This is a genomic window from Thermostichus sp. OS-CIW-20 (genome assembly GCF_054061455.1).
Genome location: NZ_JBSSEF010000015.1, coordinates 1 through 52,303 on the forward strand (window position 1 = coordinate 1; position 52,303 = coordinate 52,303).

Below are 52,303 nucleotides of genomic sequence, written 5' to 3' on the forward strand. Positions count from 1 at the left end.
GGAGGATCCTGGTTTACCAGTCCGTTGAAGCAGCAACTCCGGGAAGTGATTCTCGGAAGCTCCCGTCTACAGCCCGTCAGGGCCTAGCGGGAGAGAATGTCACGTTTCGGCGTGATTTGGAGTAGCTATATCAAGCTGGGGCTGAAGATGGCGGCGGGATCAAACTGCTGCTTCAGCTTGCGCATTAGGGTCGCCGTCGGGCCGAAATCGTGGGCCAGAGCTGTCTTCAGGGCTGCCGGTGCCTCCAGCAGCAGGAGAAACCCGCCCACCGACTTGAGGTGGCGCTGTAACTGTAGCAGGGATCCCACCTCAGGCTGGGAGATCCAGGCTCGCCCCAATCCACAGCCGCGATGCAGTTGCACCTGAGCGTCGGGAAATAGAGACTGAAACTGCTCTAGAGTAGCCAGGCTCTGGCTAGGCAAGCAGCCGAACTTGGCCAACACCATCCCCGCACGGCGGGAGGGCAGAGGCGGGGCTTCAGGTCTTGCCTCTTGCCAGCTCAATCCTGCAGGAGCTAGCTGTTGCACCTGGGTCATCTGTTGGGCAATTACCCGCTCGGAGCCGTGGAAATGGAGGCAGAGCTGGGGCCCTTCTGCCTTCAGCCAGAGATCCACCCCCACCGGGCTGACCGGCGCCCTCAGCACCTGCCGAGCCAAGGCTTCCAAATCGGGCAGGGATCCTGTAGCCACCAAAGTTGCTTGGGCTGCCGGCAGGGGATAGAGCCGTAGGGTCGCCTGCGTCAGGATCCCCAAACTGCCCAGGGATCCGGCGAACAGTCTCGTCAAGTTATAGCCGGCCACATTCTTAACCACCCGCCCACCCGCTTTGGCCACCTCCCCATCGGCCCGTACCCAGGTGATGCCCAGCAGCAAATCGCCGATCCCACCGTAACGCCAGCGCAGCGAGCCCGTATCGGCCGTGGCGACGATGCCCCCCACTGTGGCCCAGTCAGGGTAAAGGGAATCCACCGGCCACCATTGCCCCCGCTCTGCCAAGATGGCTTGTAGCTCCGCTAGGGTCATACCGGCCTCCACTGTCGCCGTTAGGTCGGCAGCCGCATGGTCGATCAAGCGGCGCAGCCCACGGGTACTGAGGATGAGATCCACAGCCTCCAAGCGAGGAGCCCATCCCCACTTGCTCCCCTGCCCGAGCGGCAGCACCTTCCGCTCGCGGCACTCTTTTAGGAGCTGCGCCAATTCTGGAACCGTCGAGGGAGTTTGGATGGGAATAGGAGCGGCCTGGCCGGAGAGAAAATCTGTCAGCGGCGGAGAAAAAGCCATCGAGAAGAGCTAAGCCCAAAACGCCGGCAACATCTGATCCCCTAGCTATCGGGATCAACTTGCCCAATTTCAGTGTAGGGGGCAAACTCCTCACCTGGGCAGCACAGCCACAGATGGGTACTTGATGAGGCTTAGAATGCAGCCAGCTTCCCAAGTTCCCTCGCCGGGAGCGGAGGGCTGAGAGGGGTCGCGGCAGCACGGGCTGAACTCAAGTAATCTGGCAGCCGCTCAAAATCTGTCAAATCTGTCTCTAATGAAACCAACCCAAGCTCAACTCGATGACGCGAAGATACTTGAAAAAAACAGAGCAACAGGATGGCGATTGCCCCTTTTTAGATGAAGGAAAAACCTCGATAAACCGGAAGAGCCGCAACTTAGATCGACAATTCCTGTTAACAGCGAGCTAAGAGCTTAACTTGCTCCCCAAGTCTCGGCACCAGCAAATTAAACAGCAGATAGATGTAAAGATTTATATCAAAATTCGAAACTTCTTTGCGCGACGTGGTACTCTAACTTGTAAAGTTAAGCTTGGGTTAAAGCTATCAAATGCCTAAAGCTAAAACTGCCTGCAAGTAAGTCCGTAAGTAAGTATTTTGTCTGGTCTTGGCTAAAGTTTCCCTCTGCCATACTGTTTGCAAATTTTTCTGACTGCAATTTAAGGTTCGGTTATCCCCTGACACCGACATGGTGCAAGACTTGCGCTCTTCATCGGGATCCCTGGAACAGTGCTTTGGCCAGATGCCACTCTTGGTCGGGTTCGACAGCCCCCTTGCCGAGGTTCTCTCCCTGTTGGCGCAAAAGAATGGCTCCCGGCCCTACGCCTTGGTGGTGGATGCAGGCCGAGTGGTGGACATTTTGACGGCTGTGGATTTGACACTCCCACCCAGGGGATTCTTACGCAGCCCAAAATGGACTCGCAAAGGCGCTGTCAAGACGCCCCTAGACAGTCCTTTGAGGCATAACCTCAAAGTTCTGCTTACTTCGGACTTAAGTTCCTCCAGGTTAGTTATTGCCGCGCGGGTTTTGCACCGCAGTAGGTTGTTTTCCTGGAGAAGCTCTGTACTAACTATAACAAAGAAGCAACTAAAGTTGCTCAAGGGCTTTTCCGCCCCGTCCTCAAGTACGGGGCTACCAAGCTATCCTTTTGTGTTGCGGTGGGTGGCCAGCGACCGATCTTGGCAGGGATCCACCCTGGCTGAGGCGATGACCGCCCCTGTTGTAACCTTGGCCGCCGGCGACTACCGGGATCCGCTGGCGTTAAGGATCCCCCTTTTGTCTATTGGCCCCCGGAGGAGATGGAGAAGATCGCCACCGCCTTCGCCCAGGGGCTGGCTCAGGGTCGGCCCCCGCAGGGTTGGGAGCTGACCTTTATGCGTCGCAACGGCGAGCGGTTTCCGGTGCGGATTTTGGATGCCCCCTGGCAGGATGCCCAGGGGAAGGTAATCGGCATTGCCAGCGTACAGGATTTGACCCAGGAAAAAGAGTTGCAGAACCCACAACAAAAACGGCAGCACTCGCTGCACGATCAGCCAGATCTGTTTCAAAACCTCTTTGAGCAAGCCCCGGTGGGCATGGCAGTTACGGATGCGGCGGGGCAGATCGTCAAGGTGAACGAGAGCTTTTGCCAGCTCACCGGCTACACCGAGGCCGAGCTCTTGAGCATGAATTACGCCGACCTCACCCACCCTGAGGATCTGCGGCAGGAGGCAATCTATGTCGAAGAAATACGAGCGGGCCGCCGCCGGGGCTACCGCATGGAAAAACGCTACATCCGCAAAAGCGGCGAGATCCTCTGGGTTGACCTCTCGTCTTTTGTGGCGGAGACTCCCGACAAACAAATCTACGGCATTGCCTCCATTGTCGATATTACCGAGCGCAAGCGAGCCCAGGAGCAAGCTCAACTGCAACTCCACCAAGCCCGGCTGCTCAACCGCATCGCCCAAGGGATCCGGCAATCGTTGCAGGTGGAGTCCATCCTGGGTTTTGCCGTAGAAGAAGTCCGCCGTTTGTTGGATGTGGAGCGGGTGGTGATCTACCGCTTTTTCCCCAATTGGGTGGGCGAGATCGCCATGCAATCGGTCAGCCGGCCAGAGTTGAGCCTGCGGGGCCTGGTTATCGAAGATCAATGCTTTGTTAGCCAGTGGCACCAGGCCTATCAGCAGGGCCGCATTTCGGCCATTGAAGATATCGACACCGCCCCCATCCAGCCCTGCCACCGCGAGCTGCTGGCCGGTTTGGGGGTGCGGGCCAACTTGGTGGTGCCCATTTTGCAGGCGGCTGGCCCTGACGGCAAAGACAGCGAGCCGGCCCGCCTCTGGGGGCTGTTGATCGCCCACCAGTGCAGCGCCCCCAAACAATGGGATCCCTGGATGCCGGATTTTTTGCGACAAATTGCCGATCAACTGGGGCTGGCGCTGCAACAGGCGGAGCTGTTTGAGCAACTCCAAGCTGCCAACGCCGAGCTGCGCTACCAGGTGGAGGTGCGCAATGCCGAGCTGGCCCAGCGGGTGAGATACGAGCAACTGCTGCGGCTGATTGGCGACAAGGTGCGCTCCAGCCTGGACGAACAGGAGATCTTGGCCACCGTGGTGCGGGAGCTCACCCAGGCTTTCCAACTGGGCGCCTGCGGTGTGGCCCTCATCCATCCGGAAACCCAGACCTACACGCTGGCCTACGAAGCGGCGGGATCCCTGCCCCCCCTGGGCAAGGTCACTCTGCCCTTGGATCCCGTGCTTTTGCGCCAGCTCCGCCAAGGCCAGACCCTCTACCTCAGCACGGATCACCCGCTGCGGGGGCGCTGTACCCTGCTTGCCTGCCCCCTGGTTGTAGAAGAGCAAGAAGGGCAGCTTGTCTCAGGCACCGGCTCGTTGCTGGGCTTTCTCAAGTTAGTTCGCCTGCCCCAGGAGGGCTTTACCGAGGCCGAGATCCACTTTGCCGAGCAGGTGGCCACCCAGTGCAGCATCGCCATTCGCCAGGCCCGCCTCTACCAGGAAACCCAGGCTCAGCTCCAGCAACTGCAGCAGCTCAACGAGCTCAAAGAAGAGTTTCTCAGCATGGTCTCCCACGAGCTGCGCACGCCTCTGACCAGCATGAAAATGGCCCTGAAAATGCTGGAGGTGCGCGGCCTTTCCGAGGCGCAGATCCCCTATTTCAACATCCTCAAACAGGAGTGGCAAAAAGAGCTGGACTTGGTCAACGACCTGCTGGACTTGCAGCGGCTAGAGGCCGGCAGCCGCAGTCTGGAGATCGCCCGCTTCGAGGTGCGCGAGTGGCTGGAAAAGCTGTTGCCGCCCTTTGCCCTGCGCTTTCAAGAGCGCCAGCTCACCTTTATCTCCTACCCCCCCTCTGAACCCATCTTGTTCAACACCGATGTGGGGCTGCTCACCCGCATCTTGAGCGAGTTGCTGGGCAACGCCGCCAAGTACACCCCTGCCGGCCAGCAGGTTCATCTGGAAGTGGCGGTCGATTCGTCGGGTCTCCATTTGCAGGTCACCAACACCGGTGTCGAGATCCCAGCGGAGCACCTGCCGCGCATCTTCGAGAAGTTCCACCGCATCCCGCACCTGGACTACGCCCACCAGGGGGGCACCGGCTTGGGCCTGCCGCTGGTGAAAAAGGCGGTGGAGCTGTTGCAAGGGATCCTGCAAGTGGAAAGCGGCGAGAACCGCACCCTGTTCGCGGTCAGCCTGCCGGATTTGGGCAGTTCCGCCCTCACCCCCAGCCCCTCTCCCTCAGGGAGAGGGGAGCTAGATGACCCTGGGCAGCGTTGCCGGTCAAACAGCCGCCATGGCTAGCCGTTGGCTAAGGACTCCGTCCCGCCGACGCGAGCGGCAGGAGGGGGTTCTTTTGCCGGCGAAGGGGGAGAGGAGAGCAGTTGCTGCTCCACCAGGCGGGCAAACTCCCGCTCGAAGCTCACCAGGGCGCGGTTGGTTTTGCCTCCCAGGTAGAGCCCTGCTTCCGTCTCCAGGGCCCAAACTTGGCTGTAGCTGAAATAGCTCATCGCCACCCCCAGCATCAGCAGCCCAAAGCCGAGATAGACCAGCGGGATCCCTGGGTCGGATTTAATCTGCAGACCGGTGGCGCCGATAACCTCGTCTAGGTGCAGGGTAAGACGGTTGGGGAAGCGCTGGGGGGCAACTTCGTCCAGGGCCAGGCTCATGCCCTGGCGCAGGGATCCTATCCACTGGCCTTGGGTGTCGTAGAGCAGGGCCGTCCCCTGCAAATCGGGCAACAACAGCGTCAGGCCCTCGCTTAGGTCTGGCCGGGTGGGGACAAAAGCGCCCCAGAGCTTGCTGCCCGCTTGGGTGGGCACCGGCACCACCGGGATTTGAAAGGGAGGGCTGTTGTTGAGGCGGATGCGGATGCTGTCGATGCTCCAATCAGCCTGGTAGAGGGTCACCCCCCGGTAGGAGAGGGGATGGTTGACGGAAATGGTCTGGCGTTTGACCTCCTGGCCCCCATCCAAAATCGAGAGATCTGAGTAAAACTGCTTCACCCAGCCATCAGGAGCATAGTCAATCCAGAAGCGGTTGACCCGAATTTGCCAGGTGGGTAGATGAGCCAGATCCCCTGCCCCGGTTACCTGTTCAATGGCGGCGACGCTGCCGCTGGGGATCAGCGCTTGGGCCTTGAAGCCGGCAAGGCTGCCCCAGATGGCCCCCAGCAGGATCAGCAGCAGGCTGACGTGCACCAGGATAGGCCCAAACCGCCCAATCAGACCCTTGCGGGCGTAAAGTCGGGATCCGTCCTGAAACACCGCATAGCCCCGCTGGCGCAGCCGCTGCGGCAGCCCCTGCAGGGAGCGTTGGGGCAGATAGGTCCAAAAGGGCAGCCGCTGGAAGGAGTGGGGACGGGTGAGGTAGCTCCAGCGACGGGCCACCTTGAGCATCGGCCACTGGCGCGTCAAAGAACAGGCGGCCAGGCTGCTGCCAAAGAGGATCAACAGGGCCAGAAACCAAGAGGTGCGATAGACGTGATCCAGCCCCAGCTTGAGGATCAGCCGCCAGGTGAGAAAGCCAAACAGGGCCGGATGCTCGGGGTAGTGGGCCTGATAGAAGGCCACGGTTTCCTCTTGCTCGATGACCGTGCCAACCGCGCTCAAAAGGGCAATTGCCAAGAAAAGGCCGATGGCCAGACGCAGATCCGCCAGCAGCGGCAGCAGCTCATGGCGAAAGTACCGACGCAAGGGGGAAAGCCACCGCGACAGCGGCAGAGAGGGGATAACCATGGGAAGTTGTCAGCTCAAGATCTGAACTGCCCCCCAACTGGAGGGCAGCCCCATCTTAGCTTGCAGCAGGGATCCCTTAGGCCCAAGCGGAGAGGATCGTCACGGTGCCAAAGCCCACCAACACCACGCCACTGGCATAGGTAAACCAGATCGACCAGCGCCGCAGGGCCAACAGTTGCTTCATCGAGCCGGCGAACACCCCCGCCAACAGCAGCGGCGAGACCAGCCCCAGCGCATAGGCCAGCAGCAGCCCGCCCCCCACCCAGGGCTGCCCTGTGGTGGAGACCCAGCCGAGCAGGGCCACCAAAACCGGCGTGCTGCAGGGAGAAGCTACCAGGCCAAAGGTGGATCCCAGCAACACCGACCGGCCTAGCCCAGGCCACTGGCCAGGGATCTCCAACCGGTTAAACCAATCGGGGAAGCGCAAGGGGACAACTTCCAGCAGGTTCAGGCCCATGAGGATGGCGATCCCTCCCGCCACTAGGGATCCAAAGGCAGCGGTTTGTCCATAAACCCGGCCTAGCAAAGCTGCTCCCAAGCCCAGCCCGCTGAGCGTCAAAGCCACGCCAGCCGCAAAGCCTAGCGATTGCACCCAAACCTGCCAGCGCACTTCTCCGGCAGCGGCGGGGGTAGTGGGAGCGTAGCCGCCGATGTAGCCGATGGTTACCGGCAACAGGGAGAGCATACAGGGAGAAAGGCTGGTGACCAGACCTGCCAGACCCACCAGCAGCAGGCTCAGCGGAGAAAGGTGCTGCAGTTGGCCTTGGACAAGTTGCGTTGCCCATTGTTCCAGGTGGTAAAGCCAAAGCTGAAGGGTATCGGCCATAGCAGAAGCCATCGAGTCCAACCCTAAGCTAGCTCGAGGAATCCAAGCCAGAACAGATTGGCGCCAACTGGGAGCTTCAGTCCAGAAAAGTTGGGGAGCTACTTGGACTGTTGGTAGGTGGCAATGCTGCTGGCGATCACTGCCTCGGTTTCGGCTAGGCCTTTCCAGCCCAAGATCTGGGTTTCTTTCTTCTCCAGGCGCTTGTAGGTGGCGAAAAACTCGGCAATCTCGTCCAGGCGGTGCTGGGCAATATCTTCCAGCCTGGTTACGGAAGCATAGCGAGGGTCCTTAGCGGGCACGCACAACAACTTCTCATCCGGCTCCCCCGCATCGATCATCTGCAGCATGCCCAGCGGGCGCACCGCAATCACACACCCTGGAAAGGTGGGCTGATCCATGATCACCAGGCCATCCAAAGGATCCCCGTCCCCTGCCAGCGTATTGGGCACAAAGCCGTAGTCGTAGGGGTACTGCACCGAAGAGTAGAGCACCCGGTCTAGGGCCATTACGCCCATGTCTTTGTCAAACTCGTACTTGTTCTTGCTCCCGCCCGGAATCTCAATCAGGAGGTTAAGTAGGCCTGGCTTTGGTTGGGCAGGGATCCGCGACAGGTCGATCACAGCAATTACCCTCGGAATAGGTGAAACGGCCAGAGGGCATTATAAATCGAAGCGTTCCTTCAGCAGCGGCATCCCAACCCCAACTAGGGGTGACCAGCAAGTCGGGAGGCACAAGCCCCGGACTTTAGTCCTGGAGATAAGTCTCCCCATCTCGACATCCTGCAGGCTGGAGTCGACTGCCCACGCTTTCGATGTCCCTGCCGTCGCCCAGGAGTCGGGGTGATGGCGCCCCCGGCCTCCCTTTCATCCCCCCGTATAGGGTGGGAAAAAGGGGGCGAGGTGGCAGCGGCGCCAGCCCGTCCGCCTAGCTTGCGACAAGCGAGAAAGAATCCCCGTCCTCTCGGGCTGAGGAGAACATCAAGCTTGCATCCCCCCGCCCAACTCCTCGGGCAAGATTCGAACTTGCGACCAATCGGTTAACAGCCGACCGCTCTACCGCTGAGCTACCGAGGATCGAAGTATTTTCCATCGTAGGAAAAAAAAGGCCATCAAGCAACTCCCGCGGAGGAAGAAATTCTTGGCTCTGTCCAGGCCATGGTTCAAGCGGCTGTAAAGCTGCTGCCCACCGGCGCGCCAAGGCAAGCTGGGGAATGGCGTCAACCTCAGTTGTGAAAGGGGATGGCCAACAGAGGCAGGAGAGCCAGCCCCAGCCAGGCCCAACCCTGCAGGGAAAGGTGGGAGGCGACCGGGCCTGACTCCTCTTGCTGCAATAGGGCATCGATGCGCTCTTGCAGCCGTCCCCCCGCACCGGATCCCATTTCTAGGGCAAAGCCAACCCAAGCCGCTGCCGGTTGCTGCGCCATGCCATAGCCCACCACCTGCACCAGAGCCTCTCCCAGCACCAAGGGATCCACCCGTTGGGCCGCCCAGCGATCTGCCCGCAGCTCCCGCAGGGTGAGCAATTCCTGCCAGAGGACCTCTGTATTCGGCAGCCAGCCGCTGAGATGGCGCAGCCAGCCCACCGCAAACATCCACAAGGTATCGCCGTAGTGGCGGTGGGCCTCTTCGTGGGCCAGCACCGCCCGCAGGTGTTCTTCATCCAACTGCTCCAGCAGGCCGCGACTGACCACCAATTGCGGCTTCCATACCCCCACTTGGGCAGCAAAAGGGATCTCCAAATTCAAGACATAGGCCGAAGAGCCATACAAATTGACTTGGGCCAGAGCCCGCAGGCGGGCGCGTCGGCAGACGCGCCAGTACTCCCAAGCCCAGCGCAGGGCCACGCCTGCAGCCAGCGCCAGCAACAGCAGCGCACAGCCGTAGCAGAACCAGCCTCCTGCCCCGGCCATTTGTCCCCACGGCCCCATCCAAGCCAAAGCAAGGGCAGTCATTAGCAAAAACAGCGGCGGCAGCAAGAAGTGGATCCAGGCCCACTGCCAGCGCTGGGCCCAGGAACCAGCTCGATCCAGCCGCACCTGGGCCCGCCACAGCCAACTCAGGGCCAAACCCAACAGCAACATGCCCAAGTGGCTCATTGGGGATCCCTCCTGGCCTCGCGGGCCGCCCGCAACCGCTCGGCAATCGCCTGCAACTGGGACACGCTGGCCTGATCCAGGCTATCGGCAAAGGCTGCCACGGTGTCTGGGTCGCCCACCGCCAAAAACTGCTGCAACTGGGCAAAGGCCCTGAGGCTGGCAGCTTCCTGGCGAGAAAGACGGGGCCGCCACAACATCGGCAGACTCCGCCCTTCTGCATCGGTGCGACGTTCACAGCTCACCCAGCCCTTCTGGCTTAGGCGCCGCAAAACGGTAGTTACAGAGGCATAGGCCAACTCTCGGTCGGGATCGGCCAAGATGCGCTCGTGGATTTGGCGGGTGCTGGCACTGCCCAGCTCCCAAAGGATATCGAGGATCTCGGATTCCAGAGGGCCTAGTGAGAGTTGCTTGGGACGATGCTTGGGCAACATAAACCCTGGCAGGGTAGGGATCCCTATCTAGATTGACATACTCTCATACTCTCCACAGCTATGGCTTGCTGGAGCACCGCGGCAGAATGGCTCAGGGAGCAGTCCGGAGAGCGCCGTCTTCCGAGAGGAAGCGGGAGCTGAGGAAAGGACGCAGCGCCTGGGGGATGCGAATCGAGCCGTCCGGCTGCTGGTGATTTTCCAACAGGGCGGCCAGAGCCCGTCCCACCGCTAAGCCGGAGCCGTTCAAGGTGTGGACGAAGTGGGTGCCCTTTTGCCCTGCTTCTTTGTAGCGCAGGTTAGCGCGGCGGGCCTGGAAATCCCAGCAGTTGGAGCAACTGGAGATCTCGCGGTAGCGGTTTTGGGAGGGGAACCACACCTCCAGATCGAAGCAGCGGGCTGCTGAAAAACCTAGATCGCCGGTACACAGCTCCACTACCCGGTAGGGCAGCTCCAGCATCTGCAAAATGGCCTCGGCATCTTGCACCAGCTTTTCGTGTTCTGCCTCCGACTGGGTGGGGTGGGTAACTTTGACCAGTTCCACCTTTTGAAACTGGTGCAGCCGGATCAGGCCCTTGGTGTCCCGGCCATAGCTGCCGGCCTCGCGGCGAAAGCAAGGTGTGTAGGCACAGAAATAGAGCGGCAGGCGCTCGGCTGGGATCACCTCCTCCCGGTACAGGTTGGTGAGGGGCACTTCCGCCGTCGGGATCAGCCAGAGGTCGTCGTCGGCACAGCGGAAGCTCTCAGCGGCAAACTTGGGCAGTTGCCCTGTCCCCTCCAGAGCAGCGCTGTTGACCAAAAAGGGAGGGATCACCTCGGTGTAGCCAGCGGCAATGTGGCGCTCCAGCATCATGGCGATCAAGGCCCGCTCCAGAGCCGCCCCTGCCCCTACCATAGCCACAAAGCGGCTCTGGGCTACCTTGACGGCACGGCCAACCTCCAAGAGGCCCAGCTTCTCGGCAATCTCGTCATGGGGAAGAACGGGGTGGGTGGGTTTTAGCGCATCCCCCCAGCGGCGCACCTCCACATTGTCGGCCTCATCCTGGCCAACCGGCACGCTGGGCAAGGGCAAGTTGGGCAAGGTGAGCAACCGGGCGCGCACCTCCTCCTCCAGCTCCCGCTCCCGCTGTTCCAGTTGGGCGATCTCGGCCTTGAGATCTGCCCCCTGCTGCCGCAGGGCCGCCACCTCCGCTCCCTGGGGATCCGCTCCCTGGCGGATGAGCTCGCCCACTTTCTTGCCCAGGCTGTTGCTTTCGGCCTGCAGAGAGCCGCGTCGGGCCTCCAAGCGGCGGCGCTCCCGATCCAACTGGAGAATGCCGTCCAGGTCGACACTGGCCCCGCGCTTGTCCAGGGCTTGGCGTACCTCTTCTGGGCGATCCCGCAGCAGCTTCAGATCCAGCACGAGACTTGCCTGTGAGACGACCTCTGGCTATTGCTTCAGCCAGCTAAACATGGCCCTTAGCTCTTTGCCCACCTTCTCGATGGGGTGCTCCGCCTCGCGGCGGCGCATTGCCGTAAAGCCGGGCTTGCCGGCCTGGTTTTCCAAGACAAACTCGCGGGCAAACTGGCCGCTTTGGATTTCTGACAGGATCCGCTTCATTTCAGCGCGGGTTTGCTCGGTAATAATGCGGGGGCCACGGGTGTAGTCGCCGTATTCTGCTGTGTTGGAGATGCTGTGGCGCATCTTTTCCAGGCCCCCCTCGACGATGAGATCCACGATTAGCTTAACCTCGTGCAGACACTCGAAGTAGGCCAGCTCCGGCTGGTAGCCTGCTTCCACCAGGGTCTCAAACCCCGCCTTGATCAAAGCCGTGAGGCCGCCGCAGAGCACCACCTGCTCGCCGAAGAGATCTGTTTCAGTTTCCTCGCGGAAACTGGTCTCCAAAATGCCGGCCCGCGTGCCGCCGATGGCCTTGGCATAGGCCATGGCCCGCTCCCGCGCCATCCCGGAGGCATCTTGATGGACGGCAAACAGACACGGCACCCCCTGGCCTTCCTGGTAGGTGCGCCGCACCAGGTGACCGGGGCCCTTGGGAGCGACCATGATGACATCCACGTCTGCGGGCGGCTGGATCTGCCCGAAGTGGATGTTGAAGCCGTGGGCAAATAGGAGCACCTTCCCCGGCTTTAGATGCGGGCGGATCTCGCTCTGGAAGACGGTCTTTTGCACTTCGTCCGGTAGCAGGATCATCACCCAGTCGGCGGCAGCCGCAGCATCTGCTACAGTCTTGACCGTCAACCCGTCCCGCTCCGCTTTGGGCCAAGAGGGGCTGCCGGGGTAGAGGCCGACGAGGACGTTGACACCGCTGTCGCGCAGGTTGAGGGCGTGGGCATGGCCCTGGCTGCCGTAGCCGATGATGGCGACGGTCTTGCCGTCCAGCAGATCCAGGTTGGCGTCAGTGTCGTAGTAGAGGCGGGCCATAGTCGGGCTGGGTAGTTTGGTGAGCTGGCGTTTGATTAGGATAGCAGGATCTGGGGGATCCCCAACAGCAGAACTAGAGGCCATGGTGCACCGTTTTTACCCACCGCAACCGCTTGGGCTGCACACACATACGAGCCGTGGTCACGATCATGACCGGCAGCCAGTGGAGCATGTACACCAAGCCCAGAGCCGTACGCCACCAGAGTTTTCGCCCGCGCAGCCCCTCCACCTGGCGCAGGCCGCGGTAGAAGGCCACCGTCACAGATCCCATGACCAGGGCGTTCAAGGGGAGCAGCACCGAGGAGTGGCCCGTCAACAGCACCCAGAGGGTATCGGGAACTAAGGCCATCGGCAGCAGGTACTGAGAGATGAAAAAGGCCCAGAGATCGACTGTCTTGGCCATGCCCAGGCGGCGGCTGAGGATCCCTGGCCAGTAGTCGAGGTAGCGCTGGTAGCCCCCCTCCGCCCAGCGGCAACGCTGGTGCCAAAGGCTTTTCCAAGAGGTGACTCCCTCTTCGACGATGGCCGGCTCCGTCAAAAAGGCAATATCCACCCCCGCCAGGTGCAACTTAAAAGTAAGATCCAGGTCGTCGGTGAGGCTGTTCTCGTTCCAGCCGCCGCACTTTTCCAGGACATCCCGTCGCACCAGTTGGCCGTTGCCTCGCAGCTCCCCAATCCCGCGGATGGCCACCCGCTGCTGCTGCAAGTAGGCATCGGAGGCCATCTCCGCCACCTGGCCCAGGGTCCAGAAGTTGACGTTGGGGTTGCTCAAGGCTTTGCGCACCTGAACGGCGCCGATTGTCCGTCTGCCGGGGCGGGGGGTCTGGCCGAACAGCGGCAGGGTGCGAGTCAGCAAATCCGGGGGCACAATGGCGTCGGCGTCGCAGACCAAGATAATCTCCCCCCGCGTCAGGGGCAGCACCTCGTTGAGGGCGCCAGACTTGCCGCCTCCTCGCCCTGGTGGCCGTCGGTAAACTCGCAGGTGAGGGATCCGCTTTTGGGCTTCCTGCAAGATGTCGGGGGTAGCATCGCTGCTGGCATCGTCAATGGCCCACAGCTCCAGGTGGCTGCTGGGGTAATCCAACTGGGTGAGGCTGTGCAGCAGCCGCGGCAGCACTGCGCTTTCGTTTTTGGCCGGGATCAACACCGCCACTCGCGGCAGAGGAGAACCCGCCAGCGCTAAGGGCTGAGCCCCGCCCACCTCAGGCAAAGGCAGGGAGGCCGTTTCGGCGGCGGCGGGATCCCAGGCCATTGTTCCAGGAGGGTAAAGCCTCAAGGGGGGCGGCAGAGCCGCCGGTTGCAGCCGGAACAGGCGGTTGATGTGGATGACCATGAAGGTGGCCAGGCCAACGGTAAACCAGCGGGCTACCGCTACCTGGTGCATCAGGCTGACCAGCCCCCACACCGTCGCCAGAACCAGGAAAGCTTTGAGACGGCGGCGCTGAGCCGAGGTGAGCAACCAATCGGGAAGATGTAGGTCCTCGAGGGGGGCAGGCTCTGACCAGACAAACTCAGACATGGCGAGCATCTCGTAGGTAACAACTTTGCCCGTACGCACCAGCCGTCCCAAGCTTGAGCCCAGCGGCTGTTAAGAGGCCGTTAATTATTGTCACCTATTGTGTTGCCACCGACTTGGGTTAAGACCAAAGGTCTTGATCTGCTACCCCACAGCAAGGGATCCCTGTCCTCCCAAAGGATATGAAGAGCTTATGGGTTGCCGCGAATTTCCTTGATCACCCCATCTTCCAGCAGGATCTCCACCTGCATTTTCTGGATCAGGTTGTCTCCCTTTTGCACGCGGAAGAAGCTCTCCACGCTGCCCTGGAGCACCTCTTGGTTCAGCTCCAGGTTGTTCAGTTGGTTGATCTGCTGAAGCAACTGGTTTTTTTGATCCAAGAGCTTGATCTTTTGCTCGTTCACGCGGCTTTTCACCGCTTCCACCTGTTGGAGCACCTGGGGGCTGTTGGGGTTAGGGCTTTGCTTCTCCAGCTCGGCAATGGCCCGCTTGCCCTGAAACTCCAGTTGCTGCATCTGAGCATCGGTGGCTTCGATCTGCCGCTCCAATTGCTCCTGCATTTCTTTCTTCCAAAGGGGGGTGACCACCACCTTGACAGGGATGGTGCGCTTGAGCAGTAACTGAGTGCCGTTGCCGACGTTGTTTTCTTCCATAAGACCTATCCAGGCAGACTACCAAGCAAATCAGGGGGCCCTGTGCTTACAGAGAATTGTCCTCTAGCAACCTTGGAGAAGGAGGCTTGACAGACCACAACTCTCCCCGCCGCGGCGGAGAATCCGTCTACTTATCCTACCGGCTGGGATCCCCGTAGTAAAGTCTGGATCGGGGGGAAATGGCAGTTTTGGTTAAGGATCTTGAAGGCCGCTGCCGTGCGGCGCCGCAAAGTCAGTTAGCGTGAAAGACGGTGTTCTCGGATTTTGCAGCAGCCATGAGCGAACTGGCCTCAACTCCCTGGCAACCCTCGGCAGGGGCTGCCCAGCCGGTGCGGATCGCCTCCCGCAAAAGTGAGCTGGCCTTGGCCCAGACCCACTGGGTGATGGAGCAGTTGCAGGCCCACCATCCGGGATTGCCGCTAGAGCTGCACACCCTTTCCACCCAGGGAGACATCATCCTGGATGTGGCGCTGGCCAAAATTGGCGATAAGGGCCTGTTTACCAAGGAGCTGGAGGTCAGCCTGCTCAACGGCAGCAGCGATCTAGCGGTGCACAGCCTTAAGGATCTGCCCACCCGTTTGCCGGAAGGCCTGGTCCTGGGGGCGATTACGCAGAGGGAGGATCCTTTGGACGCGCTGGTGCTGCGGGAAGAGCTGCGCGGCTACCAACTGGCCACCCTGCCAGCAGGAACGGTGATCGGCACTTCATCTTTGCGGCGATTGGCCCAACTGCGCCACGCCTTTCCCCACCTGCACTTCAAGGATGTGCGGGGCAACCTCAACACTCGCCTGGCCAAGCTGGATCGGGGGGAGTACGACGGCCTAATTTTGGCGGTGGCGGGGCTGAAGCGCCTGGGCCAAGAACAGCGGATCCACGAGGTGCTGGATCCCAGTGTGTCTCTGTACGCGGTTGGCCAGGGATCCCTGGGGATCGAGTGTCGGCAGGGAGATGAGCGGATTCTGGAGCTTATCCGACCCTTAGCCGATGCGGAGGCGACAGCGCGCTGTTTGGCCGAGCGAGCTTTCCTGCGGGCGCTGGAGGGGGGCTGTCAGGTGCCCATCGGCGTCCACAGCCAAGTTCAGGGTGAAGAGCTGCACCTGACCGGCATGGTGGCTGACCTAGAGGGGCGGCGGCTCATTCGCGATACCCAGACGGGATCCACTGCCGATCCCGAGGCAGTGGGGATGGCTCTTGCAGAAAAGCTAAAACAGCAGGGGGCCGACGAGATTTTGCAAGCCATTTTTGCCCAGGCCCGCCGTTAGGCTTTCCTACTTTTTCTGAGTAGGCTTTGAGAACTTCAGCTAGGTTCAGCTGAAGAAAAGGGGGAACAATGAAGTCCCCCCTACGTGAATTGCACTCAAATGGGAAATTCGCATTCGCAGCAGCAGTATCTAAGCTCTAGCTTAGCTCCCAAAACCGCCGTATCATCTTGAACTACTAAGGTCACTTGGTTGTTGGCAATCTCTGCCGGCGAGAGGGTTAGAGTTTTGGTGAAGGTTTGGCCAGGCGGAATTTGGGAAGGCGGACTTGAGAAAGTATACAAAAACCCCGCTTGAGTTAAAGTCCCGCCGTTGTATAGGTAGTACTTGTCGTTCCCGGCATCAGGAGTTGTGTTACTTGTTGCCTGCAAGTTATTGCTATAGGTAAACGTAAGGGTGCCTCCCATCCGGCAGCCCGTTTTACAAGGGGGGCTCCATTGGAAGGTATGAGCAAAGACTTTATCGGGTCGGCGATCTCCCCAGTTGACTGTCCCGAAAGGGCCCTGGAGAGTTGCCCAAACGTTGGGTGGAACCTCCGATTGCAGGGGGGAAGCAGGGTTTGGCGGAGGAGCGCTGAGGGTTACTGAGCGCAACACCATGGGTCTCGAGCACGGAAGGCCAGGCAGAGGTCTTGGCGAAAGGGGGAAAGGAACCTGGCGGAATAGCTCATCTAGAGTTTCTGAGGATCCTACCGGAGCTATGGGAACTGGGGAGGGTATCGATCTAGGCACAGAAGGCATAGGCTGCCTAGCTGGCTCCGGGGCCTGAGCCACTAAAAGATGATCTTCAGCCAAGGCAACACCCGAAAGAGAACCACTCTCCCAAAAGGGCGTAAGTAGCAAAGCCAAAATACCCAAACGCAGTCCTACTTTCATTTGTATTCTCCAAATCTTGATAGAGATGCCCACTTCCTTCTCAGCTCAAGCCAAAGCTGAGAATTTACTAGCAAAGACGTTGGGGAATACAAGCAGGTTCCTTAAACTTTGTAAATTCTTGTGAATTCCAGCTCAATTCCAGCTTTTTCCTTTGCTTGATCATGTAGCGGGGCTTGGCTTCCTAGAAGGGCAAGAATTAGAGACGGGAGAAAATCCGCCGCTCAAATTTCAGCCCAAGCCAGATCACGCCGATCCCACAGACCACCAGCACCGCCGATTTGGTCATCAGGTTGGTCTGGTACTCGAAAAAGCGGGTCAGCACCACCAAGGTCAGGCCCAATAGCCCCTGCCAGAAGCGGCTCCGCCGCCTCCGCTGCAGCCCTTCCCAGCAGAGCACCACCGACAATCCCACGAGCAAAAGGGTCACGATCCAGGGAGCAAAGAAGGCCAAGGCTACCTTTGCGGTTAGGTTCAAAGGCAGGGCGCTGCGGATCCCCAGCAAAAGCACCAAGGCAACCAGCGAGAACAGAACGGCAGCATCCTTCAGCCAAGCAGAAACGGGCTGGGAACTCTTTGCCTGCCAGCCCTGCCACCAGCTCCAACCGGCTAGCAATAGCAATCCTGCTGCCGACAGGCCCGCCCAGGGATCCCCAGCTTGGAACAAGGGCAGGGGTTTGGGATCCCAGTCCCAGGCGTCACGAAAGCTCCAAATGTAGAGCAAGAAGCCCAACCCCAGCAAAGCCAGCCCCTCCGCCGTCGGGATCAGATCCAAGCCCTGCTCCTGCTCGCCACCCTGGCCCTCTTCTCCGGTCCAGATCCGGCTTAGCCAGTGCCCATGGCGTTGGTGCCCGACTCCCAGCCCCCAGACGACGGCAAGGCCAAGCAGCAGCCAGAGGGTCCAGCTGTCCCAGCGCTCTGCCAACCTTTGTAGCGCCAGGCCGAAGTTCACCAGCGCCAAAGCCAAGATCCAGCGGGAGCGGCACCCATAGGCAAGAGGCAGCAACAGGCCCAGGGCCAGCCAGGGGTAGAGGGGATCCAGAGCCGAGCCGATCCCTCCTTCCCAGACGGCAGTCATTCCAGCCAGGGCAAACAAAAGACAGGCCAAGACGCCACTGGGGGTGTGGACCAAGCTGTAGGCCACGGCCAAGCTGCCCAGCCCCCAGCCCAAAAACAAGCCCGCCAGGGATCCCCCGATTTGAACCCACTGGGCCATCAGGCCAATGGCGGCCCCCAAAGACAGCTCGCCGGCCATCAACAAAGCGCTGCCTAAGCGCGGGGATCCCTGCTGCCAGAGCCGCAAGCCGGCCACCTGCAGCCCCACCATGAGGGCCAGGGATCCCAAGGCTCGGGCCGAGCGGGGAATGGCGTCCCAGTTGGCGGCCACGAAGGAGATCACCCCCAAGCCCACCAGCACGGCGCCCAACAGCAGCAGCAACAGGGCAAAGCGGCTGCCAGCTGTTCGCGGCAAGCTGTCCAGTTGGTAGTGCTCGCGCAGGCGATCCCGCTGCGCCGGCTGGATGAGCCCCTGCTCCACCCAGGTGTCCAACAGGTCGGCCAGTTGGCGGCGGAAGCGCTCGTCAGGGCCGGGGGGGCGGGGAGAAGTCATGGCACGCTCACCCCCTGCCCCTCTCCCGCGCTGCAGGAGAGGGGAGATTGGGATCCGTAGCCTGGAGCACTCGCTGCAGCACCTCTTGGTAGCCGGCTGCCGGATCGCCGAGATCAAAGCGAAAAAGGTCTTTATCCAGCACCCGCGGCTCGGTCCCTTGGAGATCCCACAGGCGGCAGGTGTCGGGGCTGATCTCGTCCGCCAGCCAAATCTGCCCTTCCTCGTCCAGGCCAAACTCCAGCTTAAAGTCCACCAGCTCCAGCCGGCAGCGCCGCCAGAAGTTGCCAAGGTGAGTGTTGACTGCCAAAGCCAGGGATCCCAGTTTCTCCACCTGCTCCGGCGTGGCCAGGTGCAACAGGCGGATGTGGTCGGGAGTGACCAGGGGATCTCCCAAGGCGTCGTTTTTGTAGTAGAACTCCACCAGGGGTGGCTCGATGGGCAGGCCCTGCTCCAGGCCTAAGCGCTGGCAGAGGCTGCCGGCAGTGCGGTTGCGCACCACCACTTCCAAAGGCAGGATCTGTAGGGCGCGCACCTGCATCTCACGGGGGCCGGTCTGGCTCAAGAAGTGGTTGCGAATACCCTGCTGCGCCAGGTAGGCAAACACCCGGCTAGAGACGGTGCAGTTGACTTCTCCTTTGCCGGGGATGGATCCCCGCTTTTGGGCATTAAAAGCCGTGGCGTCGTCTTTGTATTGGCAGAGGTAAACCTGGGGATCGGCGGTGCGGTAGACCCGTTTGGCTTTGCCCTCGTAAAGGAGTTCTTGGGGCGTGGGCGAGGATGGCATAAGCAACCCCTAATATCCGGTCAGCCGTCCGCGGATCCCTTGCCAAAGGGTAATGGCCAGGATGCGCAGATCCAGCCACAGGGACCAGTTTTGCACATAGTAGAGATCATACTGGGTGCGGCGGGCGATGCTGGTGTCTCCCCGCAGGCCGTGGATCTGAGCCCAGCCGGTGAGGCCGCTTTTGACCAAATGCCGATCCAGATACTTGGGGATCTCCTGGCTAAATTGCTCGACAAAGTAGGGCCGCTCCGGGCGGGGGCCCACCAAGCTCATTTCCCCCTTCAAAACGTTCCAAAGCTGGGGCAGCTCATCCAGGTTGGTGCGGCGCAAAAAGGCTCCTATCTTGGTTCGGCGCGGATCCCCGGGGCGCGTCCAGCGCGGCTGGCCGGGTGCTTCAGCATCCACCCGCATGGTGCGGAACTTGGCAATCCAAAAGCGACGCCCATCCAAGCTCACCCGCTCCTGCCAATACAGGATGGGGCCGGGGCTGCTGCAGGCCACCAGCACGGCGATGACCACAAACAGGGGGCTGAGCAACAGTAAGCCCAGGGAAGCTCCCAAGATGTCCATAGCTCGCTTGAGGAAACGGTTGTGGGCGTAGCGCAAAGGGGGGTGGCGCAGCGTCAGCAGCGGGATCCCGTCCAGAGAGTGGAACTGCAGGTTAACCGTTAAGAAGCCAAGAATATCTGGCACCAGGCGCACCTGCACCGACAGAGCCTGCAAAGTAAGAAGCAGGGGCGCGTTGGCCAGCTCCGGCTGCCCAAACCACACCTCTTGGATCTCAGGGTGAGCTTGCACATAGGCCACCAGATGAGCGGGATCCAGGCGCTCCAGCTTTTGCAGAGGCCCCGCTTCTGGCGCCGAGGGATCCCCGGCCACGGCCCAAGCCTTGATCTCAAACCCCAAAGCCGGGCAGCGCTCTAGCCGCTCCAGCACCTCGGCCAACAGCAAGCCGGATCCCACCCAGATCACCCGTCGCCGCCCCTGGCCGCGGGCATACAGCCAGCCCATGCCCAGCCGCAGCGCTAACCGCATCCCCGTCAGGCCGAGCAGGGCCAGCAGGCCGGCATAGCCCACTACCAAGCGCGACAGCGAGACAGAGCGCACGAAGAAGGCCCCTGCCAACACCAGGCCAAAGGTCACCCCCAGCCCCAGCAGCAAACTGGCCCATTCCTCAAAGCGGGATAGGCGCTTCGATTCGCCATATCCGCCCAAACCGGCCTGAACGCCCCAGTAGCTGAGAACGGTCAGCAATCCCAGGCCGGCATAAACATCCCACGGCAAAAGCTGGTGAGGGCGCAAGCTGCGCAGCCAGTAACCTGCCCCAAAGGCCAACCAAATACAAAGGCCATCCCCGAAGCAAGCTAGGGGCACCCACAGACGATGCGGATCCAAGCGAAGGGCGTAGCTGCGCAAAGGTTCCGTCTCCCTGGTGCGAAAGGACTCCGTCCCGCTAGCGCGATCGGCCAAGAGCTATCTCCTCCAAAAACGAAGACTGGGAACAATCTTATGAAAAGATTATCCCCTTGAGGCTGCAAGGACTCCGTCTCGCTAGCGCGATCGGCCAAGTTGACTCAAAAAACTGGTAATAACGGCGAGAAGTTGAGGATTAAGAGGCTCAGTTTCCCAGAGGAGCAATTTTCAAAGGGCTCCGTCCCGCTGCCGCAATAGGGCTGGCTACCGCCAACAACGACAGGCCAAAGGGCAACGAAAACTTGGGGATCAAATAGGCTTCCGCGGCAAAAATCTCTGCTAGAAGTTGATTGAGCCAAAGGGGCAGCATTTTCAAGTCTGGACTTTCCCGCAGGCGAAGTATTTTCTGGGCTAGGCGGATCCCTGCTGCCAGAGGGAAGAGAAAGCTGTTGAAAAAGGTAAAGGTATGAATTTGCAAGCCGGCGCTCTTGAGTAAGGAGAGAAGTTGTGCCGCTGTGTAGCGTCTCTTGTGGTGATTGAGCTCGTCATGGGCGCTCCACAGCCAGGGATAAGCCGGCACCGTGATCACCATGTAGCCAGATGGCTTTAACCTCTGGATGAGGGCTTCCAGAGCTGCTGTGTCTTCGTCTAAATGTTCCAGAACGTCCAGCAGAGCAATTAAATCAAATTGTTGAGAGCCAAAAGGGATCCGATGCGGCAATTCGCCTTCTTCCACAATCGCAATGCCACGAGCCCGGGCCAAAGGCAATGCTATTTCGCTTCTTTCCATGGCCCAGACTTGGCCAAACTGAGACAACATTTCCAGGTTGCCACCGCTGCCACATCCCGCTTCCAAGATACAAGCTGAGGGAGGAAGAGGGATCCCTGCAATAACCCGGCTGAGAATCTGTCGGCGGCCCACAAACCACCAATGTCGATCCTCTAGGCCTGCCATTTGTTCATAAGCTTTGGGATCCATAGTCGTCCCCAATGGTTGGGAACTTGTTAGGGAGAAAGCCTGGCCTTGCCCCAGCGGTTTTGGCGGTACCAGGCGGCCACATGGGGGCACCAAGCCTCGAAGTGGGGCCACATCAACTCGCACAGCTCGCGGATCTCCCGCTGGGCATCCTCCTTAGCCCGCAAATCCAGAAAGTGCATCAAGCTGCGGCAATTAAAAGACACTACAAAATGTTGGCGGATCCCGTAGCCGATGATGTTACGAGCATCCTCATAGGGCACCCCACACTCTTCGACCAGGCGATAATAGGCAATGGCCTGGCTGCGATACTGCTCAAGAATGATGTTTAGGGCCTCGGGAGAGATGGGCTTGAAGCCTTGGCGGGTTTTGGCTTTGCCTTCCTTGACGCTGGCGGGAACGTAAAATAGAGTTTCCAACTCTTGCAAAGCTAACTCTGCCCCGGTTTTGTCGGCAAAAGCAGAAGTTTCGTCCCAGCCCCCCGTATACGGGGGGCTGGGGGGCTGGTTGGGGGGGCCGGGCGGGGGGTTGGGGGGCGTTCTCCGGGGCCCAGACAAGAGTCTTTTGCCCAAATCGGCAATTTGCTGGCCTGTATATCGAAAAGATTGAACGTCGAAAGAAATTCCCACCCGATGAGTACGGGCCTGTTGCATGACAGCATGGGGAAAATAGCCTACCCCAAACGTGATCTGAGGGTGCTCCAGCGGCCCATAGTGGCCACGGTTGCCCTCCAGCAGATGCCGCACCACGGCCTCGCCATATTTTTCCGGGATCCGGCTCTCTGGGGTAACAAAATCAGGGCTGTGATCTTGGTGCATCGCCTGGTAGATCACCCGTTCGGGATCTGGGGTTTGGCTGAGCACCACCACTTGAAATAAGGCATCCACGGGCTGTGTCCCCAAAGCTAGAGACGACTGGCTAGTCTCACAGTATAGAGAGGATCAAGCCGCAAGCAGCCTTGCTATAGGAGCCTACGAGCCCGCGTTTCCTCTGCCAGCACCAAGTTTAGGCCCGGATTGCTGCGCATCAGCCCCGCCACGTAAAGGGTATAGACTTTCCCTGCCTCTAACTGGAGGTCAAACCGTTGCAAGGGAATGCTCCGGCCAGGAGACGACTGCCCACCTGGCGCGGGGGCTGAAGGAGCTATGGCCACCTGAATTTGGGTAAAGCCGGGTCGCATGGCTTGAAAGGTGGAAACTTGCCCGAAGGCCAACTGAGGTATCAGCACCCGCCCTTGCTCCCCCTGCCATTGCAGGGCCGGCGCATCAGGGGCAGCGTGAACAAACCGAACCAGGGCTTGGTCAAACAGCGAGTTGATGTTGTCTTCCAAAACTAAGGCCGTCACGCGATTGGGCTCGTCAGCAGCCACCACCGAGAACACTCCCCCGCCTCTGAGGTTGGCCACAGTTCTGGCCGCAACCGTTCGCGCTAGCGGAACGGAGTCCTTAAAACTCGCGGGCTGGCCAGGGCTGGTCGTCTCAGGGGTTGAAAACAAAACAATGTCGTACTCGCCCGCCGGCATACGCACGTACTCGCTCACCGAGCCATAGGCTACACCTTGAGCAGCCCTTACCCCCCCCACTTCCAAGTCGATCCGAGGGGCATTGGGGGCCACATGCACCAAGCGCACCTGGATCTCAGAAACTCCCGCGGATGCCGAAGGCATCGGGATGGCACAGCCGGACAAAAGCCCCGGCATTAAAGCCCCGCCCACCACGCAGAGGACTGCGCTCACCCACTGTCGCACCATGTTTACACTCACTCCTACTCCTCACACCCAGGGTTCATAAGGGAGATCGAGCGGAAGAGCCCTCTCGCTCCCCAAAAGTTCGGGTTAGCGCAAGGGATCCCATCCCCTGCCGCCAAGGAACCTGCTCTTGTCTTACCCCAGTTTTGCGCCTGATGCCATAGAGCCGGGCAGGATTTGCGGCCCCCCTAAATCAAAGGGATCCCGGCGGCCGGACCCAGAAGAGCTGGGCGAGAAGAGCGGCGGCTGAACAAGCGGAAATAGGTGCTGACGGCCAACTCTTTCAGCGGGAAAAGCAGGTAGGTGAGGGGGTTGATGGTAACGATGATGTTGCGGCAATCGCGCTTGGCCTGGGCCAGGATCTGGGCGGCCACCCAATCGCCTGACATGACTCCAATCGGGTTGAGCTGGCTCTTGAAGGGCCCGAGGATGAGCTTGCGCACCACACAGGGGGCATCGAGACGGCGTAGGGTAACCAGATCGCCCAGGGCCCGTTTGGAGAGCTCGTAGAGAGGGCTAAAAGCAGGGCTGACCTCGGCTTCGGAGGTGTTCACCCAAACCTCTTTGGTGGCCATTTCCCGATTGCCGCGCACCGTTTGGAAAAACAGCTCCATCAGGCGCCAAGCGGAGAAGGTGTTGACAGCATAGGACTGGTGGACCGACTCGGGATCCCGCTCCCCATGCACGTTGAGGCCGTGGTTGATCACCAAGATATCGACTCGTTCCAGGAGCCCGGCCAGGGATCCCTCCTGACCCACCTGCCAGTGGATGGTCTCCACCGGCTGGGGCTGGCCGTCCACTTCGATGGCGACCGAATCCGCATGGGAGCTGAGGGCGATGACTTTGGCCCCATGGCGGGAAAAGTGCTTCAAGAGGGCCCGGCCCAGAGTGCCAGAGGCACCGGTGACGGCCACGCGCTTGCCTTTAAAGGAGAGACTGGTGCCCATGATCCGATCCACTAAGGTCAGGGTGCCGCAAAAGTAGGCGTTGGTATCGTCGAAGTGGTGCCGCCAGTGGTAGGCGCGGTTGACATGCCACTGGGCAGGAGGAGCAGGGAAAGGCCCGGGTTGGTGGGTAATGTCCGTCTGCAGGGCCAGCCCCCAGCCGCGCAACATGCCGGCAACCAGAAAACTGGCCGAGTAGAGTACCCCCACCGCCGCCGCTAGGCCATACAGCCAGGATCCCTGTCCCAACAGCACCACCCAAGGGATCCCGGCCAGGATCATCGTCGCCGCTTCGGGGACATCGTGGTGCCACTGGGATTCCCGGTATAACTTTGGGTCTACCACGCTGAGATCGGGGCGAAACAGGCGGTGGTGCAGGGTGTGTTTGGGCATCAGCCAGGGCCACTGGTGAGCTAGCCAATGGCGCACATCCCGCACAATCTCGGCCCAAAGCACAGAAGCCAGGGCCACAGCCCCGACCCCCAGCCACTGGGCTACGCTGCTAACCTCCATAGGGCTTTGCTGGCAGTAGCCGAACCATCCTGAGCTCGCCGTCGCCTCTTTGCATCAGCGACCCCTAGGAAGAATCATCGCAAAGAGGCCATCCCAATCGCAATCAAGACGGCCAACAGGACCCTCAAGGAGCTTTGGGCGAGAGCTCGCGGATCTCAACCGTATCTCCAACTTGCAAGCCCAAGGCCGCTGCCGTCCCGCCACGGAACTCCAGCACGCTGTCCACTAGCTGGCTGGGGGGAGGCCCATAGGTGGGGCAGGGCAGGGCGGGACAGCCGGGCACATTGGCGGCGATGTACACCACCCGGCCTTGGTGGAGAAAGATAATGTCCAGGTTCAGCGGTGTGTTGAACATCCAGAAGGCAGCCGGCTGGGGTGGGTCGAAGGGGAACCACATGCCGCGATTGGGCGGCAAATCGGTACGGAACATCAGGCCCAGCCGCTGTTGCTCAGGGGTGCGAGCCACCTCCAGCTCAAAGCGCCGACCAGCAAGGGTTACTTCTGCTTCCACGGGCAGGTGCTGGGGCTCTCCTTTGGCGGGGGTAGCGTTGGCAACAGCTGCCGTCCCCTGGGCTTCCAAAGATGAGGAGGCACATCCCAGCAGCAGCAGAGCCAGGCCCAAGGCAATCCCGCCCACGGGGACAACCTGGTAGGAGCGCCGACCCCTCTGTGACTGCCAACTCATCTCTTGTCTCCTGTTGAGCTGGGCATGCTCAATCCTACCCTGCTCCTTAAGCGAGAGGGAGGGATCCTCGGCCAGTTTGGCCAGGCTCCCCTCAAGCGCAGCCACAACGGCCAGTTTGGGCAAGAGCCCTCCACCCCTAGCCCGATACCATAGCCTCAGAGTCGTTCCCCAGCCAAGAATGAGCAGATTCTCGGCAAGCCAGATCCCGCTTTTGGTTCTGTTTGGCCTGTTGCTCTTGGGCCTTTGGCCCACGCACGGGATGGGATCCCAGGAAACCCCTCTGCGGCTCCCGTTCCAGCCGACCGTGACCTACGGGGAAGGGTATGGAGAAGAGGCGGTGGCCCAGCAAGCCCAAAGTCGCTTTGCGCTAAAGCTGTTTGATCGCCTGCTCCAGCAGCAGCCGCAAGAGAACCTCTTTTTCTCTCCTTTGAGCATTCACTTGGCTCTGAGCATGCTGTACAACGGCGCCGCTGGGGAAACGCAGGCGGCCATGGCCGAGGTGCTGGAGGCCCAAGACCTCTCCCTCCATGAGTTGAACTGGACCAATGCCCAGATGGCGCGCTGGCTGGTGGAGCGATCCCAAGCAGAAGGGCCGATCCAGGTGCAAATTGCCAACGGCCTTTGGGTCGATCAAACCCTCACCCTGCGGCCTCCCTTTTTGCAGGCGCTGGCCACCTATTACCAAGCAGTGGCCAATCGGGTGGAGCTGGGATCCCCTCAAACGGTGCAGGCCATCAACCGTTGGGTAGCCGAGCGCACCCAGGGCAAGATTGACCGCCTCGTGGACCGCCTCGGCCGTGAAGACAGGATGGTTTTGCTCAACGCCATCTATTTCAGGGGAAAGTGGACCCAGCCCTTCGATCCGGCCCTGACAGAGCCCCAGCCCTTCACCCGCCCGGATGGCAGCCGTGTCCAAGTGCCGATGATGGCCCAATCCGGCCGCTACGGCTACCGGGAGACCAAGCAGCTCCAGGTGGTGCGCCTGCCCTATGGGGAAGGGGAGCTGGCCCTGCTGATCCTGCTGCCGAAACCGGGAGTAAGCTTAGAAGCCCTGCGGCAGGAGCTCAGCCCAGAAACGTGGCAAGAATGGACGGGATCCCTGCCCACCCGCCCCGGCTCGCTGCGGCTCCCCAAGTTTAAGCTGGCCTACGAAACCGATCTGGTGCCGGCTTTGCAACAGTTGGGCCTGGGGATCGCCTTTTCCCCTCAGGCCGATTTCAGCCAGATGACCCCAGAGCCGACACGGGTCAGCAGAGTCTTGCACAAGGCGGCCCTCGAAGTCAACGAAGAGGGATCCGAGGCGGCAGCCGCCACTGGCGTGCTTGTCTCGCGCACCGCTCTCGACCGGCAAGAACCCTTCCAATTCGTAGCAGATCGCCCCTTCTGGTTTGCCATTGTGGCCTCCGGAGCCAACCGGGAGGCGCAAACTGTGCTGTTTATGGGATCCGTAGTCAACCCCAAGTAGAGGGCTGTAGCTCTGCTGGAACCTCCGGCTTGGGCGCCCCCTCCTTTTCCACAAGCAACTGGGCACGGCTGGGACGGCCCCACAGCACCTGCTCCTGCTGGTAAACCACCATGCCGGGTGGGGATCCCTTGGGTTTGAAGACGCACTTAGGGCGGGTATACACCACCGGTACCTGGTCGCTGAAGCGACCGCGGCTAAAATACGCCGCCAGATCGGCAGCCGCCTGCAGATCTTCACTTTCGGCCACCGCGCCCGGAGGCAGGCGCAACAGCACGTGGCTACCGGGGATCTCTTGGGCGTGAAACCACCAATCTTGGTCTTGGGCCACGCGGAAGGTCAGCCGATCATTTTGCCAGTTGTTGCGCCCCACCCAGATGGAGAAGCCGCTGGGGCTAGTGAAGCGATAGGGGTTGAAGCTGGCTGAAGAGGCCCGTCTGGATCCCTCTGCCCGGCTGGGGCTCTCTAGGTAGCCTTGTTGAATCAGCTCGGTCTCAACTTCTCGAAGGGCGGCCAAGTCCTGGGGATCCCGATAGGTTCCCAGATGCTGCAGGGTCGCTTCCACCTGCTCCAGGTAGCGGATCTCTTGCGCTACAGCTTCTAGCAAGGGCTGGACGGCCTCCTGGGCTCGTTTTTGTTTGCGGTGCTTGCGGTAGTAGGCCTGGGCGTTGAGAACAGCGTTTTTCTCCGGATCCAGCGGGATCTTGACCATCTGGCCGCTAAAAAAGTCTGGCAGCTCCATCAAGCTCAGCCCTGGCCGCCAGAGGTGGAGATGGGCCATGAGCAGATCGGCAGCCTGCTTGGAGGCTTCCGCTTGGGCCGAGTCGGCCAGCATCCTCTCGAAGTGCTCTTGCCGCTGGCGGAGTTTTTTCAGCAGGGCAGCCAGCTTTTGCCCCAGGCGCTGCCGCTCTCGCTCAAAGCGTTCGCGGTTGAGCTGGGCTTGGTAGTAGGCTTCCAGGAGCTGATGCAAGTTGGGTGTAGAGGGATCCCCGCCAGAGCCCCTCCAGCCGAGAACAGTGTACCCCTGGGGGGTAAGGGCCGGCTTAAACTGAGCCGTTTCCAGGCGGGCCAGCCAGTCCTGCCACCAAAAAAACAGGGCCTGCCACTCCTGGGGCGAGAGTTGGTTGGTGGGGGTTTGGGGTGGGATCCCGGCCTGCAGGCACATGGCCTCTGCCAAATGCCGGCTCAGGCCGCGGTAGCAGCGCAGCAGCCGCTGAGCAATGGGGCCAGGGATTAGGGCAAGACGCTCTTGCCACTGGGAGAAGGGCTCGGCTCGCTGGGGGATGGGATCGCTTAGGGCAGGGGGAGCTTCGTAAAGTAGACCCGGCTGCACCGGCCGTACCCGCGACTGTCGCTCGCTTACCCCGTGGCCGCAGGCCAAGATCATGCCCCCCTCGTCCACCAAGATGGCGTTGCTGTACTTGCCCATCACTTCCAGATAAAGGTGGCGTTGAGGGGGATCCGCGGGGCGAGGGGCAAAGCGAAAGTCAATCACCCGCTCCCACTCGTCCAGCAGCGCCAGCTCCGTCAGCGCCAAACCCCGCAGGTGCCGTTGCAGGTGTTGGCTAAAGGGCAAGTCCTCTGCTTCCTTGGGGGGAGCCTGACAGAGGTGAACTCGGGCCGCCTGAGGATGCCAAGACAGTAGCAAGCAAGGACGCGCCTTGAGGGTGCGCAGGCCAATCACCACCGTCCACAGATCCGTCTGCTGGATCCACTCCACGCGGGCAGGCAGCAAGGGATCCCCCCCGGCCTCAGCCCCTTTTAGATCTGCCAGCACAGCACGGAGGGTGGTCAGGTCAACCGGTTGCATCCCTGCTGCTCCTTGGGATCGGGCAACGCCTGGGGAACTGAACGAGGGCCTCCTTCCATTATCTGCCGCTCCCCTAGCTGGCGCTGGCAACAAAAAGACTCCGCCCAATCGACTTGAGCGGCAACCAAGGGGCTGCATTGGGGCAAGAGGCTTGGTACTTCCACCTTTGGGCTTTTTGGCCCAGGTGCCTTCAATTCTCAGGCAGAAACCCCGAGCTGCCTAGTCCTCGTCTTCATCGTCATATTCTTCATCATCGTACTCCTCCTCTTCCACTACCTCGTCCAGATCGAGCAGCACAGCATTGAGTTGGTCGAACAGGGCTGGCGAGTCCTCTGGGTTCAGTAGGTAGGGATCCCCCTCGTCAGGCAGGGCCACGTAGACCAGAACTGGGTCGAGGGGCGTAAAGATGCCGTATTTCTTGTCTTTGTAGAAGAAGGTAGCCAGCAGTTGGAATTCCTGGGCATCTTCCTCGCTTTCGCCCAGCTCGAACACATCTTCCTCTTCAACAGGGGGCAACTCTCCCTGCACCGTCAGGATGTCGAAGCCGTTTTGCTGCAGAGTCAAGTTCAACTCCTCCAAGACGGCCTGGATGGTGGGGATAGCAGCCTGGAGCTCCTCTGGATCCGGCTCATCCAGGATCCCTTCCATGTCCGCATCTCCGTTCACCGCTTGGCCGGGCTCTTCTTCCCCCTCCCAAACCAGAACTTTGATCACGGCGTCCACGGGCGTGGCCAGTGCATAGGCTTGTTCCTCAATGACCACCTGCCTCAGGATCTCGCATTTCAGAGGCTGGTTCTGCTCGTCGCGGAGCACTAAGGTTTCGCGGGATTCGGCCATGGAAAGCAACCCAGGGTAGGAAAATGAGGTCAACCAAAGCTTATTCTCCCATGTTCTGATCCCCCGCAGAACTCAGGGATCCTCGTCGGCACTGCCGGCTTCGGCCTGGGCCAGGGCTTCCAGAGCCAGCAGGATCTCCTCTTCTCGCTGGCTATAGGTCTCTTCATCGATCTCCCCCAGATCGAGCTGAATCTGGAGAGCGGTGAGTTCTTTCTGGAGGTTTTCTTTGCTGTCGAGTTGTGCCTCGGCCCGCTCGCGAATCTGCTCCGCCAACCACAGCAAGCTCTGGGCCGGCCACGTCAGCAATTGCCAAACCATCCCCGCGCCTCTCCCGTGATTTAGGTCAATCCTAACAAGCGGATCCCACCTCCGCCTAAAGCCCGATAACCGATGCTCAGACCCTCCCAAAGGTGGCGCCATAGACCCGAAACAGAGGGATCCCTGCCGCTGGACTCTGCTGCTGGTTGCCGTTGCTCCTGTTCCAGCAACTCCAGCAGGTGGGTGTTGTTGGCTGCCCTGGCTGCTTCTAGACGATGGGCCAGAGAGACAGCGATGTTCCGCCGATGGCGGGCCAGAAAGCTAGCTCCACTCGCTTCAGCAGTTGCGCTCATAGAAATAGATAGAAAAAGGCCGAGGCAGTTGAACGGGCTATGGAGGTGTTGAGACGAGTGGGGATCGCCGAGCAAGCCGAGAAGTATCCTGGTCAACTTTCGGGGAGGCAGCAGCAGCGGGTGGCGATTGCCCGCGCTTTGGCCATAAATCCGGCGGTGATGCTCTTCGATGAGCCCACCTCGGCCTTGGATCCGGAGATGGTCAAAGAGGTGCTGGACGTGATGCGGGAGCTGGCCCGCTCGGGCATGACCATGGTGTGTGTAACCCACGAGATGGGCTTTGCCCGCGAGGTGGCGGATCGGATTGTCTTCTTCGACCGCGGCAAGATCGTGGAAGAAAACACCCCCCAAGAGTTTTTCAGCAACCCCAAGGAAGAGCGTTCTCGCCTTTTCTTGTCGCAGATCCTTTCCCACTAAGGGGCTGCGCTTAGAGAGGCGCAAGCCGTGCCAGAAAGGCCCCCTCCGGCTCTTGGTAGAGAATTTGTCCCTGCCAGCCGTTGGCGTGGGCACAGCGCAGCAGGGTTTCCGGATCCACAAACAGCCAGGGAAAGGGATCCCCGCGCTGCCCGCCGTACTCGGCCACAAAGTTCACCACCCTGGCTTTTGCCTCGCCCGCTGTTCTGCAGTCTCTCCCCTTCTCCCGATCCTCGGCTTCAGAATTAGCTGAACTTTCTACCTGCGGCAGATCCGCCGCGTCGCCCTCTTCACTGAGATCGGCTAGATCGGTGGAATCCACAAGCAACTGGCCGGTGGGCTGAACCCAGTGGCGGGCCAAGCTTAAAAAGCGCTCCAACCCCGCCAGGGATCCCACCAGGCCGGCGCCGTTCATCAGCAGCAGCAGCGTATCGAAGGGCTCTTCCGGCCCCTCCCAGTGGAACAGGTCGGCGGCGATGCGGCAATGCACCCCCCGTTCGGCCATGATCTGCAACGCCACCGGCGAGCGATCCAGGGCGGCTACGGCAAACCCCTCCTCCTGCAACAGCAGGCTGTGGCGGCCCGTGCCGGCGCCAATGTCCAGCACCCGACCGCGGCAGAGCTCTAAGGCCAGGGCCTCCACCTCCGGCAGCTCTTGGGTGAAGAACACCTCCGGCGAGACCACCTGGGGCTCCTCTGCCAGCGGGATCCCCTCGGCGCTGTAGGCGTGCAAGAGCAGGGATCCCCTCGCCTGGCCCCGGTGCCAGTCCCACAGGGCTTGCTCGAGCGGATCCTGAGGCAAAGGGTTTTCGACAACCTCTATCATGGGAAGGGAAAGCTAGAGTCTTGCCCCAATGGCCATTGCCGCATTTCTTTACGCTGCCGCTTTGGTTCTTTTGCTGATCGCAGGAGTCGTTTGGGCCACCTCTCAGCCGGCTAACTTGGAGACCGAGCCACAGGCCGGCGCACCTCCAGAAGAGCCCCCGGCAACCCCATCTGTTCCTGTTTCCATTGTGGAGCAACTGGAGCGCCAATACCGCAACAGCCCTTCCTACCGTCCCGATCCTCAGCGTATGCTTCAAGAAAGTTCTTGAAGATCCTTGAAGAGGGGGGGTCCAAGAGCTTCCTGAAGGCGTGAGCGGTACCCCTGCTGTCCGGATTCTGCTGTTCTCTTCCTTGGGGCCCATGGCTGCGAAGTCTCCACCCCCTATCGTCTACATTGCCCTAGGGCTATTGCTCCTCTGGGGTGGTCATCGCGCCTGGCAGGCGGGCTACATCCGCTGGCCAGAAGGGATCCCTCTGCCAGGGTTGGGCGGTAGGGCCCAAGATCTGCTCTTAACCAGCGGCGAGCGCACCCTGTTTGCCGATAGCAGTCCCGCCGCCGTGGCTGCAGCAGAGCTGTTGCGCCAGGGCAATTTCGGCGCGGCGATCCCGCTCCTAGAGATGGGGCTACAGAACAACCGCAACGACCCGGAAGCTCGCATTTTCCTCAACAACGCCCGCGCCCAGCAGCAGGGCAACCCCTTGAGCATAGCCGTGGTGGTGCCCATCTCCAGCAACCCCAACCGCGCCAAGGAGACCCTGCGCGGCGTGGCCCAGGCCCAAGAGGAGCTATTTCAGCAAGGGGGTATTGCAGGGCGGCTGCTGCGGGTGGTGATTGCCGACGACGGGGATAACCCAGAGCGAGCGGCGGCAGTGGCCAAAGCCCTGGTGGGCCAGCCCGAGATCCTGGGGGTGATCGGCCACAACGCCAGCGATGCCACCCTGGCGGCGGCTGAGATCTATCAGTCTGCCGGCCTGGCCATGATCTCCTCCACCTCCACCAGCACCCGCATCAGCCTGCTGGGGAACGCCATCTTTCGCACCGTCCCCTCCGACCAGATTGCTGGCACGCAACTGGCCCGCTATGTCCTTAACAAACTGCGCCTGCAGAGGGTGGCCATCTTCTACAACCCCAACAGCGCCTACAGCACCAGCCTGCGCGACGCCTTTGCCGCTACCCTGACCAGCGAAGGGGGCGTTGTGCTGGCGACCTTCGACCTGTCGGCAGCCGATTTCAACCCCCAGGCCAGCCTGCAGACAGCTCTGGGGCAGGGATCTCAGGCGGCTTTCTTGGCGCCCACGGCTTCCGTGGCCGAAAAAGCCCTGGCCGTTGCCCGCGAGAACGCTGCCCTTGGCCAGCCCCTCGCCCTGGTGGGGGGGGATGTGCTGTTTAGTCTCACCACCCTCAAGGAAGGGGGGGCAGCAGTAGAGGGGCTGGTGGTGGCGGTGCCCTGGCATCCCGACGTGCCCCGCAACCGCGGCTTTGCCCAGAAGGCAGCCCAGATGTGGGGAGGGCAGGTGAGTTGGCGCACGGCACTGGCCTACGACGCCACCCGTGTTTTTCTCCAGGCTATTCGGCAGGGATCCCCCAGCCGCAGCGGCATTCTCACTGCCCTGGGCGACCCCAACTTCCGCTTGCCAGACGGCGCTTCCGGGGAGGTGCGCTTTTTGCCCTCCGGCGACCGCGATGCTCCCCATGTGCTGGTGCGCATTGAACGGGGCAACCGCTCCGGCACCGGCTACGATTTTGTGCCCCTCCCCTAGGGCAGGCGCTACAGTAGGGGGTGCTCTCCATCTCCTCAGCTTGGACAGATCCCATGCCCAGCCGGATCACCGCGTGTTTTCAGGCGCTGCGCAGCCGCGGCGAAGCCGCCCTCATCCCCTACCTCACCGCCGGGGATCCCAACTTGGAAACCACCTTTGCGGCCCTGCAAGTTTTGGAAGAGAACGGCGCCGACCTCATCGAGTTGGGGGTGCCCTATTCGGATCCCCTGGCCGATGGGCCGGTGATCCAGGCAGCAGCCACCCGCGCCCTCAGCCGGGGCGTCACCTTGGGCGACATCTTGCAGGGCTTGCGGGGCCTCTCGCTGCGGGCTCCCCTCGTCCTGTTCACCTACTACAACCCCATCCACCAGCTCGGCATCCCCACCTTTGTGCGGCAACTGCGCCAGGCCGGCTGTGCCGGCTTGGTCGTCCCCGACCTGCCCCTGGAAGAGGCCGGATCCCTGCGGGAAGCAACGCAGGCGGAGGGGATCGACCTCATCCTGCTGGTGGCCCCCACCAGCCCCGCCGAGCGAATGCGCCGTATTGCCCAACAGTCCAGCGGCTTTATCTACCTGGTCAGCACCACCGGCGTCACCGGCGAACGGGCCACCCTGGAGCAGCGGATCCCGGCCTTGCTGCAGCAACTGCGCCAATACACCTCCCTGCCGATTGGGGTAGGCTTCGGCATCTCCACCCCCGACCAGGCCCGCCAGATTGCTCTCTGGGGAGCGGATGCGGCGATCGTGGGCAGTGCCTTTGTGCAACGGCTGGCCAAGGCCCCCACCCCCGCCCAAGGGCTGCAACAAATTGCCCACTTCTGCCGGGATCTCAAAGCTGCCCTGCAAGGCATAGGTACCCCGCAACATTGACTGCTGCAGTGTGTGGGCAAGAGGCTTGCCTTTATCTCAAAACAAGTGAAACGAATGTTTACATTTTTTTACTGCCCTCGCCGACCAGTTTCTGGCCTGCTGACCCAACAGAGCCAGAGGATTGGCGGCCAAGCAGACACTCTGGTGCCTGTTTATTTGTAAATCTTCACAAAACACTCATCCCTCCCACGCTATAAAATTGACCTGGATGCTCGGCTGTCTGAAAGTCGCAGAGGTTCTTGACCTGTCTCAAAATCTGGGGCTTCGGTGGGGGTAGTTTTGAGCAACCCGCTCCACAGGATCCCCGGTTTTTGGGCAAGGAGGATCCCGCAAACAACAGAGTTTGGGATCCCACTTTTGAGAGGTTCAGCCAGTCGCCCATCGCTTTTTGGAAAGACCAGAAGGAGATCCATCATGCAAGACGCCTTTACCCGGGTGATCGCTCAGGCAGATGCACGCGGTGCCTTTTTAAGTGATCAAGACTTCGACCGTCTGGCGGCTTTGGTGGCAGAAGGCAACAAACGCCTGGATGCTGTCAACCGCATGACCAGCAACGCCGCCCAAATCGTAACCAACGCGGCTCGTTCCCTGTTTGCCCAGGAGCCGGATCTGATCGCCCCTGGCGGTAATGCCTACACCAACCGTCGCATGGCCGCCTGCCTGCGGGACATGGAGATCATCTTGCGCTACATCACCTACGCCACCTTGGCGGGGGATAGCTCGGTGCTGGAAGATCGCTGCCTCAACGGCCTGCGGGAGACCTACATTGCGCTGGGGGTGCCCACCAGCTCCATGGCCAACGCCATTGCGGCCATGAAGAAGGAAGCCCTGGCCAAGATCATGGATCCGAACGGCATCACCCCTGGCGACTGCTCGGCGCTGCAAAGCGAGGTGGCCAGCTACTTCGACAAGGCGGCTGCCGCCATTGTTTAAGTTAAAAGCGGTCGTCCCTCTTTAAAGCTCCGTGAGATCGCCTAGATCCCTTTTTTCCGACAGGCAGACAGGCATTCCCAACTTGGAGGAGTGCCGGCTGCTCAACTAAGACTTTTGCTAACAGTCAACGCATTTAGGAGTTGCAAGGTGAAAACTGTCATTACCGAAGCGATTGCCGCTGCTGACAATCAAGGGCGTTTTCTCAATGCCAGCGAGCTGCAGGCCGTTAATGGTCGTTACCAGCGCGCTGCTGCCTCTCTGGAAGCGGCCCGTGTCTTGACCCAAAACCAACAAACGCTGGTGCGCGAAGCGGTGCAGGAAGTGTTCAAGCGCTTCCCCTACCTGACCCAGCCGGGCGAAATGGGTCACGGCGATGTGTTTCAGGCCAAGTGTGCCCGCGACATTGGCTACTACCTGCGCTTTATCACCTACTCGCTGGTTGCAGGCGGCACGGGCCCCCTCGATGAATACCTGGTGGCGGGCCTGCGGGAGGTGAACCGCTCCTTTAACCTCTCCCCGAGCTGGTACATTGTAGCTCTGCAGCACATGAAGAGCCGTGCTCTGGGCATGCTGAAGGGCCAAGCGGCGAACGAAGCAGCCATTTACTTCGACTACGCCATCAACGCCCTTAGCTAAGGGATGCCAGAGTAGAGATCCCGTTTTTGGGGGAGCGATCTCTTTCTTCGTCTTCCAATTGAGTGCCCCTACAGAGCAGGCAGCAGCCCAAGTGGAGCTGAGCTGGTCGTTTCCAGGTTTTCGGCGCCGCGGCTCTCTTCGAGCCAGCTAGGTTGTCTGCCTGCTTCCCAAGCTTTTGTGCCTGGGTACAGTTCTGCCTCTAGAGGTGGCTTTTGCGGCCTCTCTGGCGGTCAGGAGGTCTTCGTGCCCAGGTGCCGCACAAAGTTGAACTCGACTCGGGGGAAAACGATGTTTGGTCAAAGCACCAGCGGCCCTGAAACTTTGACGGAAGCCGGCAGCCGGGTTTACAAGGTTGAGTACACTGGCCTGCTCAACCCACCCGATGCTCTGGCCACCTCGGCTAAGGTGCGTCGCAGTACCATGAGCATCACAGTTCCTTACAGCCGGCTGTCCACGGAGATGCAGCGCATTCTGCGGATGGGCGGCAAAATCGTGCAGGTCACTGCTCTATCGGCGGCCCCTGCCCAGAGCAACGGCGCTGCTGAGTAAGGGATCCCTCTGCTCAACGGCAGTCATCGGCAAGGTGGCCTCGATTCCATGGACGGCTCTGCAAGGGTTCCCATGACATCCAACACGGCGGTGCTGCCCCAGCCGCTCACCTGGGAGCAGGCGATAGCGCGGCTGCAGGGGGATGACCCGCAAGATCGGTACTATGCCGCTTGGTACTTGGGCACGGTTCGGGATCCGCGGGGGGTAGAGCCACTGCTGTTGGCGTTGCGAGATGAGCGGGATCGCACCGCCTTGGGGGGCTACCCGCTACGGCGCAATGCGGCCAAAGCCCTTGGGCAAATTGGCGACGTGCGGGCCGTGCCCGGCCTGATCGAGGCCCTTGGCTGTAGCGATCTGCATGTGCGGGAAGAGGCTGCCTATGCCCTGGCCCAGTTGGGAGACCGGCGGGCGGTGGCTCCCTTGCTGGCCTTGCTGCAGTCGCGGGAGCAGGAGCAGCCCTGGGAAGCCTTCATCGAGGCGCTGGGCCAGCTCAACGCCACCGAGGCCGAGGCGGCGATTCGGCCTTTCTTAAGCCACCCCTCGGAGCGGGTGCGTTCGGCAGCCGCTTGGGTGCTCTATCGCTTTACACAAGCCGAGGAGCTGACCCAAGTTCTGGTGGCGCTGCTGGCCCACCCCAATTTCAGCCTGCGCCAGGCGGCCCTTTTCGATCTGGCAGAATCCGGCTGGGTGGCAGGGGCGCCGCTGTTGGCGACAGCCGATGTGGCGCTTAACCTGCGCATCAATGCTCTGAAGCGACTGTTCGACGTGGCGCTGCAGTTAGGGCGAGTGCCGCCGGATCGGGTGGCAGCAGCGATCATCCCGCAACTGGACAGGCTGTTCTAGACGTGAAAGGGCTTGGGGCTCTCCCCCCCTATTGGCTCGCTTGGATGTTTCGTTAGTTTTTTACTTACCTTGGCCTCTGGGTTGTCTATGTCCTCTTCCTCGGCTGCGCAAGTGCTTCCCGCTGCTGTGGCTCAACTGGCCGCTGAACTGGAACAGGCCACCTCAGCGGAAGAACTGTTGCGGGTGGTGAGAGCGCTGGGATCCTTGGGCCACGTGGAAGGGATCCCCCTGCTCATTCGCGCCTTTGGCTTCAACCGCCCTGCCGTGGGGGAGGCCGCGCTGGAAGAGGTGTTGCGCTTTGGGGAGGCGGCGGTAGGGCCTTTGCTGGCCAACATCGATGGCTTCGACTATGGGGCGCGCGCCTATTCGGTGCGGGCGTTGGCCCGTATCGGCCACGGCGATGCCTACCCCTTTTTGGCGGAAGCCATTGTGGCAGACTTCGCCCCCAGCGTGCGGCGAGCGGCGGCCCGTGGGCTGGGACAGGTAGCGGCACGGCGGCCCCTCTCCGATCAAGAGCGAGCCTTGCACCTGTTGCGGCAATGCCTGGGCGACGCCGACTGGGGAGTTCGCTATGCCGCCGTCGGATCCCTGACGGATTTGGCTCGGCTGGGAGAGGCGTCCCTGCGATCTGCCGTCGAGGCAGCCCTGCAAATGGCCTTGCAGGATGCGGATCCCTTGATTCCCCTACGCGCCCGCCTAAGCCAGCAGGAGCTGGCTGCTGATCCATAACCCCTGCCATTTTGTTGTTTCGTTTCCTCAGGAGCATAACCTATGACTCTTCCGCTGCTTGCCGATCGCCCCACCACGCAAAGCGTGCGGGTGGAGCGCTACTTTGTACCCAGCGACGAAACCCCGCCCGCCTATCGCCCCGACGACCCGACGGGCATCGAAAATGTCATCCGCGCCGCCTACCGGCAGATCTTCAGCGAACACCTGATGCTGGAGAGCTACCGGCAAAAAGCGCTGGAGTCCCAGCTGCGCAACGGGGCGATCTCGGTGAAGGAGTTTATCCGTGGCCTGGGCAAGTCGGAGGTGTACCGGGATCTGGTCATGGTTCCTAACGACAACTACCGCTTCGTCGAGATCACCTTCCAGCGCTTCCTGGGCCGGCCCACCTACAGCCAGCAGGAGCGCATCAAGTACTCCATCATCCTGGCCACCCGCGGTCTGAACGGCTTTATCGACGCCGTTGTCGACAGTGAGGAGTACAACGCCGCCTTCGGGGACGATGTGGTGCCTTACCAGCGCCGCCGCCTTTCCGAGAAGCCGACCAACTTGCTCAACCCCCGCTACGGGGCGCGGTGGCGGGATGTTTCCGGCGTGAAGCGCTCGACGCGGGAAGTGGTGCGCACCTACCGGATTACTCGGCCTCCCAAGCCCGGGGATCCGGAAAACTTCCTCAACATGGCCCGCATGCTCAATCCCAAGCCGGCAGCGCGGCAAAACATCAGCGTCTTCGATCTGAAGATCCCCGACATGACCACCAACCGCCGCTGAGGGTTGGGCCTCCTACCCACTGCGCCCTTGCCAAGCTCTCAAGCCGATCATCCGACGCCGTTCGGGTGGATCGGCTCTTCGGCTTGGTTGGGGCAAGATTCGTTATAATCTGGGTGATGCTTCTTAACACTTGGGTTACATGAACAATCCAGTTGTGCGGGCTTTTTTTGTCGGCAAGGCGGTGGCCGACGTGCTGCGAGAGCGCCTGGAGAGCACCCTTGCCGACCTTGCCGGGGAAGTGGGCAAGGTGTGGGCGGAGCTCCAAGAGGGCTGGCAGACCTTTGCCCAGGATGTCATGGCCCGGGCTGAGGCGGAAGCATCGCTAGCTGCCCAGGAAATGGCGGCACCCCCCTTCAAGGCAGAAGACCTGCAGGCAACCCTAGACGACCTGCGGGCAGAGGTGGCGCAGTTGCGCTCCGAATTGCAGAAGTATCGGAGTCGAAACGCTTGAACGCCAGCACACTCCCATCCCGAGCCGTTTTGGGATCCGAACCCGCCAAGCCCTATACCGCCTACCGTTGGGCCCGAGAAAACTACACCCGCTGGGGCCGCCTCATTGATATTTGGCGATTTGTGCTCACCTGGCTGTTTTACCTCTGGCTGGATCAGCAGGCGTGGAGCTACGGGGGGCAGCCCACAGCGGAGCGCAAAGCCAAACGCCGCCGCGCCAGGGCCATCTGGATCCGCGAGACGCTGCTCCACCTCGGTCCTACTTTTATCAAGGTGGGGCAGTTTTTCTCCACCCGGGCCGATCTCTTCCCCTCCGAGTACGTCGAGGAGCTGTCCAAGCTGCAGGATCGGGTGCCTGCTTTTGGCTACGAACAGGTGGCAGCCATCGTGCAGCAAGAGTTGGGCAAGCCCATTGAGCAGATCTACAGCTATTTCGATCCCACCCCCTTGGCGGCGGCCAGCTTGGGGCAGGTGCATCGGGCCAAGCTCAAGACCGGCGAAGAAGTGGTGGTCAAGGTGCAGCGTCCGGGCCTGACCCGCCTGTTCACGATCGATCTGGAGATCTGCCGCGGTATTGCCGAGTTCTTTCAGTACCACACCCGTTGGGGCGGGCCGGGCCGCGACTGGATCGGCATCTACGAAGAGTGTCGGCGCACCCTCTGGGAGGAAGTGGACTACCTCAACGAGGGCCGCAACGCCGACACCTTTCGCCGCAACTTTCGGGACATGCCACAAATTGCCGTCCCCAAAGTGTACTGGCGCTACACTTCCCCCCGCCTGCTGACGCTGGAATACCTGCCAGGGATCAAGATCAGCGACTACGAAGCCCTGAGCGCGGCGGGGCTGGATCGCAAGCTCTTGGCCCGCTTGGGGGCAGAGGCCTATTTGCGGCAACTGCTCAAAGACGGCTTTTTTCACGCCGATCCCCACCCTGGCAACATTGCCGTCAAGCCGGATGGCACGCTGATCTTCTACGACTTCGGCATGATGGGGCGCATTCGCCCTGGCATCAAGGAAAAGTTGGTGGCCATGCTGGCGGCTGTGGTGGCCAAAAATGCCGACCTGGTGGTGGCCTCGCTGGTGGAGCTGGGCGTGTTGGTGCCCACTGCCGATCTGGCGCCAGTACGCCGCTCGGTGCAGTACATGTTGGATCACTTCATGGACAAGCCCTTTTCCAACAGCTCCGACGAGATCTCGGTGATGGCCATCAGCGAAGACCTCTACGAGCTGGCCTACGATCAGCCGTTTCGCTTTCCCGCCACCTTTACCTTTGTGATGCGGGCCCTGACCACGTTGGAGGGGCTGGGGAAAAGCTTGGATCCGGAGTTCAATTTCCTGGAAGTGGCCAAGCCTTTCGCGGAGGAGCTGATGAACGGCAGCAAACCGGAGACGGAGACTCTGCTAGCCCAGGTCAGCCGCCAGGCGGCAGAGTTCACCAGCAGCAGCCTCAGCTTGCCCCGCCGTCTTGAAGCGACCTTGAGCAAGCTGGAACAGGGGGAGCTACGCCTGCGGGTGCGATCCAGCGAGGCAGAGCGTTTGCTGCGCAAGCTGAACAGCACCGGACGGGGAGTTATCTACGCGGTGTTGTTTGCAACTTTTTTTCTCAGCGCAACCCAGCTATTTTCGGCTGGGCATGCTACTTTAGCGATCGTCACCCTGGCTTTGGCCGTTCTCGCCGCTTTGGCGCTGGTCAGGGTACTCTTAAAGGCAAATGGATCAGAGCCACTGATGTGATGCGACGATATGCCTGCGCTACGGATCCAGGCAAGGTCCGCAGCAGCAATCAGGATGCCTACTACTGTGATCCAGAAGGACGTTACTTCATCGTTGCCGATGGCATGGGAGGGCACGCTGCCGGAGCAACAGCCAGCCTGTTGGCGGTCGAGGTCATTCGCGAGTGCCTTGAGCGGGGTTGGCAGACCGTGCCAGCGCCCAAGCTGCTCAGCGAGGCGATAGAAGCGGCCAACGAGGCCATTCTTAAAGACCAGCGAGAAAACCCGGAGCGGGCCGACATGGGCACCACCGTGGTGGTGGCTCTGGTGGATCCCAACAACAATTGCTGGAGCGCTCACATCGGCGACTCTCGCCTTTACCGCCTCCGCGGATCTGAGATGCAGCAGATGACGGAGGATCACACCTTGGTAGCTCGCTCAGTTCGCCAAGGGGAGTTGACCCAGGCGCAAGCCCGCATGCACCCCTGGCGCCACATTCTCGAGCGCTGCCTGGGCCGCCCCGATGCAGGGCCGCCTGCTGTTCAGCCGATTACAATGCGCCCTGGGGATCGCCTGCTGTTGTGTAGTGACGGGCTCACCGAAGAGCTAGATGACGAGGTCATCGCCGAGTACTGCCTGAAGGTGGAGGATTTGGATCAACTGGCCTGCCAGTTGGTCGAGGCGGCCAAAGAGCGGGGCGGTCGGGACAACATCACGGTGGTGATCGCCGAATACGCCTAGTTCGCGGCCAGCTAGAGACGGTATTGCCGGTACACTTCGCCGGCAGCCCGGTGCAGGAGCGAGTGGCGGTAGACAAGCTGAGCGAGGTCGTTGCCGTAGCCGCCGCCGATAACGCAGGCAACGGGGTAGCCTCGCTTTAAGCAGGTGTCCAGCACCTGCATATCGCGGCGGAAGAGCCCCTCGTCGCTGAGGGCCAGCTTGCCCAAGAGATCTTCGCGGTGGGGATCCACCCCCGCATCATAGAGCACCAGATCCGGGCGCACCTGAGCCAACAGATCGGGCAGGTAGTCGGCCAGGGTTTGCAGATAAGCTTCGTCTTCCAGGCCCACCGGCAGGGGCACGTCCAGGTCGCTGGCCTGCTTGGTGGCGGGGAAGTTGGCGGCGCAGTGCATGGAAAAGGTAAACACCCGCGGCTCCGAGCGGAAGATCCAGGCGGTGCCGTCGCCCTGGTGCACATCCAGGTCTACAATCAGAACCTTTTGCACCAGCCCCTGCTGCAGCAGGACTTGGGCGGCGATGGCCAGGTCGTTGAAAATACAGAAGCCGGAGCCGTAGGCGGGAAAGGCGTGGTGGGTGCCGCCGGCGGTGTTGCAGGCCAGGCCGTGGCGCAGGGCCAATTGGGCGGTCAGGACGGTGCCGCCCACCGCGCGACAGGTGCGCTGCACCAGCTCGGGACTCCAGGGCAGGCCGATGCGCCGCTGCAGTTTGGCCTCCAGGGATCCCTCGCAGTAGGCCCGCACGTACTCTGGCGTGTGCACCGATTCGATCCAAGCCAGGGGGGGGAGTTCCGGCTGATGCACTTGCTGAGAGCGGATCACCCCTTCCCGCAGCAGCAGCTCGTGCAGGAGGCGGAATTTGGGCATGGGAAAGCGATGGCCCGGCGGCAGGGGGGCGCTGTAGTCGGGGTGGTAAACGACGGGCAAAGACATTCCAAGCAACCGGATCGACGGGGGTGAGCATAGCCTATTGGGGCCCCAGTGCTTATGGTAGAGGTAGCCCACTCTGGCCGGATCCCTGCGGGGGCTCTGCGCTGTTCTCTCTACCGCCGCGATTCCCTATGTTTACTGCGTCGGATCCCTTTTTGGGTCGCCTCTTGGCCCAGCGCTATCGCCTGACCCATCTGCTGGGGCAAGGAGGCATGGGGCGGGTCTACTTGGCCCAGGATCTGCTTTTTGGCGGGGTGGAAGTGGCCGTTAAGCTGCTCTCCCAGCCGGCGATGGACGAGCAGGCCCGCCTGCGCTTTGAGCGGGAAGCCAAAGCCTGCGCCGCTTTGGGCCAGAAAAGCCTGCACATTGTCAAGGTAAGCGACTACGGCATCACTGCCGATGGGGTGCCTTTCTATGTGATGGAATACCTCAACGGCCAAACCCTCAAGGACATTCTGGCGACGGGATCTCTGCCGCTGGAGCGCTTTTTTCGGCTGGCCCGCCAAATTGGCCTGGGGCTCAAAGCAGCCCACGAAGGGATCCTCCTGGAAGGACAGCGGATCCAGGTGATCCACCGCGACCTCAAGCCGGCCAACGTGATCGTGCTGGCCGACGAAAGCTTGGGGGAGCTGGCGAAGCTGGTGGACTTTGGCATTGCCAAGCTGCTCAACACCCGCGAGTCGCTCAGCCTTACCCACGCCTACCTGGGGACGCTGGCCTACTCCTCCCCGGAGCAACTGGAAGGGTTGCCGCTGGATGCCCGCTCCGACATCTACAGCTTCGGGATCATGCTCTACCAGATGGTGTCCGGCCAGATGCCCCTCCAGCCTACCACCGAATCTTTCCCGGGCTGGTACCAGGCCCACCACAAGCAGCGTCCCCTGCCTTTGGAAGAGCTGGGACTGCCGTTGGCGCTGCCCGCCGGTTTGTCGGATCTGATCCTCAGTTGTTTGGCCAAAGATCCGGCCGCCCGTCCGCCCACGGTGGCCAATGTGTTGGCGGAGCTGGAGCGCATCCAAGCCAGAGCGCAGGGATCCCCCAGAGGAGCTTCCCAGGCTGTTGCCCTTCAATTTCCAGCGATCCCCTCTGGCCCGCTTTTTCCCTCGGCGCCCCCCCTGGCCACGGCCGGCACGCTGCGGCTTGCGCCCCCGACAATGGCCAGCGAGAACAGGGGATCCCTGCTCTGGGCCCGCCTGATCCCCTTCTTGGGGGGCAGTTTGCTGGGCTTGGCCTTGGTGAGTTGGGGGTTGGGACGGTTGCTGCAGCGCCCTGCGGCTCCGGTGCTCTCCGGCTCTCGCCCCTCGCCAGCTGCCACGGAGTTAGAGGATGAGCGCCCAGGAGCGGAGGCGCAGCCCGATACGGCCCCTGAAGTTCTCGTTCCGGATATCCTTGGCAGCAGTGCTGGGCAGGACGAGGGCGCAACCCGTCGGGATCCGGCACCGGAGCTAGAACCCTACAGCGGGCCGGTGTTGCGCGCCTTCCCTCTCCAGACTTCCCGCGAGGTGGTGCGGGCCGCCCTGGGATCCCCCAGCCAGCAGGGGCGAGGCGCTCGGCCCAACACCGTCTACGACCTGTACCGCTTGGGCAGCATGAACTTGAGCCTCACCTACGACGAATCCAGCCTGGCGCTGCAACAAATCGAGGCCACCGTCGCCGACGACGTGCCCGCCCCGCAGGCGGAAGGGCTGCTGGAAGACATGCTGCAGGCCCCCTTGCCCCCCCAGTTGCAGCGAGAACTGCAGGCGGTGCGGGAAAACCGTTCTGAGCGCGTCCAGTTCCGCGTCGGCCCCTGGTCTGGCGTGGTCGAGCGCACCCCCCAGGGCCACCTCTACATGGCCGTTTGGGATCCCCCGCCCACCGTCCCCGTTGCCCAGCCCCGCCCAGCCCCCAGAGCCACTCCAGCCGCCGCCGGCCCTCGTCCCGGCCAGACCCTGCAGGAGCTGCTGCGCCGCGCGCGCGAATTGCGGGGAGATTGAGCCATGTCTGCTTCTGAAGACAAGAATTTCCTACGGGGCACCGTCGCTCGCTTCTTCAAGACCCTGGCGAGGCCCTTTCCGGTCGGGCCTACGGCCCTCCTCAAGCCTGCCGAGCCCCCTCCCCCCAAACGCCCGGTGCGCCTGCAGATCACCTGCCCAGGAGAGCCTCCCCAGGTGTTTGTCCTGCAGGGATCCGACATTCTTGGTCGCAGCCAGACGGTGGCCACCATCCGCATCCCCGCCCCTGCGGTGAGCCATCTGCACGCCCGCATTCGCCCGCGTCCGGGCTGGCGTCTGCCTGGCTTGGGGTGGCGGATCCCTCTGCATCCCCTCCTCTACTGGCTGGGGTGGAACGCTGGTCGCTACCAACTGGAAGATCAAGACTCCACCAACGGCGTCTTTCGCCTCAAGCCCTTTGGCGGCGCCGAGCGGGTGCGGCGGGTGATCCTGCGCCACGGCCAGCGACTCAGCCTTGGCCCGCCCCGGGATCCGGAGAGCGTGGTTATTCAGGTGTTGGATCCACCGCCGCCGCAGGTGTACGGGGTGCGCGGCTGCCTGATCCTGATGGCGCTCTTGGGGCTGGGGGCGAGGCTTTGGATCGGCCATGAGTGGAGCAAGTTCTCAGTAGAACCGCCGCTGGCCGCCGATCGCAACCCCCTGATTGTCCTGGCCGGGGATCGGCAAACCGAGCTGCGCCGCCACCAGGGGGATCTCTACCGGGAGCTGCCCAACCTGGAAGCCTTTGGCCCGATTCTGCCCAAAGTGGTGGTGGCCGCCGAAGATCACCGCTTCTACTCCCACTTCGGGGTCGATCTGCTGGGCATTGCCCGCGCCTTTTGGGTCAACCTGCGCTCCGGGGAGGTGCAGCAGGGGGGCAGCTCCATCAGCCAACAACTGGCTCGCACCGTCTTGCGCGACTACACCGGCTCAGGCAACACCTTTGGCCGCAAGCTGCGGGAGGCCGTCGCCGCCCTCAAGCTGGAACGGCGCTACAGCAAAGACGAAATCCTCACCCTCTACCTCAACAACGTCTACCTGGGCAACGGCCTCTACGGCTTTGAGACCGCCGCCCAGTTCTACTTCGGGATCCCCAGCCGCCAGCTCAGCCTTTCCGAAGCCGCCACCCTGGCCGCCATTCTGCCCGCCCCCAACGCCTTCAACCCCGTCGCCAACTACGAGGCCGCCGTGCGGGGCCGGGATCGGGTGTTGGATCGCCTCAGCGAGCTCAAAGTTTTCCCGGAAGAGGAGATTCGGCGGGCCCGGCGCAGCCGCCTCACCCTCAACCCCAACCTGCGCTCCCAGACCTCGACAGTTGCCCCCTACTTCTACAGCACCGTCTTCCAGGAGCTGCGGCAGCTTTTGGGGCAAGATCTCTCGGCAGAGGGCAACTTCGTCATCGAGACGACGCTGCATTTGCCCTACCAGCGGCTGGCGGAGCAGGCCCTGGCCCAAACGGTGCGCGAGGTGGGATCCCGCCTGGGCTTCAACCAAGGCGCCTTGGTCAGCCTCGACAGCCGCAACGGCGAGATCCTAGCTCTCGTGGGCGGGATCGACTACACCGCCAGCCCCTTTAACCGTGCCACCCAAGCCCAACGGCAGCCCGGATCCACCTTCAAAGTCTTCGCCTATGCCGCTGCCCTCAGCCAGGGGATCCCGCTGTCGCAGGTGCTCTCCTGTGAGCCGCTTACTTGGGGCAACCTCACCTTTCAGGGCTGCCGCTCGGGAAGTGCCCCCATGGACTTGGCCCGCGGCCTGATCCTCTCCGAAAACGTGATCGCCCTGCGGCTGGCCCAACAGGTAGGGCTGGAGCGGGTGGTGGCCATGGCGCGGCAAATGGGCATCCAATCCCCCTTACAGCCCTATCCTTCTCTGGTTCTCGGCACGATGGAGGTGAACCTGCTGGAGCTGACCGCGGCCTTTGCCCCTTTGGCCAATCGCGGCCTTTGGTCTAGGCCCCACACCATCCGCCGCATCCTGGATAGCAGCGATTGCGCCAACCCCGACGACTTTCGCACCTGCCGCGAGATCTACCCCGGTCGCGAGGATCCCCGCTCGCAGCGGCTGGTTTTGTCGGAGAGCGTCGCCCAGCAGATGACCGCCGTATTGCAAGGGGTGATCCGCTCCGGCACCGGCACCGCCGCCCGCCTTGGGATCGGGGAGGCCGGCAAAACGGGCACCACCACCGCCAACAGGGATCTGCTCTTTGTCGGCTACACGCCCAATCCGCCTCTGGTAACCGGCATTTGGCTGGGCAACGACGACGCCAGCCCCACCCGCGGCAGCAGCAGCATCGCCGCCCAAACTTGGAGAAACTACATGAGCCAAGTCATTCAATAGGCGACCTTGGCAAACAAGTTCTAACAACTTGACAGAAAACCTCTCCCCCTTCTCCAGGGGGAAGTGCCCGGTGGGAGCGTTGCAAGCTGTCGCGAAACCGTCTGTCACATCTCCTCCCCCGAAGGAAACGGGCTTAGGGGCGGCAGGGCTGCGGCCCGGCAGCGTTGCGAAACGCTTGGGAGGTTTTTCAGTCGAGTGATAGCTACACTTAGCCGGCCAGAAAATGAACTGCAGCCAACTGGGCGATAGGATGATTTTAAGATGGGAGTGACTTGGTCATCACTGAATGAAAGCCTTGGGATCCCTGGCTTTGCCTGTTGGAGCGAAGCTGTATGACTGTCCCTCTGATTCAAAACCCTGAGGTTCTAGAAAGCCGCCTTAAGGAGATTCCTGCCGAACCTGGTGTCTATTTGATGCGGGATGCCACCGACCAGATTCTCTATGTGGGCAAATCCAAAAAGTTGCGATCTCGCGTGCGGTCCTATTTTCGCTTTACCGGCGACCTGTCTCCTCGTATTCAGCGCATGGTAGTTCAGGTTTGCGAGATCGAGTTTATCGTCACTGATAACGAAAGCGAAGCTCTAGCCCTGGAAGACAATCTCATTAAAACCTATCAGCCGCCCTACAATGTTCTCCTCAAAGAGGATAAAAAATACCCCTATTTGTGCATTACGTGGTCAGAGCCTTACCCGCAGATTTACATTACCCGCCACCGCCGTCTCAACCAAAATCAAGATAAGTACTACGGGCCCTATACCGATGTGGGCCTGCTGCGTTACACCCTCGGTCTGGTAAAGCGCATTTTTCCCTTGCGCCAGCGCCCCAAGCCGCTTTACAAGGACCGCCCCTGTTTGAACTATGACATCGGGCGTTGCCCTGGTGTCTGTCAGGGCTTGATTAGCCCGGAAGCGTATCGCAAGACCGTTGCTCAAGTGGCGATGATCTTCCAAGGCCAGACGGACGAGCTTATCCGTGAGTTGAAGGAGAAAATGGCCCAGGCAGCGCAGCAAGAAAACTATGAGGCGGCGGCGCGCTATCGGGATCAAATCCGCGGCCTAGAGCAACTGGGCCAATCCCAGAAGGTCTCTTTGCCCAACTCTACCGCCAGCCGCGATGCCATAGCTTTGGCCATGAACGACTCGCGGGCTTGCATCCAGTTGTTTCAGGTGCGGGCGGGCAAGTTGGTGGGACGGCTAGGGTTTGTGGCCGAAAACCGCGGCGACGACCCGGCTCTTATTTTGCAGCGGGTTTTGCAGGAACATTACCAATATTGCGACCCGGTGGAAATTCCCTCCGAGATTTTGACCCAGTATGAGTTGCCGGATCGCGATTTTTTGGAATCTTGGCTGAGCCAGAAAAAGGGGCGCAAGGTCAGCCTCCTTGCCCCGCAGCGGCAGAGCAAAGCCGAGCTAATCGAACTGGTGGAGCGGAACGCCCAGCTAGAGCTAGCCCGCAGCCAGCGCCTGGCGGAGCGGGAGGCAGCAGCGCTGGAGCGCTTGGCGGAAGTTTTGGATCTGCCAGAGCCGCCCCGTCGCCTAGAAGCCTACGACATCTCCCACATCCAGGGATCCGACGCTGTGGGCAGCCAGGTGGTGTTTATCGATGGCCTGCCGGCCAAGCAACACTACCGCCGCTACAGGATTCGCAACCCCCAGGTGCGGCCTGGCCACTCCGACGACTTTGCCAGCCATGCCGAGGTGGCGCGGCGTCGCTTCAGCAAGATGACTTCCGAGGATCAGCCGGACTTGGTGCTCATCGACGGGGGCAAGGGGCAACTGGCAGCAGTGATGGCCGTCTTGGCAGAGCTGGGGCTGGATCACCTGCCGGTCTTTGCCCTGGCCAAGCGGGAAGAGGAGATCTTTCGGCCTGGGGATCCTGAGCCGCTGCGGCTGCCGCCCCAGGATCCGGCCCGCCTGCTATTGCAGCGCCTACGGGATGAGGCCCACCGCTTTGCCCTTGCCTACCATCGCCAGCAGCGGAAACTACGCCAACAGGCTTCGGTTCTGGAGGAGATCCCTGGTCTAGGCAAGCAGCGGCAAAAGCTGCTCATGGAGGCGTTTCGCTCCCTTGCCCGCATTCAAGTGGCCACGGAAGAGCAGTTGGCCCAGGTGCCAGGTATTGGCCCCAAGCTGGCCCGCCAGATTTACCGCTACTTCCACCCAGACGCCGAAACCGAGTTGCCGGCAACAGCGCAACCCGCCTCTAGCCAAACCTAAGTCTGAGCTGGCGTATCATCGTGGAGTCCGCCATTCTCGACCAAGGGAGCCAAGTGAAGGTAGCGCTGTTGCAACTTAACTATACCGTTGGCGATCTCAGCGGCAATGCCGAGCGCATCCGTGCGGCGGTTGAGGCAGCAGCAGCCAAGGGGGCAGAGCTGGCGATTACTTCTGAACTGGCCTTGTTGGGGTACCCGCCCCGGGACCTGCTGCTCTACCCTGCTCTAGTCGAGAGGGCAGGCCAAGTCTTGCAGCAGTTGGCTGACCGGCTGCGGGATAGCATTCCGGTGGTGGTGGGATCCGTGCAGCCCAACCCCCTGCCGGAGGGGCGGCCTCTCTACAACGCCGCGGCCTGGCTGGAAGGGGGGCAGATCCGCCACTGGTTCCAGAAGTCGCTCCTGCCCACCTACGATGTCTTCGACGAAGACCGCTACTTTGAGCCGGGATCCCCGCCCCAGCCCATTGAGTACCGTAGCCGCCGAGTGGGCTTCACCATCTGTGAAGACATCTGGAACGACCGCGACTTTTGGCAACACCGCCGCTACCACCGGGATCCGGTGGAAGAGATGGCCCGCTGCGGCGCCGATGTGCTGATCAACCTGTCGGCCTCTCCCTTTAGCCTGGGCAAGCAAAAATTGCGGGTGCAGATGCTGGGATCCCTGGCCCGCAAGCACGCCCTGCCCATCCTCTATGTCAACCAGGTGGGGGGCAACGACGACCTCATTTTCGACGGGGCCAGTTGCGCCCTAGACTGCCGGGGCCGGCTGGTGGCCCAAGCCGCTGCCTTTCAGCCGGACTGCCTGATGGTAGATGTGGAGGCGCTGGTTCACCCTCCTGAGGAAGGCCCGGAAGTTCAGGGATCCCGCTGGCCAACGGAGCCGGAAGCAGAGCTCTACGAGGCGCTGGTCTTAGGCACCCGCGACTACGTCAGCAAATGCGGCTTTCGCGAGGTGTTGCTGGGCCTGTCGGGAGGGATTGACTCGGCTGTTACTGCCGTCATTGCCGCCGACGCCTTGGGGCCAGAGCGGGTGCTGGGGGTGCTCATGCCCTCTCCCTATTCCAGTCCCGGCAGCCTGACGGACGCCTACCAACTGGCGCAGAACCTGGGGATCCCTACCCTGAAGCTGCCCATCCAGTCGATTATGGAGAGCTACCAGCACCTCCTGGCTGAGCCCTTCGCCGGCCTGCCCTCTGACATCACGGAAGAGAACCTGCAGTCGCGCATTCGCGGCACCCTGCTCATGGCCCTCTCCAACAAGTTTGGCCGGCTGCTCTTGACCACGGGCAACAAGTCGGAGCTGGCGGTAGGCTACTGCACCATCTACGGGGATATGTCCGGCGGCTTGGCGGTGATCTCCGATGTGCCCAAAACCTGGGTCTACCGCCTGGCCCGCTGGATCAACCGCCACCAAGAGCGGATCCCTCTTCCCATCCTCACCAAGCCCCCCTCGGCAGAGCTGCGGCCCGGCCAGAAAGATAGCGACAGCCTGCCCCCCTATGACGTGCTGGATGCCATCCTGCAGCGGCACATCGAGCAGCACCAATCCGCTGCCGAGCTGGTGGCCCAAGGGTTTGATCCCGACACTGTTCAGCAGGTGCTGCACCTGGTGCAGAGTGCCGAGTTCAAGCGCCACCAGGCTCCCCCTGGCCTGCGCGTGACCGATCGCGCCTTTGGCACCGGCTGGCGCATGCCCATTGCCAAACGCCAGGAAGGGATCAGTTGACCTTCACCCCCGGCCCCTCTCCCAGAGGGAGAGGAGGGTTGGGAGAGCGCAACCGGTTTCGCTTTTCCTGCAAGGATTGGGGTAGGGGTGCGGGTATGTTTTCTGTGAATGAGGGCCTGCCGGCCGGCAGACCCCAGAACAAAGCTTTTCCTCAACTCAACAAAAAACAGAGAGAGCAGGGCTTTCAAGCTTGCCTCTCTGCTCACAGGGATCCCAGAATCTCGCGTTTACCGCTTCGGGAGCGACTCCATAGCGCGGCAAGCTGAGTTTTCTAGATCAGGCCCAGCCAGGAGGCGACGCCTTGGCCCGTCACCGCTTCGATGACAATGGCCAACACAAAGCCGATCATGGCCGCGCGGCCGTTGAGACGCTCGGCATATTCGTTAAAGCCAAACTTGGGCTCAGACAAGTTGGGGTTGGACATGGAAACCTCCAGTTAGGGCTTGGGAAGGGCTACAAGAGGAGCACCTGCCCTTCAGTATAGTTTGCATTTCTTCACATCGCAACACCAGCCGCTTCCGACGGCAGCAGGGGAGTGGCAGCCTTGGGGGCTGGGCTTTGCCCTAACGCAGGGGCGGCACCAGCGTCCAGAAGATTCCCACCTGCAGGGAAGCCACAGGGATCCCCGTTACAAAAATTCGGAAATCGCAGCCTTCTCACGGACTAGGGTAATCTGAAGGGCAGGTCAATGGAGAGAACCTCTATGGCGATTCAGCGTGGTGCCAAAGTCCGGGTGTTGCGGAAAGAATCCTACTGGTATCGGGATGTGGGAACGGTTGCGGCGGTGGATACCAGCGGCATTCTCTACCCGGTGATCGTCCGCTTCGACAAGATCAACTACTACAACATCAACACCAACAACTTCCGCGAAGATGAGCTGGAAGTGGTGGAGGAGCCCAAGCCCAAAGCCAAAGCTTCCAGCTAAGGCTGCCCCTGCCAACTCAACCAAGCTCTTTGGCTTCCTCTTCCTGTGCCCGAGCTGCCGGAAGTTGAAACCGTCAGGCGGGATCTGCAGCGCCTCACCCTGGGTCTGTGCATCCTGGCGGTGGAGGTGCTTCTCCCTCGCACCGTGGCCTACCCCGGCAAAGACGAGTTTGCGCAGGGGCTGGCAGGCAGCTGTTTGACCCAGTGGCAGCGGCGAGGCAAATATCTTCTGGGATCCCTGGACTCTGGAGCGGTTCTGGGCGTGCATCTGCGCATGACCGGGCAACTGCTCTGGGTTCAGGGATCCGCGCCTTTGCCGATCCACACTCGCGTCCGGCTGCATTTGGAGCAGGGGTGGGAGCTGCGCTTTGTTGATCTGCGCACCTTTGGCCAGATGTGGCTGGTGCCTGCCGGGGTGGAGCCGGAGGCGGTGATCACGGCTTTGCAGAGGCTGGGGCCGGAGCCGTTTTCGCCCACCTTTTCAGAAACCTATTTCCAAGCTGCCTTGCAGAAGAGCCGCCGCCCCATCAAAGCCGCCTTGCTGGATCAGTCGCTGGTGGCGGGGGTGGGCAACATCTACGCCGACGAGGCCCTGTTTCTGAGCGGCATCCACCCCTCAACACCCGCCGCGCAGCTTTCCGACGCTGCCAAGAGCCGCCTGCGAGAAAGCCTGATCCAGGTGTTACGGGCCGGGCTGGAGCAGCGGGGCACCACCCTGCGGGATTACCGGGATCTGCGTGGGCTCAACGGCAACTACCAGGGGCAGGCGTGGGTGTACGGTCGAGAAGGGGATCCCTGTCGCCTCTGTGGCACCCCCATTCAGCGGAGTAAGCTCTCGGGCCGCTCGGCCCACTTTTGCCCCCGCTGCCAGCCGCCTCCAGGCTGGGTTGAGACTTGATGGCGTATCTGATACATTTACGCTGAACACTGCTGAGCATTACTGCTCAGCGGTGAAGCGATAGCATTCTGTCCGTTTCCGTTGTCACTACGCGACGCTGACG

The 52,303-nt window shown here is 61.4% G+C and carries 47 protein-coding genes, 1 tRNA gene and 2 pseudogenes; 24 read left to right on the forward strand and 26 right to left on the reverse strand.

Going from position 1 to position 52,303, the window contains the following annotated elements; genetic code table 11:
• Nucleotides 1-125: 125 nt before the first annotated feature.
• Nucleotides 126-1,280 carry an FAD-binding oxidoreductase gene (locus ACVWXC_RS07120; protein ID WP_099884325.1) on the reverse strand — a complete coding sequence of 385 codons (1,155 nt, stop codon included), beginning with the start codon at nucleotides 1,278-1,280 and terminating at the stop codon, nucleotides 126-128.
• Between the two features lie 1,286 nt (nucleotides 1,281-2,566).
• Here ACVWXC_RS07120 and ACVWXC_RS07125 point away from each other — a divergent pair.
• Together ACVWXC_RS07125 and ACVWXC_RS07130 are read left to right on the forward strand one after the other, a co-directional pair.
• Nucleotides 2,567-2,761 (forward strand): annotated as a pseudogene (locus ACVWXC_RS07125) (PAS domain-containing protein); the annotation flags it as partial.
• 3 nt (nucleotides 2,762-2,764) lie between these two features.
• Entirely contained in the window at nucleotides 2,765-5,074 is a 2,310-nt protein-coding gene (locus ACVWXC_RS07130) for a GAF domain-containing protein (RefSeq protein ID WP_457410466.1), read from the forward strand.
• Here ACVWXC_RS07130 and ACVWXC_RS07135 read toward each other — a convergent pair.
• From ACVWXC_RS07135 to ACVWXC_RS07180, 10 genes are all read right to left on the reverse strand, one after another.
• A complete protein-coding gene (locus ACVWXC_RS07135) occupies nucleotides 5,071-6,507 on the reverse strand; it encodes a cytochrome c biogenesis protein (protein WP_457391863.1) in 1,437 nt (478 codons plus the stop codon). The genes ACVWXC_RS07130 and ACVWXC_RS07135 overlap by 4 nt on opposite strands.
• A gap of 76 nt (nucleotides 6,508-6,583) precedes the next feature.
• Nucleotides 6,584-7,333, reverse strand: coding sequence for a cytochrome c biogenesis protein CcdA (locus ACVWXC_RS07140; RefSeq protein WP_011429166.1), 750 nt, complete (start codon nucleotides 7,331-7,333; stop codon nucleotides 6,584-6,586).
• Between the two features lie 98 nt (nucleotides 7,334-7,431).
• Nucleotides 7,432-7,950, reverse strand: coding sequence for an inorganic diphosphatase (locus ACVWXC_RS07145; protein ID WP_041438773.1), 519 nt, complete (start codon nucleotides 7,948-7,950; stop codon nucleotides 7,432-7,434).
• 384 nt (nucleotides 7,951-8,334) lie between these two features.
• Nucleotides 8,335-8,406: transfer RNA gene (locus ACVWXC_RS07150), tRNA-Asn, on the reverse strand.
• A 149-nt stretch (nucleotides 8,407-8,555) separates the two neighbouring features.
• Nucleotides 8,556-9,428, reverse strand: coding sequence for a M56 family metallopeptidase (locus ACVWXC_RS07155; protein ID WP_099812561.1), 873 nt, complete (start codon nucleotides 9,426-9,428; stop codon nucleotides 8,556-8,558).
• Nucleotides 9,425-9,859: a BlaI/MecI/CopY family transcriptional regulator gene (locus tag ACVWXC_RS07160; protein WP_011429163.1), complete on the reverse strand. Its 435-nt coding sequence runs from the start codon at nucleotides 9,857-9,859 to the stop codon at nucleotides 9,425-9,427. Before ACVWXC_RS07160 ends, ACVWXC_RS07155 begins: the two co-directional genes overlap by 4 nt.
• Nucleotides 9,860-9,950: 91 nt before the next feature.
• Entirely contained in the window at nucleotides 9,951-11,258 is a 1,308-nt protein-coding gene (serS, locus tag ACVWXC_RS07165) for a serine--tRNA ligase (RefSeq protein ID WP_457391860.1), read from the reverse strand.
• Nucleotides 11,259-11,285: 27 nt separating this feature from the next.
• Entirely contained in the window at nucleotides 11,286-12,278 is a 993-nt protein-coding gene (gene ilvC, locus ACVWXC_RS07170; RefSeq protein ID WP_099813279.1) for a ketol-acid reductoisomerase, read from the reverse strand.
• A gap of 73 nt (nucleotides 12,279-12,351) precedes the next feature.
• Entirely contained in the window at nucleotides 12,352-13,797 is a 1,446-nt protein-coding gene (locus tag ACVWXC_RS07175) for a glycosyltransferase (protein WP_011429160.1), read from the reverse strand.
• Between the two features lie 188 nt (nucleotides 13,798-13,985).
• Nucleotides 13,986-14,447, reverse strand: coding sequence for a YlqD family protein (locus tag ACVWXC_RS07180; RefSeq protein WP_011429159.1), 462 nt, complete (start codon nucleotides 14,445-14,447; stop codon nucleotides 13,986-13,988).
• 275 nt (nucleotides 14,448-14,722) lie between these two features.
• On the opposite strand from ACVWXC_RS07180, the gene hemC reads away from it, so the two are divergent.
• Entirely contained in the window at nucleotides 14,723-15,709 is a 987-nt protein-coding gene (gene hemC, locus ACVWXC_RS07185) for a hydroxymethylbilane synthase (RefSeq protein ID WP_414389078.1), read from the forward strand.
• Nucleotides 15,710-16,777: 1,068 nt separating this feature from the next.
• Here the strand turns inward: hemC and ACVWXC_RS07190 are convergent.
• From ACVWXC_RS07190 to ACVWXC_RS07225, 8 genes are all read right to left on the reverse strand, one after another.
• Nucleotides 16,778-18,187, reverse strand: a complete 1,410-nt coding sequence (locus ACVWXC_RS07190; RefSeq protein WP_457391857.1) for a DUF2157 domain-containing protein — start codon at nucleotides 18,185-18,187, stop codon at nucleotides 16,778-16,780.
• Between the two features lie 7 nt (nucleotides 18,188-18,194).
• Nucleotides 18,195-18,971: a phosphoribosylaminoimidazolesuccinocarboxamide synthase gene (purC, locus tag ACVWXC_RS07195; protein WP_099812564.1), complete on the reverse strand. Its 777-nt coding sequence runs from the start codon at nucleotides 18,969-18,971 to the stop codon at nucleotides 18,195-18,197.
• Nucleotides 18,972-18,980: 9 nt separating this feature from the next.
• Nucleotides 18,981-20,441 (reverse strand): sugar transferase, encoded by a 1,461-nt coding sequence (locus tag ACVWXC_RS07200; protein ID WP_099812565.1) that lies wholly within the window; start codon nucleotides 20,439-20,441, stop codon nucleotides 18,981-18,983.
• Nucleotides 20,442-20,589: 148 nt separating this feature from the next.
• Nucleotides 20,590-21,363 carry a class I SAM-dependent methyltransferase gene (locus tag ACVWXC_RS07205; protein WP_240530504.1) on the reverse strand — a complete coding sequence of 258 codons (774 nt, stop codon included), beginning with the start codon at nucleotides 21,361-21,363 and terminating at the stop codon, nucleotides 20,590-20,592.
• Nucleotides 21,364-21,389: 26 nt separating this feature from the next.
• Nucleotides 21,390-22,247 carry an FAD-dependent thymidylate synthase gene (locus tag ACVWXC_RS07210; RefSeq protein ID WP_011429152.1) on the reverse strand — a complete coding sequence of 286 codons (858 nt, stop codon included), beginning with the start codon at nucleotides 22,245-22,247 and terminating at the stop codon, nucleotides 21,390-21,392.
• 74 nt (nucleotides 22,248-22,321) lie between these two features.
• Nucleotides 22,322-23,122 (reverse strand): DUF4397 domain-containing protein, encoded by an 801-nt coding sequence (locus ACVWXC_RS07215; protein WP_228375396.1) that lies wholly within the window; start codon nucleotides 23,120-23,122, stop codon nucleotides 22,322-22,324.
• Between the two features lie 173 nt (nucleotides 23,123-23,295).
• Entirely contained in the window at nucleotides 23,296-24,564 is a 1,269-nt protein-coding gene (locus ACVWXC_RS07220; RefSeq protein ID WP_457391854.1) for a bifunctional sterol desaturase/short chain dehydrogenase, read from the reverse strand.
• Between the two features lie 124 nt (nucleotides 24,565-24,688).
• Nucleotides 24,689-25,249 carry a DUF192 domain-containing protein gene (locus ACVWXC_RS07225; protein ID WP_457391852.1) on the reverse strand — a complete coding sequence of 187 codons (561 nt, stop codon included), beginning with the start codon at nucleotides 25,247-25,249 and terminating at the stop codon, nucleotides 24,689-24,691.
• A gap of 24 nt (nucleotides 25,250-25,273) precedes the next feature.
• Between ACVWXC_RS07225 and ACVWXC_RS07230 the strand changes: the two genes are divergently transcribed.
• Together ACVWXC_RS07230 and ACVWXC_RS07235 are read left to right on the forward strand one after the other, a co-directional pair.
• Nucleotides 25,274-25,402 carry a hypothetical protein gene (locus ACVWXC_RS07230; RefSeq protein WP_457391850.1) on the forward strand — a complete coding sequence of 43 codons (129 nt, stop codon included), beginning with the start codon at nucleotides 25,274-25,276 and terminating at the stop codon, nucleotides 25,400-25,402.
• Between the two features lie 25 nt (nucleotides 25,403-25,427).
• Complete coding sequence (locus ACVWXC_RS07235) at nucleotides 25,428-26,714, forward strand: serpin family protein (protein ID WP_457391848.1); 1,287 nt, start codon at nucleotides 25,428-25,430, stop codon at nucleotides 26,712-26,714.
• Here ACVWXC_RS07235 and ACVWXC_RS07240 read toward each other — a convergent pair.
• The 4 genes from ACVWXC_RS07240 to ACVWXC_RS07255 all read right to left on the reverse strand — a co-directional run bounded on the left by ACVWXC_RS07240 (nucleotide 26,701) and on the right by ACVWXC_RS07255 (nucleotide 29,969).
• Entirely contained in the window at nucleotides 26,701-28,521 is a 1,821-nt protein-coding gene (locus tag ACVWXC_RS07240; RefSeq protein ID WP_099812570.1) for an Rqc2 family fibronectin-binding protein, read from the reverse strand. The genes ACVWXC_RS07235 and ACVWXC_RS07240 overlap by 14 nt on opposite strands.
• Before the next feature lie 219 nt (nucleotides 28,522-28,740).
• Nucleotides 28,741-29,358: a DUF3727 domain-containing protein gene (locus tag ACVWXC_RS07245; RefSeq protein WP_011429146.1), complete on the reverse strand. Its 618-nt coding sequence runs from the start codon at nucleotides 29,356-29,358 to the stop codon at nucleotides 28,741-28,743.
• Between the two features lie 72 nt (nucleotides 29,359-29,430).
• Complete coding sequence (locus ACVWXC_RS07250; RefSeq protein WP_011429145.1) at nucleotides 29,431-29,676, reverse strand: gas vesicle protein GvpG; 246 nt, start codon at nucleotides 29,674-29,676, stop codon at nucleotides 29,431-29,433.
• Nucleotides 29,677-29,696: 20 nt separating this feature from the next.
• Entirely contained in the window at nucleotides 29,697-29,969 is a 273-nt protein-coding gene (locus ACVWXC_RS07255; RefSeq protein ID WP_099834698.1) for a hypothetical protein, read from the reverse strand.
• A gap of 15 nt (nucleotides 29,970-29,984) precedes the next feature.
• Here ACVWXC_RS07255 and ACVWXC_RS07260 point away from each other — a divergent pair.
• Nucleotides 29,985-30,386, forward strand: a pseudogene (locus ACVWXC_RS07260) (amino acid ABC transporter ATP-binding protein); the annotation flags it as partial.
• A gap of 10 nt (nucleotides 30,387-30,396) precedes the next feature.
• On the opposite strand, the gene ACVWXC_RS07265 reads toward ACVWXC_RS07260, so the two are convergent.
• Complete coding sequence (locus ACVWXC_RS07265; protein WP_011429142.1) at nucleotides 30,397-31,209, reverse strand: class I SAM-dependent methyltransferase; 813 nt, start codon at nucleotides 31,207-31,209, stop codon at nucleotides 30,397-30,399.
• A gap of 28 nt (nucleotides 31,210-31,237) precedes the next feature.
• Here ACVWXC_RS07265 and ACVWXC_RS07270 point away from each other — a divergent pair, with 28 nt between their 5' ends.
• The 12 genes from ACVWXC_RS07270 to ACVWXC_RS07325 all read left to right on the forward strand — a co-directional run bounded on the left by ACVWXC_RS07270 (nucleotide 31,238) and on the right by ACVWXC_RS07325 (nucleotide 41,199).
• Nucleotides 31,238-31,477: a hypothetical protein gene (locus tag ACVWXC_RS07270; protein ID WP_457410465.1), complete on the forward strand. Its 240-nt coding sequence runs from the start codon at nucleotides 31,238-31,240 to the stop codon at nucleotides 31,475-31,477.
• A 91-nt stretch (nucleotides 31,478-31,568) separates the two neighbouring features.
• The gene (locus ACVWXC_RS07275) at nucleotides 31,569-32,969 is read left to right on the forward strand and encodes an ABC transporter substrate-binding protein (RefSeq protein ID WP_011429139.1); all 1,401 of its coding nucleotides are present in this window, start codon (nucleotides 31,569-31,571) and stop codon (nucleotides 32,967-32,969) included.
• Nucleotides 32,970-33,022: 53 nt separating this feature from the next.
• On the forward strand, nucleotides 33,023-33,838 hold the full coding sequence (gene trpA, locus ACVWXC_RS07280) for a tryptophan synthase subunit alpha (RefSeq protein ID WP_011429138.1): 816 nt from the start codon (nucleotides 33,023-33,025) through the stop codon (nucleotides 33,836-33,838).
• Nucleotides 33,839-34,252: 414 nt separating this feature from the next.
• Nucleotides 34,253-34,771, forward strand: coding sequence for a phycocyanin subunit beta (locus ACVWXC_RS07285; protein WP_011429136.1), 519 nt, complete (start codon nucleotides 34,253-34,255; stop codon nucleotides 34,769-34,771).
• Between the two features lie 147 nt (nucleotides 34,772-34,918).
• Complete coding sequence (locus tag ACVWXC_RS07290; RefSeq protein WP_011429135.1) at nucleotides 34,919-35,407, forward strand: globin family protein; 489 nt, start codon at nucleotides 34,919-34,921, stop codon at nucleotides 35,405-35,407.
• Between the two features lie 288 nt (nucleotides 35,408-35,695).
• A complete protein-coding gene (locus tag ACVWXC_RS07295; protein WP_011429133.1) occupies nucleotides 35,696-35,956 on the forward strand; it encodes a phycobilisome linker polypeptide in 261 nt (86 codons plus the stop codon).
• A 72-nt stretch (nucleotides 35,957-36,028) separates the two neighbouring features.
• Nucleotides 36,029-36,799 carry a HEAT repeat domain-containing protein gene (locus tag ACVWXC_RS07300; protein ID WP_228375394.1) on the forward strand — a complete coding sequence of 257 codons (771 nt, stop codon included), beginning with the start codon at nucleotides 36,029-36,031 and terminating at the stop codon, nucleotides 36,797-36,799.
• An 87-nt stretch (nucleotides 36,800-36,886) separates the two neighbouring features.
• Nucleotides 36,887-37,528, forward strand: a complete 642-nt coding sequence (locus ACVWXC_RS07305; RefSeq protein WP_099812571.1) for a HEAT repeat domain-containing protein — start codon at nucleotides 36,887-36,889, stop codon at nucleotides 37,526-37,528.
• Nucleotides 37,529-37,570: 42 nt separating this feature from the next.
• Nucleotides 37,571-38,296: a phycobilisome rod-core linker polypeptide gene (locus tag ACVWXC_RS07310; RefSeq protein WP_011429130.1), complete on the forward strand. Its 726-nt coding sequence runs from the start codon at nucleotides 37,571-37,573 to the stop codon at nucleotides 38,294-38,296.
• 139 nt (nucleotides 38,297-38,435) lie between these two features.
• Entirely contained in the window at nucleotides 38,436-38,747 is a 312-nt protein-coding gene (locus ACVWXC_RS07315) for a DUF6825 family protein (RefSeq protein WP_011429129.1), read from the forward strand.
• A 29-nt stretch (nucleotides 38,748-38,776) separates the two neighbouring features.
• Nucleotides 38,777-40,480 carry an ABC1 kinase family protein gene (locus ACVWXC_RS07320; RefSeq protein WP_240530505.1) on the forward strand — a complete coding sequence of 568 codons (1,704 nt, stop codon included), beginning with the start codon at nucleotides 38,777-38,779 and terminating at the stop codon, nucleotides 40,478-40,480.
• A complete protein-coding gene (locus ACVWXC_RS07325; protein WP_011429127.1) occupies nucleotides 40,480-41,199 on the forward strand; it encodes a Stp1/IreP family PP2C-type Ser/Thr phosphatase in 720 nt (239 codons plus the stop codon). The genes ACVWXC_RS07320 and ACVWXC_RS07325 overlap by 1 nt, the downstream gene beginning before the upstream one ends.
• A gap of 11 nt (nucleotides 41,200-41,210) precedes the next feature.
• Here the strand turns inward: ACVWXC_RS07325 and ACVWXC_RS07330 are convergent, their stop codons facing one another.
• Entirely contained in the window at nucleotides 41,211-42,128 is a 918-nt protein-coding gene (locus tag ACVWXC_RS07330; RefSeq protein ID WP_457391840.1) for a histone deacetylase family protein, read from the reverse strand.
• Nucleotides 42,129-42,256: 128 nt separating this feature from the next.
• On the opposite strand from ACVWXC_RS07330, the gene ACVWXC_RS07335 reads away from it, so the two are divergent.
• The 4 genes from ACVWXC_RS07335 (at nucleotide 42,257) to ACVWXC_RS07350 (ending at nucleotide 50,378) form a co-directional block, all read left to right on the forward strand.
• Nucleotides 42,257-44,101 carry a serine/threonine-protein kinase gene (locus ACVWXC_RS07335; protein ID WP_011429124.1) on the forward strand — a complete coding sequence of 615 codons (1,845 nt, stop codon included), beginning with the start codon at nucleotides 42,257-42,259 and terminating at the stop codon, nucleotides 44,099-44,101.
• A 3-nt stretch (nucleotides 44,102-44,104) separates the two neighbouring features.
• Entirely contained in the window at nucleotides 44,105-46,438 is a 2,334-nt protein-coding gene (locus tag ACVWXC_RS07340; RefSeq protein WP_457391838.1) for a transglycosylase domain-containing protein, read from the forward strand.
• A 332-nt stretch (nucleotides 46,439-46,770) separates the two neighbouring features.
• Nucleotides 46,771-48,654, forward strand: a complete 1,884-nt coding sequence (uvrC, locus tag ACVWXC_RS07345) for an excinuclease ABC subunit UvrC (RefSeq protein ID WP_457391836.1) — start codon at nucleotides 46,771-46,773, stop codon at nucleotides 48,652-48,654.
• 53 nt (nucleotides 48,655-48,707) lie between these two features.
• Nucleotides 48,708-50,378 carry an NAD+ synthase gene (locus tag ACVWXC_RS07350; protein ID WP_457391865.1) on the forward strand — a complete coding sequence of 557 codons (1,671 nt, stop codon included), beginning with the start codon at nucleotides 48,708-48,710 and terminating at the stop codon, nucleotides 50,376-50,378.
• Nucleotides 50,379-50,649: 271 nt separating this feature from the next.
• Here ACVWXC_RS07350 and ACVWXC_RS07355 read toward each other — a convergent pair whose 3' ends face one another.
• Nucleotides 50,650-50,802 carry a chlorophyll a/b-binding protein gene (locus ACVWXC_RS07355; RefSeq protein ID WP_011429120.1) on the reverse strand — a complete coding sequence of 51 codons (153 nt, stop codon included), beginning with the start codon at nucleotides 50,800-50,802 and terminating at the stop codon, nucleotides 50,650-50,652.
• Between the two features lie 279 nt (nucleotides 50,803-51,081).
• Here ACVWXC_RS07355 and ACVWXC_RS07360 point away from each other — a divergent pair, with 279 nt between their 5' ends.
• Both ACVWXC_RS07360 and ACVWXC_RS07365 read left to right on the forward strand, forming a co-directional pair.
• Nucleotides 51,082-51,303, forward strand: a complete 222-nt coding sequence (locus ACVWXC_RS07360; protein WP_011429119.1) for a photosystem I reaction center subunit IV — start codon at nucleotides 51,082-51,084, stop codon at nucleotides 51,301-51,303.
• A 45-nt stretch (nucleotides 51,304-51,348) separates the two neighbouring features.
• Entirely contained in the window at nucleotides 51,349-52,200 is an 852-nt protein-coding gene (locus ACVWXC_RS07365; RefSeq protein ID WP_099884346.1) for a DNA-formamidopyrimidine glycosylase, read from the forward strand.
• Nucleotides 52,201-52,303 lie beyond the last annotated feature (103 nt).

What these genes read in the sequence shown, in the direction of transcription:
- ACVWXC_RS07310 (WP_011429130.1), top strand. Translation starts at nt 37,571, where the DNA reads ATGACTCTTCCGCTGCTTGCCGATCGCCCCACCACGCAAAGCGTGCGG.
- ACVWXC_RS07250 (WP_011429145.1), bottom strand. Translation starts at nt 29,676, where the DNA reads ATGGTTTGGCAATTGCTGACGTGGCCGGCCCAGAGCTTGCTGTGGTTG.
- ACVWXC_RS07300 (WP_228375394.1), top strand. Translation starts at nt 36,029, where the DNA reads ATGACATCCAACACGGCGGTGCTGCCCCAGCCGCTCACCTGGGAGCAG.
- ACVWXC_RS07220 (WP_457391854.1), bottom strand. Translation starts at nt 24,564, where the DNA reads ATGGAGGTTAGCAGCGTAGCCCAGTGGCTGGGGGTCGGGGCTGTGGCC.
- ACVWXC_RS07205 (WP_240530504.1), bottom strand. Translation starts at nt 21,363, where the DNA reads ATGGATCCCAAAGCTTATGAACAAATGGCAGGCCTAGAGGATCGACAT.
- ACVWXC_RS07335 (WP_011429124.1), top strand. Translation starts at nt 42,257, where the DNA reads ATGTTTACTGCGTCGGATCCCTTTTTGGGTCGCCTCTTGGCCCAGCGC.
- trpA (WP_011429138.1), top strand. Translation starts at nt 33,023, where the DNA reads ATGCCCAGCCGGATCACCGCGTGTTTTCAGGCGCTGCGCAGCCGCGGC.
- ACVWXC_RS07305 (WP_099812571.1), top strand. Translation starts at nt 36,887, where the DNA reads ATGTCCTCTTCCTCGGCTGCGCAAGTGCTTCCCGCTGCTGTGGCTCAA.
- ACVWXC_RS07265 (WP_011429142.1), bottom strand. Translation starts at nt 31,209, where the DNA reads ATGATAGAGGTTGTCGAAAACCCTTTGCCTCAGGATCCGCTCGAGCAA.
- ACVWXC_RS07255 (WP_099834698.1), bottom strand. Translation starts at nt 29,969, where the DNA reads ATGAGCGCAACTGCTGAAGCGAGTGGAGCTAGCTTTCTGGCCCGCCAT.
- ilvC (WP_099813279.1), bottom strand. Translation starts at nt 12,278, where the DNA reads ATGGCCCGCCTCTACTACGACACTGACGCCAACCTGGATCTGCTGGAC.
- ACVWXC_RS07235 (WP_457391848.1), top strand. Translation starts at nt 25,428, where the DNA reads ATGAGCAGATTCTCGGCAAGCCAGATCCCGCTTTTGGTTCTGTTTGGC.
- uvrC (WP_457391836.1), top strand. Translation starts at nt 46,771, where the DNA reads ATGACTGTCCCTCTGATTCAAAACCCTGAGGTTCTAGAAAGCCGCCTT.
- ACVWXC_RS07325 (WP_011429127.1), top strand. Translation starts at nt 40,480, where the DNA reads ATGCGACGATATGCCTGCGCTACGGATCCAGGCAAGGTCCGCAGCAGC.
- ACVWXC_RS07230 (WP_457391850.1), top strand. Translation starts at nt 25,274, where the DNA reads ATGCTCAATCCTACCCTGCTCCTTAAGCGAGAGGGAGGGATCCTCGGC.
- ACVWXC_RS07270 (WP_457410465.1), top strand. Translation starts at nt 31,238, where the DNA reads ATGGCCATTGCCGCATTTCTTTACGCTGCCGCTTTGGTTCTTTTGCTG.
- ACVWXC_RS07190 (WP_457391857.1), bottom strand. Translation starts at nt 18,187, where the DNA reads ATGACTTCTCCCCGCCCCCCCGGCCCTGACGAGCGCTTCCGCCGCCAA.
- ACVWXC_RS07360 (WP_011429119.1), top strand. Translation starts at nt 51,082, where the DNA reads ATGGCGATTCAGCGTGGTGCCAAAGTCCGGGTGTTGCGGAAAGAATCC.
- ACVWXC_RS07315 (WP_011429129.1), top strand. Translation starts at nt 38,436, where the DNA reads ATGAACAATCCAGTTGTGCGGGCTTTTTTTGTCGGCAAGGCGGTGGCC.
- ACVWXC_RS07295 (WP_011429133.1), top strand. Translation starts at nt 35,696, where the DNA reads ATGTTTGGTCAAAGCACCAGCGGCCCTGAAACTTTGACGGAAGCCGGC.
- ACVWXC_RS07355 (WP_011429120.1), bottom strand. Translation starts at nt 50,802, where the DNA reads ATGTCCAACCCCAACTTGTCTGAGCCCAAGTTTGGCTTTAACGAATAT.
- ACVWXC_RS07340 (WP_457391838.1), top strand. Translation starts at nt 44,105, where the DNA reads ATGTCTGCTTCTGAAGACAAGAATTTCCTACGGGGCACCGTCGCTCGC.
- purC (WP_099812564.1), bottom strand. Translation starts at nt 18,971, where the DNA reads ATGCCATCCTCGCCCACGCCCCAAGAACTCCTTTACGAGGGCAAAGCC.
- ACVWXC_RS07175 (WP_011429160.1), bottom strand. Translation starts at nt 13,797, where the DNA reads ATGTCTGAGTTTGTCTGGTCAGAGCCTGCCCCCCTCGAGGACCTACAT.
- ACVWXC_RS07275 (WP_011429139.1), top strand. Translation starts at nt 31,569, where the DNA reads ATGGCTGCGAAGTCTCCACCCCCTATCGTCTACATTGCCCTAGGGCTA.
- ACVWXC_RS07135 (WP_457391863.1), bottom strand. Translation starts at nt 6,507, where the DNA reads ATGGTTATCCCCTCTCTGCCGCTGTCGCGGTGGCTTTCCCCCTTGCGT.
- ACVWXC_RS07155 (WP_099812561.1), bottom strand. Translation starts at nt 9,428, where the DNA reads ATGAGCCACTTGGGCATGTTGCTGTTGGGTTTGGCCCTGAGTTGGCTG.
- ACVWXC_RS07285 (WP_011429136.1), top strand. Translation starts at nt 34,253, where the DNA reads ATGCAAGACGCCTTTACCCGGGTGATCGCTCAGGCAGATGCACGCGGT.
- hemC (WP_414389078.1), top strand. Translation starts at nt 14,723, where the DNA reads ATGAGCGAACTGGCCTCAACTCCCTGGCAACCCTCGGCAGGGGCTGCC.
- ACVWXC_RS07330 (WP_457391840.1), bottom strand. Translation starts at nt 42,128, where the DNA reads ATGTCTTTGCCCGTCGTTTACCACCCCGACTACAGCGCCCCCCTGCCG.
- ACVWXC_RS07120 (WP_099884325.1), bottom strand. Translation starts at nt 1,280, where the DNA reads ATGGCTTTTTCTCCGCCGCTGACAGATTTTCTCTCCGGCCAGGCCGCT.
- ACVWXC_RS07240 (WP_099812570.1), bottom strand. Translation starts at nt 28,521, where the DNA reads ATGCAACCGGTTGACCTGACCACCCTCCGTGCTGTGCTGGCAGATCTA.
- ACVWXC_RS07180 (WP_011429159.1), bottom strand. Translation starts at nt 14,447, where the DNA reads ATGGAAGAAAACAACGTCGGCAACGGCACTCAGTTACTGCTCAAGCGC.
- ACVWXC_RS07140 (WP_011429166.1), bottom strand. Translation starts at nt 7,333, where the DNA reads ATGGCCGATACCCTTCAGCTTTGGCTTTACCACCTGGAACAATGGGCA.
- ACVWXC_RS07245 (WP_011429146.1), bottom strand. Translation starts at nt 29,358, where the DNA reads ATGGCCGAATCCCGCGAAACCTTAGTGCTCCGCGACGAGCAGAACCAG.
- ACVWXC_RS07160 (WP_011429163.1), bottom strand. Translation starts at nt 9,859, where the DNA reads ATGTTGCCCAAGCATCGTCCCAAGCAACTCTCACTAGGCCCTCTGGAA.
- ACVWXC_RS07225 (WP_457391852.1), bottom strand. Translation starts at nt 25,249, where the DNA reads ATGAGTTGGCAGTCACAGAGGGGTCGGCGCTCCTACCAGGTTGTCCCC.